The organism is Collinsella acetigenes (genome assembly GCF_012844445.1).
Classification (GTDB): Bacteria; Actinomycetota; Coriobacteriia; order Coriobacteriales; family Coriobacteriaceae; genus Collinsella; species Collinsella acetigenes.
On the sequence record NZ_JABBCP010000001.1, the window covers coordinates 461,371 to 517,071 of the forward strand.

At 58.5% G+C, this 55,701-nt stretch carries 55 protein-coding genes and 2 tRNA genes (2 of these 57 cut by a window edge); 50 read left to right on the top strand and 7 right to left on the bottom strand.

The window, feature by feature from the left end:
- Both argB and HF320_RS01975 read left to right on the top strand, forming a co-directional pair.
- Positions 1 to 384 carry the final stretch of an acetylglutamate kinase gene (argB, locus tag HF320_RS01970; RefSeq protein ID WP_169276826.1) on the top strand. Its footprint begins 600 nt before the window's first position, so the window shows 384 of its 984 coding nt (coding positions 601-984); its start codon lies beyond the left edge, outside the window; it ends in the stop codon at positions 382 to 384.
- Between the two features lie 63 nt (positions 385 to 447).
- Positions 448 to 1,731: an aspartate aminotransferase family protein gene (locus HF320_RS01975; protein ID WP_169276827.1), complete on the top strand. Its 1,284-nt coding sequence runs from the start codon at positions 448 to 450 to the stop codon at positions 1,729 to 1,731.
- 333 nt (positions 1,732 to 2,064) lie between these two features.
- On the opposite strand, the gene HF320_RS01980 is transcribed toward HF320_RS01975, so the two are convergent.
- Positions 2,065 to 2,140 (bottom strand) — tRNA-Val (locus HF320_RS01980).
- A gap of 81 nt (positions 2,141 to 2,221) precedes the next feature.
- Between HF320_RS01980 and HF320_RS01985 the strand changes: the two genes are divergently transcribed.
- From HF320_RS01985 to HF320_RS02070, 18 genes are all read left to right on the top strand, one after another.
- Positions 2,222 to 3,127: an HAD family hydrolase gene (locus tag HF320_RS01985; RefSeq protein ID WP_022386210.1), complete on the top strand. Its 906-nt coding sequence runs from the start codon at positions 2,222 to 2,224 to the stop codon at positions 3,125 to 3,127.
- A gap of 6 nt (positions 3,128 to 3,133) precedes the next feature.
- Positions 3,134 to 4,006 (top strand): glutamate racemase, encoded by an 873-nt coding sequence (murI, locus tag HF320_RS01990; protein WP_169276828.1) that lies wholly within the window; start codon positions 3,134 to 3,136, stop codon positions 4,004 to 4,006.
- Between the two features lie 31 nt (positions 4,007 to 4,037).
- Positions 4,038 to 4,778, top strand: a complete 741-nt coding sequence (rph, locus tag HF320_RS01995) for a ribonuclease PH (protein WP_169276829.1) — start codon at positions 4,038 to 4,040, stop codon at positions 4,776 to 4,778.
- A 45-nt stretch (positions 4,779 to 4,823) separates the two neighbouring features.
- The gene (rdgB, locus tag HF320_RS02000) at positions 4,824 to 5,468 is read left to right on the top strand and encodes an RdgB/HAM1 family non-canonical purine NTP pyrophosphatase (RefSeq protein ID WP_169276830.1); all 645 of its coding nucleotides are present in this window, start codon (positions 4,824 to 4,826) and stop codon (positions 5,466 to 5,468) included.
- Positions 5,465 to 5,911: a D-aminoacyl-tRNA deacylase gene (gene dtd / locus HF320_RS02005; RefSeq protein WP_138378203.1), complete on the top strand. Its 447-nt coding sequence runs from the start codon at positions 5,465 to 5,467 to the stop codon at positions 5,909 to 5,911. Before rdgB ends, dtd begins: the two co-directional genes overlap by 4 nt.
- Before the next feature lie 162 nt (positions 5,912 to 6,073).
- The gene (locus tag HF320_RS02010) at positions 6,074 to 6,370 is read left to right on the top strand and encodes a Veg family protein (RefSeq protein ID WP_022386205.1); all 297 of its coding nucleotides are present in this window, start codon (positions 6,074 to 6,076) and stop codon (positions 6,368 to 6,370) included.
- Positions 6,371 to 6,372: 2 nt separating this feature from the next.
- A complete protein-coding gene (gene ispE, locus HF320_RS02015; protein WP_169276831.1) occupies positions 6,373 to 7,266 on the top strand; it encodes a 4-(cytidine 5'-diphospho)-2-C-methyl-D-erythritol kinase in 894 nt (297 codons plus the stop codon).
- Positions 7,267 to 7,303: 37 nt separating this feature from the next.
- Positions 7,304 to 7,380 (top strand) — tRNA-Pro (locus HF320_RS02020).
- Between the two features lie 159 nt (positions 7,381 to 7,539).
- Entirely contained in the window at positions 7,540 to 8,901 is a 1,362-nt protein-coding gene (locus HF320_RS02025) for an MATE family efflux transporter (RefSeq protein ID WP_169276832.1), read from the top strand.
- A 165-nt stretch (positions 8,902 to 9,066) separates the two neighbouring features.
- Positions 9,067 to 9,327, top strand: a complete 261-nt coding sequence (gene tatA / locus HF320_RS02030) for a twin-arginine translocase TatA/TatE family subunit (RefSeq protein ID WP_022386202.1) — start codon at positions 9,067 to 9,069, stop codon at positions 9,325 to 9,327.
- A gap of 115 nt (positions 9,328 to 9,442) precedes the next feature.
- Positions 9,443 to 9,916 carry a transcription elongation factor GreA gene (gene greA, locus HF320_RS02035; RefSeq protein ID WP_022386201.1) on the top strand — a complete coding sequence of 158 codons (474 nt, stop codon included), beginning with the start codon at positions 9,443 to 9,445 and terminating at the stop codon, positions 9,914 to 9,916.
- An 81-nt stretch (positions 9,917 to 9,997) separates the two neighbouring features.
- Positions 9,998 to 11,950: a lysine--tRNA ligase gene (gene lysS / locus HF320_RS02040; protein ID WP_169276833.1), complete on the top strand. Its 1,953-nt coding sequence runs from the start codon at positions 9,998 to 10,000 to the stop codon at positions 11,948 to 11,950.
- A 194-nt stretch (positions 11,951 to 12,144) separates the two neighbouring features.
- On the top strand, positions 12,145 to 13,737 hold the full coding sequence (locus tag HF320_RS02045; RefSeq protein ID WP_248276551.1) for a threonine/serine exporter family protein: 1,593 nt from the start codon (positions 12,145 to 12,147) through the stop codon (positions 13,735 to 13,737).
- Between the two features lie 195 nt (positions 13,738 to 13,932).
- A complete protein-coding gene (locus HF320_RS02050) occupies positions 13,933 to 14,526 on the top strand; it encodes a DUF2798 domain-containing protein (protein ID WP_169276835.1) in 594 nt (197 codons plus the stop codon).
- 192 nt (positions 14,527 to 14,718) lie between these two features.
- Positions 14,719 to 17,355: an ATP-dependent Clp protease ATP-binding subunit gene (locus HF320_RS02055; protein WP_169276836.1), complete on the top strand. Its 2,637-nt coding sequence runs from the start codon at positions 14,719 to 14,721 to the stop codon at positions 17,353 to 17,355.
- Between the two features lie 252 nt (positions 17,356 to 17,607).
- Entirely contained in the window at positions 17,608 to 18,669 is a 1,062-nt protein-coding gene (gene disA, locus HF320_RS02060) for a DNA integrity scanning diadenylate cyclase DisA (RefSeq protein WP_169276837.1), read from the top strand.
- A gap of 3 nt (positions 18,670 to 18,672) precedes the next feature.
- Complete coding sequence (ispD, locus tag HF320_RS02065; RefSeq protein ID WP_169276838.1) at positions 18,673 to 19,419, top strand: 2-C-methyl-D-erythritol 4-phosphate cytidylyltransferase; 747 nt, start codon at positions 18,673 to 18,675, stop codon at positions 19,417 to 19,419.
- 164 nt (positions 19,420 to 19,583) lie between these two features.
- Positions 19,584 to 20,873 carry an Nramp family divalent metal transporter gene (locus tag HF320_RS02070; RefSeq protein ID WP_169276839.1) on the top strand — a complete coding sequence of 430 codons (1,290 nt, stop codon included), beginning with the start codon at positions 19,584 to 19,586 and terminating at the stop codon, positions 20,871 to 20,873.
- A 202-nt stretch (positions 20,874 to 21,075) separates the two neighbouring features.
- Here HF320_RS02070 and HF320_RS02075 read toward each other — a convergent pair whose 3' ends face one another.
- Positions 21,076 to 21,837: an IclR family transcriptional regulator gene (locus HF320_RS02075; RefSeq protein WP_169276840.1), complete on the bottom strand. Its 762-nt coding sequence runs from the start codon at positions 21,835 to 21,837 to the stop codon at positions 21,076 to 21,078.
- Between the two features lie 410 nt (positions 21,838 to 22,247).
- Here HF320_RS02075 and HF320_RS02080 point away from each other — a divergent pair, with 410 nt between their 5' ends.
- From HF320_RS02080 to HF320_RS02110, 7 genes are all read left to right on the top strand, one after another.
- A complete protein-coding gene (locus HF320_RS02080; RefSeq protein ID WP_169276841.1) occupies positions 22,248 to 23,759 on the top strand; it encodes a UxaA family hydrolase in 1,512 nt (503 codons plus the stop codon).
- Positions 23,760 to 23,875: 116 nt separating this feature from the next.
- Positions 23,876 to 24,667 (top strand): L-fucose dehydrogenase, encoded by a 792-nt coding sequence (locus HF320_RS02085; protein ID WP_169276842.1) that lies wholly within the window; start codon positions 23,876 to 23,878, stop codon positions 24,665 to 24,667.
- Positions 24,668 to 24,710: 43 nt separating this feature from the next.
- Positions 24,711 to 25,979, top strand: coding sequence for an MFS transporter (locus HF320_RS02090; RefSeq protein ID WP_169276843.1), 1,269 nt, complete (start codon positions 24,711 to 24,713; stop codon positions 25,977 to 25,979).
- Positions 25,980 to 25,984: 5 nt separating this feature from the next.
- Positions 25,985 to 26,779 (top strand): amidohydrolase family protein, encoded by a 795-nt coding sequence (locus HF320_RS02095; protein ID WP_169276844.1) that lies wholly within the window; start codon positions 25,985 to 25,987, stop codon positions 26,777 to 26,779.
- Between the two features lie 68 nt (positions 26,780 to 26,847).
- Positions 26,848 to 27,303 carry an RbsD/FucU family protein gene (locus HF320_RS02100; protein ID WP_022386187.1) on the top strand — a complete coding sequence of 152 codons (456 nt, stop codon included), beginning with the start codon at positions 26,848 to 26,850 and terminating at the stop codon, positions 27,301 to 27,303.
- Between the two features lie 133 nt (positions 27,304 to 27,436).
- Positions 27,437 to 28,315, top strand: a complete 879-nt coding sequence (locus HF320_RS02105) for a dihydrodipicolinate synthase family protein (protein WP_169276845.1) — start codon at positions 27,437 to 27,439, stop codon at positions 28,313 to 28,315.
- Positions 28,316 to 28,639: 324 nt separating this feature from the next.
- Complete coding sequence (locus HF320_RS02110; protein ID WP_169276846.1) at positions 28,640 to 29,641, top strand: hypothetical protein; 1,002 nt, start codon at positions 28,640 to 28,642, stop codon at positions 29,639 to 29,641.
- Between the two features lie 110 nt (positions 29,642 to 29,751).
- Here HF320_RS02110 and pdxT read toward each other — a convergent pair whose 3' ends face one another.
- Positions 29,752 to 30,318 (bottom strand): pyridoxal 5'-phosphate synthase glutaminase subunit PdxT, encoded by a 567-nt coding sequence (gene pdxT, locus HF320_RS02115; RefSeq protein ID WP_169276847.1) that lies wholly within the window; start codon positions 30,316 to 30,318, stop codon positions 29,752 to 29,754.
- A 3-nt stretch (positions 30,319 to 30,321) separates the two neighbouring features.
- Positions 30,322 to 31,212, bottom strand: a complete 891-nt coding sequence (pdxS, locus tag HF320_RS02120) for a pyridoxal 5'-phosphate synthase lyase subunit PdxS (protein WP_169276848.1) — start codon at positions 31,210 to 31,212, stop codon at positions 30,322 to 30,324.
- Positions 31,213 to 31,383: 171 nt separating this feature from the next.
- Here pdxS and pdxR point away from each other — a divergent pair, with 171 nt between their 5' ends.
- A complete protein-coding gene (gene pdxR / locus HF320_RS02125; RefSeq protein WP_169276849.1) occupies positions 31,384 to 32,790 on the top strand; it encodes a MocR-like pyridoxine biosynthesis transcription factor PdxR in 1,407 nt (468 codons plus the stop codon).
- A 101-nt stretch (positions 32,791 to 32,891) separates the two neighbouring features.
- The gene (locus HF320_RS02130; RefSeq protein WP_169276850.1) at positions 32,892 to 33,956 is read left to right on the top strand and encodes a hypothetical protein; all 1,065 of its coding nucleotides are present in this window, start codon (positions 32,892 to 32,894) and stop codon (positions 33,954 to 33,956) included.
- A 245-nt stretch (positions 33,957 to 34,201) separates the two neighbouring features.
- Here HF320_RS02130 and HF320_RS02135 read toward each other — a convergent pair whose 3' ends face one another.
- Positions 34,202 to 34,759 (bottom strand): ferritin family protein, encoded by a 558-nt coding sequence (locus HF320_RS02135; protein WP_075844466.1) that lies wholly within the window; start codon positions 34,757 to 34,759, stop codon positions 34,202 to 34,204.
- A 325-nt stretch (positions 34,760 to 35,084) separates the two neighbouring features.
- On the opposite strand from HF320_RS02135, the gene HF320_RS02140 reads away from it, so the two are divergent.
- Both HF320_RS02140 and HF320_RS02145 read left to right on the top strand, forming a co-directional pair.
- A complete protein-coding gene (locus tag HF320_RS02140) occupies positions 35,085 to 36,404 on the top strand; it encodes an iron-containing alcohol dehydrogenase (RefSeq protein ID WP_169276851.1) in 1,320 nt (439 codons plus the stop codon).
- The gene (locus tag HF320_RS02145) at positions 36,386 to 37,768 is read left to right on the top strand and encodes an aldehyde dehydrogenase (protein WP_169276852.1); all 1,383 of its coding nucleotides are present in this window, start codon (positions 36,386 to 36,388) and stop codon (positions 37,766 to 37,768) included. Before HF320_RS02140 ends, HF320_RS02145 begins: the two co-directional genes overlap by 19 nt.
- 125 nt (positions 37,769 to 37,893) lie before the next feature.
- Here HF320_RS02145 and HF320_RS02150 read toward each other — a convergent pair whose 3' ends face one another.
- Positions 37,894 to 38,304: a peptide deformylase gene (locus tag HF320_RS02150; RefSeq protein WP_169276853.1), complete on the bottom strand. Its 411-nt coding sequence runs from the start codon at positions 38,302 to 38,304 to the stop codon at positions 37,894 to 37,896.
- A 136-nt stretch (positions 38,305 to 38,440) separates the two neighbouring features.
- On the opposite strand from HF320_RS02150, the gene HF320_RS02155 reads away from it, so the two are divergent.
- Entirely contained in the window at positions 38,441 to 39,118 is a 678-nt protein-coding gene (locus HF320_RS02155) for a hypothetical protein (RefSeq protein WP_169276854.1), read from the top strand.
- A gap of 9 nt (positions 39,119 to 39,127) precedes the next feature.
- Here the strand turns inward: HF320_RS02155 and HF320_RS02160 are convergent, their stop codons facing one another.
- Entirely contained in the window at positions 39,128 to 39,853 is a 726-nt protein-coding gene (locus HF320_RS02160; protein ID WP_169276855.1) for a BglII/BstYI family type II restriction endonuclease, read from the bottom strand.
- A gap of 178 nt (positions 39,854 to 40,031) precedes the next feature.
- Here HF320_RS02160 and dcm point away from each other — a divergent pair, with 178 nt between their 5' ends.
- From dcm to HF320_RS02250, 18 genes are all read left to right on the top strand, one after another.
- Positions 40,032 to 41,297 carry a DNA (cytosine-5-)-methyltransferase gene (gene dcm, locus HF320_RS02165; protein WP_169276856.1) on the top strand — a complete coding sequence of 422 codons (1,266 nt, stop codon included), beginning with the start codon at positions 40,032 to 40,034 and terminating at the stop codon, positions 41,295 to 41,297.
- Positions 41,298 to 41,478: 181 nt separating this feature from the next.
- Positions 41,479 to 41,805, top strand: coding sequence for an HIRAN domain-containing protein (locus HF320_RS02170; RefSeq protein WP_169276857.1), 327 nt, complete (start codon positions 41,479 to 41,481; stop codon positions 41,803 to 41,805).
- 128 nt (positions 41,806 to 41,933) lie between these two features.
- A complete protein-coding gene (locus tag HF320_RS02175) occupies positions 41,934 to 42,500 on the top strand; it encodes a metallophosphoesterase (protein ID WP_169276858.1) in 567 nt (188 codons plus the stop codon).
- Between the two features lie 447 nt (positions 42,501 to 42,947).
- A complete protein-coding gene (locus tag HF320_RS02180; protein WP_169276859.1) occupies positions 42,948 to 44,564 on the top strand; it encodes a DUF2130 domain-containing protein in 1,617 nt (538 codons plus the stop codon).
- A 568-nt stretch (positions 44,565 to 45,132) separates the two neighbouring features.
- Positions 45,133 to 46,224, top strand: coding sequence for a hypothetical protein (locus HF320_RS02185; RefSeq protein WP_169276860.1), 1,092 nt, complete (start codon positions 45,133 to 45,135; stop codon positions 46,222 to 46,224).
- Positions 46,217 to 46,489, top strand: coding sequence for a hypothetical protein (locus tag HF320_RS02190; protein WP_226814268.1), 273 nt, complete (start codon positions 46,217 to 46,219; stop codon positions 46,487 to 46,489). The genes HF320_RS02185 and HF320_RS02190 overlap by 8 nt, the downstream gene beginning before the upstream one ends.
- 15 nt (positions 46,490 to 46,504) lie before the next feature.
- Positions 46,505 to 46,801 carry a BMC domain-containing protein gene (locus HF320_RS02195; protein ID WP_152078999.1) on the top strand — a complete coding sequence of 99 codons (297 nt, stop codon included), beginning with the start codon at positions 46,505 to 46,507 and terminating at the stop codon, positions 46,799 to 46,801.
- Between the two features lie 9 nt (positions 46,802 to 46,810).
- Positions 46,811 to 47,122 (top strand): BMC domain-containing protein, encoded by a 312-nt coding sequence (locus HF320_RS02200; RefSeq protein WP_022387080.1) that lies wholly within the window; start codon positions 46,811 to 46,813, stop codon positions 47,120 to 47,122.
- Between the two features lie 11 nt (positions 47,123 to 47,133).
- Positions 47,134 to 48,633, top strand: coding sequence for an aldehyde dehydrogenase family protein (locus HF320_RS02205; protein WP_169276861.1), 1,500 nt, complete (start codon positions 47,134 to 47,136; stop codon positions 48,631 to 48,633).
- A 16-nt stretch (positions 48,634 to 48,649) separates the two neighbouring features.
- Positions 48,650 to 51,184, top strand: coding sequence for a choline trimethylamine-lyase (cutC, locus tag HF320_RS02210; RefSeq protein WP_169276862.1), 2,535 nt, complete (start codon positions 48,650 to 48,652; stop codon positions 51,182 to 51,184).
- 55 nt (positions 51,185 to 51,239) lie between these two features.
- Positions 51,240 to 52,187 carry a choline TMA-lyase-activating enzyme gene (gene cutD, locus HF320_RS02215; protein ID WP_169276863.1) on the top strand — a complete coding sequence of 316 codons (948 nt, stop codon included), beginning with the start codon at positions 51,240 to 51,242 and terminating at the stop codon, positions 52,185 to 52,187.
- Between the two features lie 9 nt (positions 52,188 to 52,196).
- Positions 52,197 to 52,535: a BMC domain-containing protein gene (locus tag HF320_RS02220; protein WP_022387084.1), complete on the top strand. Its 339-nt coding sequence runs from the start codon at positions 52,197 to 52,199 to the stop codon at positions 52,533 to 52,535.
- Positions 52,535 to 52,984: a EutP/PduV family microcompartment system protein gene (locus HF320_RS02225; RefSeq protein ID WP_075844455.1), complete on the top strand. Its 450-nt coding sequence runs from the start codon at positions 52,535 to 52,537 to the stop codon at positions 52,982 to 52,984. The genes HF320_RS02220 and HF320_RS02225 overlap by 1 nt, the downstream gene beginning before the upstream one ends.
- Positions 52,985 to 53,011: 27 nt before the next feature.
- Entirely contained in the window at positions 53,012 to 53,638 is a 627-nt protein-coding gene (locus HF320_RS02230; RefSeq protein WP_169276864.1) for a hypothetical protein, read from the top strand.
- Positions 53,631 to 54,479 carry an ethanolamine utilization protein EutJ gene (eutJ, locus tag HF320_RS02235; protein ID WP_169276865.1) on the top strand — a complete coding sequence of 283 codons (849 nt, stop codon included), beginning with the start codon at positions 53,631 to 53,633 and terminating at the stop codon, positions 54,477 to 54,479. The genes HF320_RS02230 and eutJ overlap by 8 nt, the downstream gene beginning before the upstream one ends.
- Complete coding sequence (locus HF320_RS02240) at positions 54,472 to 54,777, top strand: BMC domain-containing protein (protein WP_075844452.1); 306 nt, start codon at positions 54,472 to 54,474, stop codon at positions 54,775 to 54,777. Before eutJ ends, HF320_RS02240 begins: the two co-directional genes overlap by 8 nt.
- Positions 54,764 to 55,033: a EutN/CcmL family microcompartment protein gene (locus tag HF320_RS02245; protein WP_040221112.1), complete on the top strand. Its 270-nt coding sequence runs from the start codon at positions 54,764 to 54,766 to the stop codon at positions 55,031 to 55,033. Before HF320_RS02240 ends, HF320_RS02245 begins: the two co-directional genes overlap by 14 nt.
- Before the next feature lie 14 nt (positions 55,034 to 55,047).
- On the top strand, positions 55,048 to 55,701 hold the 5' portion of the coding sequence (locus tag HF320_RS02250) for a phosphate propanoyltransferase (RefSeq protein WP_211158914.1). 255 nt of this gene lie beyond the right edge of the window; only the first 654 of its 909 coding nucleotides appear in the window; the start codon lies at positions 55,048 to 55,050; the stop codon falls past the right edge of the window.

Consider the following 55,701-nt stretch of genomic DNA (forward strand, 5'->3'; position numbering starts at 1 on the left):
TTGCGTGCGCATAAGGTTATCTTCCTCACCGATGTCGATGGCCTGTACGAGGATTTCTCGGACAAGGACTCGCTCATCTCCAATCTCACCATGGAGGAGTGCCAGGGGATGCTTGACCGTGGGGAGATTGACACGGGCATGATTCCCAAGCTCAACGCTTGCATCGAGGCGGTTAAGGCTGGCGTATTCCGCGCACATATCATCAACGGCACCACGCCGCATTCGCTTCTGCTCGAGCTCCTTACCGATGCTGGCGTGGGCACCGTGCTCCATTCCAGCGAGACGGCCTACGAGTACGACACGCATCCGCACCCGCTTTCGACGTTTGCGGCACGCCTGTTTGAGAATCTCGATGAGGTTTCCAAGTTGCAGGCACTTTCGTAGCGTTTGACGCGGACGCGCCGTCTAATCTGTTGTAGACATTCTTTTCGACCGAGAGGTTAAGCCATGTCCCTTACCGTACAAAAGGCCCTTGAATCCAACTACGTGATGCACACGTTCGGCCGTTCTGAGGTTGAGTTCACGGGCGGCCACGGCATGACGCTCGTGGGCGACGACGGCCGTGAGTACCTCGATTTCCTTGCGGGTATCGGTGTGTGCTGCCTAGGCCATGGTGCCCCCGCCGTGGTTGATGCCGTGGACGCACAGGTCCATGAACTTACCCATGTGTCCAACTATTTTTATATCGAGCATCGCGGTCAGGTGGCGGCTCTGCTTTCCAAGCTCGCCAACGATGATCTTGCCGGGGCTGCCGCAATCGTCGAGACTATTGACGCAAAGGACGACGAGGCGCTTTTGGCCGCTGCCGCCCCCGTCGAGGGCGAACAGGTTTGGCAGGCATTCTTTTCCAATTCTGGAGCCGAGGCTAACGAGGGCTCGATGAAGCTTGCGCGCCTGTATGCCAAGCGCATGGGCAACGGCGGCAACACGATCGTGGCGCTGCGCGGCGGTTTTCACGGCCGTACGCTCGAGACGATCGCCGCGACCATGCAGGATTGGCTGCAGGATAGCTTCAAGCCGCTGCCCGGCGGTTTTGTGGCATGCGATCCTAACGATGTCGAGCAGCTCAAGAGCATTTTCGACACATATGGTTCCGAGATTTGCGCCGTTATGATCGAGCCCATCCAGGGCGAATCCGGTGTGCATCCGCTTACGCAGGAGTTTATCGAGGCCGCGCGCGACTTGGCCCATGCCCACGGCGGCTTGCTCATCGCTGACGAGGTCCAGACTGGCATTTTCCGCTCCGGTAAGCCGTTTGCCATGCAGACCTACGGTGTAGAGGCAGATATCATGAGCCTTGCCAAGGGTGTTGCCGGTGGTGTGCCCATGGGCGCTGTGCTTGCCAAGCAGGAAATCGCGAGCGCGTTCCGCCCTGGCGACCATGGCTCGACTTTTGGTGGTAGCAACCTCGCGGTGGCAGCCTCGGCTTCCGTTTTGTCCGAACTCGTCCGCGGCGATTATGCAGCCCATGCCGATGAGATTGGCGCATACTTTGCCGAACAGCTGGCTCAGGTACCGCATGTTACCCAGGTGCGCGGCCGTGGCTTGATGCTTGGCTGCGATCTGGACGATACCGTGGCCGACGCGCACGATGTCGTTGCCGCAGCGCTGGCCGCCGGTTTTGTGATCAACGCAACCGGTGCACACACCCTGCGCTTCCTGCCGCCGCTTGTCTGCCAAAAGGCTGATGTTGACGTGCTCATCGCGGGCTTGACGAAGATCTTGGGGTAGGCCGCGAGTAATTCGCGCTTGCATGTATATCTTGCTTTGGGCGGGATGGTTGTCTCTTGCAGCCACCCTGCCCTTCTTCTTTCAAAACCAGCGCACAAACGTTCACTTTTCCTTATTTTTGGCAAAAAGTTGACGTTTGTGCGCGGGTTTTGAGCGGGGGAGGGTCTTGGGCTTTATGTGAAGGGGGTTCGCTGCGCCGCCTCTCTGCGCCTTGCGCGCTGCGCCGGAAAACGCTGCGCGTTTCCCCGGCTTCGCGCCCTCTCGGGTTCGAATCCCCCCCCGCACACGGCACAAACAAAAACGGCCCCGTTGTCGGAGCCGTTTCAAAATCTATGGTGGGCGATGAGGGATTCGAACCCCCAGCCTTGTGCGTGTAAAGCACCTGCGCTAACCGTTGCGCCAATCGCCCGCGGGAACATAGTATATCGAAACCTTTGGCTAGAAGCTACAATGGGATTCGTTTTTTATCCGACTTGCAAAAGGAGCACCAATGACCTCCTCCGTGTTGCCCGTCGTGCCCGAAGGCGAACTTAAGGAGCGCCTCGCCGGCGTTCGCTATGTATTTACCGACCTCGACGGCACCATGCTCGCACCTGGTTCGCGCGTGCTTGCCGACGCTGCAGGAAACCCCAGCGTTGCCTGCGTGCAGACACTTCTTGACCTGCGCGAGGCCGGCGTCGAAGTGATTCCGTGCTCGGGCCGCAATCGCTCCATGTTGCACGAGGACGCCCGCATCTTGGGCTTCAATGCCTATATTGGCGAGATGGGCGGCTTGCTTATGCTCGACCACGGCAAGGACGACTGGTGCTACTTCACAGCCGATATGGACTACGATCCTTCCTGCGGCCTTACGCCCCACCAGGTAATCGAGCGCGCGGGCGTATGCGACAAGCTCGTTAACTCCTGGCCGCATTTGCTCGAGTACCATAACGATATGCAGCAGGGATACAAATATCGCGAGGTCACCGTTGCCATGCGCGGCGAGATTCCCGACGAGCAGGCGCGTGCCCTGCTCGACGCATCGGGCGTTGAGCTCGATTGGGGAGACAACGGCTTTCTCAATCACATCTCTAAGCCCACGACGCTCGAGCTTCCCGAAGGCGTCTCTGGACGTGCCTTTAACGTGAGCCCCCGCGGCCTTAACAAGGGCCGTGCCGTCGCCAAGTTCTGCGAGCTGCGCGGCATTGACCCCATGCAGGCCCTTGCCATTGGTGATGCCTCGTCCGATTTCTTGATGGCGGATTCGGTGGGGACCTTCGTTTTGGTGGAGAATGGACTGGCGAACCCCGGCGCCGACGAATTCTTGGCCACGCACGACAATGCGTTTGTGAGCCAGGGCTGCATCGTCGACGGTTGGGTTATGACTATGAAATGCCTGCTGGCAGCCAAGGAATAGGATTTGATGATGGCGCAGAAAAACACCTGCCCTATCGGTGTGTTCGACTCGGGACTCGGTGGCCTGACCGTGGCTCGCTCCATTGCTACCGCCCTGCCCCACGAGTCGGTGTACTACTTTGGCGACACCAAGCGTTGCCCTTATGGCACGCGTGGCGAAAACGAGGTCCGTTCGTTTGCCCTGCAGGCAGGGCGCTGGCTTTCGTGCCATAACGTCAAGATCATCGTTATCGCATGCAATACGGCAACGGCGGCAGCCCTGCGCGTGTGCCAGCAGACACTCGACGTTCCCGTTATCGGCGTGATCGTGCCCGGTGCTCGCGCTGCTATCAATAGCACACGTACGCGCGAGGTGGGTGTGCTCGCCACGAATCTCACCACGCGCTCTGGCGCCTACACGCGTGCGATTCAAGATTTGGATGCGGGCGTGGACGTGTACGGCTGTCCCGCCTCGAGCTTTGTCGAGATTGTCGAACAGGAGCTTGCGACCGGGGCGCACTTGCAGGAGCGCTGGCTCGAGGACGAGGATATCTTTGACACTCCCGAAGTCCGCGCCGTGGTGCGTCAGGTGGTCACGCCCCTCAAGGGTCACAATATCGATACAGTCGTTTTGGGCTGCACGCATTTCCCATTGCTCGTAGGTCCTATCCGTCATGAATTGGGCCCGGGCATCCGCGTGGTCTCGTCTGCGGAGGAAACCACGCGTGAGCTGGTGGACATCCTGCAGCGTCGTGAACAGCTGGCGCCGGAAGACGCGCTGCCCCAGCACCGTTTTGCCACGACGTCTGATAACCTGGCGGAGTTCGCCGCCGCCGGCAGCTTTATCTTTGGCCAGCCGCTCAAGAGCATCGAGCACGTTTCGCTCGAAGAGCTTGTGTAGTGCCGCGCCGCACGAACAGAGAGGAATACCGATGGAACTGAACGAGATCCGCCGCTTTGGCGGCCGCGCTGCTAACCAGATGCGTCCCGTGACACTCAAGCGTGAAGTCATGAAAAACGCCCTGGGCTCGTGCCTGGTGGAGTTTGGTGACACGCGCGTGCTGTGCGCTGCTACGATCGAAGATGGCCTGCCGCCCTGGCGCCGCGCTTCTAAACTGGGCTGGGTTACCGCCGAATACGCCATGCTTCCCGCCGCTACCTCCAAGCGCACCAAGCGCGAGACGAATGCGCGCAAGGGTCGAAGCATGGAGATCGAGCGTCTGATCGGTCGCAGCCTGCGCACCGTTTGCAATATGCGCGCGTTGGGCGAGTACACCGTTACGATCGACTGCGACGTTCTGCAAGCCGATGGCGGTACGCGCACGGCGAGCGTGACCGGCGCCTGGGTGGCGCTTCACGACGCCTTGATGACGTGGGTCGAGGCGGGCAAGATCCCGCGTCTGCCTCTGACGGGCCAGGTTGCCGCTGTGTCCATGGGCGTGGTGGACGGTAACGAGCTTTTGGACCTCGATTACGCCGAGGACAGCCATGCCGAGATCGATATGAATCTGGTTGCCACCGATACGGGCGAGATCGTCGAGATCCAGGGTACAGGCGAGCAGACGCCTTTTGATCGCAAGCGCTTGAACAACCTGCTTGACTTGGGCGACCTTGGCATCAAGCAGTTGATCGACCTGCAAAACGAGGTTACGGCGTTTCGCGACGACGACTAATCGTGCATACACGTCTCTTTGCTAAACGATAAGGAATGGGCGACCATGGCTCTCAATAAAATCGATATCGATACGCTCGATCCCGCGCGCACCATTGTGGTTGCCACGGGTAATGCCCACAAGCTCGTGGAGATCGAGGACATTCTTTCGCGCGTGCTGCCCGACGTGACGTTTGTCGCGCTGGGCCAGTTGGGCGATTTCGATGACCCCGAGGAGACGGGCACCACCTTCTTGGAGAACGCTCTTATCAAGGCTGAGGCCGCCGTGGAACAAACGGGCATGTCTGCCATCGCAGACGATTCCGGCCTTGTGGTCGACGCCCTCGATGGCGAGCCTGGCGTCTATTCCGCGCGCTATGCGGGCGTGCATGGTGATGACGCTGCAAACAATGCAAAGCTGCTTAAGAATCTGGCCGAGGTGCCCGAGGCCAAGCGCACCGCTCGTTTCATGAGCGTGGTGGCGCTTGTGGACGCCTCGGGCATGGTGCTCACGGGCACGGGCGCCTGTGAGGGCACGATCGGGTTCGAGGGCCGTGGTGAGAATGGCTTTGGCTACGATCCGTTGTTCTTGCCCGCTGATACGCCGGGCAAGACCATGGCCGAGCTTGCCCCCGCAGAGAAAAACGCTATCAGCCACCGTTTCCATGCGCTGCAGGACCTGTCGTCTCAGATTGCAGGGGATGAGGCGTGAGGGCCGTCGTTCAGCGCGTAGCGAGCGCATCGGTTGTTGTTGAAGAAAAGACCATCGGTAGCATTGGCCAGGGATATCTCATCCTTCTGGGCGTAGGCGAGGGGGACACATGCGAGACGGCGCAAAAGCTTTGGGCCAAGATTCGTGATTTGCGTATCATGCCGGATGATGCGGGAAAAACCAACCGCTCACTTGCAGACGTGTTGGGCGAGGTGCTCGTGGTGTCGCAGTTCACGCTGTATGCCGATTGCCGCCACGGGCGCAGGCCCTCGTTTACCGCGGCAGGCGCCCCCGGTCTGGCTAACGAGCTCTATGAGTATTTTTGCGAGCTGGTCCGTGCGGATATGGGTGATGTTCAGACGGGCAGCTTTGGTGCCGACATGAGCGTTTCGCTTGTAAACGACGGACCGTTCACCATCGTGCTCGACACCGACGAGCTGTAGAAGGCGCCTCGGTCTCCAGGGTCATACTTGCTGTCGATTTGCATCCATCTTCTCAGCATCTCCACAAGATGTGCAATCTCCATCTGAGCCTGCTACAATTTGTACGTTTGTAGATAAATTGGAGCAAGTCTGCCGCATTTGCGCTTGCCTTCAGGAGGCCTAATGGAAGAGCTGGAAGTCAATCACGTCGAGGATATCCACGAGAAGCTGACGAGCATGATCGGCCAGCGCGTTAAAGTGCGCGCCAACATGGGCCGCACGCGCGTCGTCGAGCGCATGGGCACTATCAAGACGGTGCATCCCGCCGTGTTCATCGTCGAGGTGGACGAGCGCCGCGGCCGTAAGTCGCGTCAGTCGTACCAGTATGTCGATGTTCTCACGGGCACCGTCGAGCTGTTCGATCCCGAGTCGGGCGAGCACCTGTTTACCCCGCTGGGCAATCAGCTCGAGGAGCACTAGTTATGCCTTCTCTTTCGTTTACTGTGTCCGCGCTCGCAAAGGTCAATCTATACCTGGGCGTGTACGCAACGAAAGATGAGCGCGGCTATCATCGCGTCGATTCGATTATGGCGGCTGTCGGCCTGGGCGACACGGTGACGATTGCGCCCGCCAAGGAGCTTTCGGTCACCATGGATCCCGCGGCGGATTTCCCCATGGAGCAAAACAGCGCTTGGCGCGCCGCCGTCGAACTTGGCCGCGTGTGTGGCCGAGAGCCTTTGTTCGATATCCATATCGAAAAGCACATTCCCATCCGTGCGGGTCTCGGCGGTCCTTCCACCGATGCCGCGGCTACCCTGCGCGGCCTTTGCGCGGCATGGGATATCGACATCCATGACGAGCGCGTGGCTGCCGTTGCGCGCGGTATCGGTGCCGATGTGCCGTTTTTCCTCTACGAATCGCCTGCATACCTCAGTGGCGCGGGCGACGTGATGGAGGAGACCTTCGACGCGCTCGAGGGCATGTCCGTGGCGCTTGTCCGAGCATCCTCCAAGGGCGTTACAGCACAGGAGGCCTATCGCATCTTCGACGCAAATCCGCAGCCTGTAGCCCCTATCGAGCCCATGCTTGAGGCATTGCGCGCTGGCGACGAACAGGGCGTGGTCAATGCGCTTGCCAATAACTTGGCCCCCGCCGCGATGTCTATCGCGCCCGAGATCGTGGATGTGCTGGCGTGGATGCGTGAGCAGCCGGGCGTGCGCGTGGCGGACGTTTCGGGTTCGGGTTCTTGCTGCTTTGCCCTGTGCGAGAGCAAAGAGGCTGCTCAGAGCCTTGCAAGCGCGGCTTCAAGCGAGCGCGGATGGTGGTCATGTGCAACTCAGATGGAAAAGTCTGGATCGAATCTCATTGATTGCTAGCATTTGTCTCAATCTTTTGTTACTATAGCTTGGCTATCGGGTTGTGGCTCAGTTTGGTAGAGCACTGCGTTCGGGACGCAGGGGTCGCTGGTTCAAATCCAGTCAACCCGACCATTGCACGTTAAAGGGTCGCCTTCGGGCGGCCCTTTTTTGTATGTGCGTCCACGCTTCAATTCCGGCTGCTTTGAAATCGCGGCAAGATGCGCGCTACTTTGTTTGCATGGAGTGCTAGCATTACATCGTTTGCGAGCATGAGGGTAGGGGAGTGCATATATGGCACTGGGCGTAAAAGTCGATATGACGCAGGGGTCCCTTTGGGACAAGATCGTTCTCTTCGCCATACCCGTTGCGCTTATGGCTTTCCTTCAACAACTTTTTAATGCTGCGGACGTTGCCGTGCTGGGACAGTTTGCGGGCACCAACGCCATGGCGGCCGTGGGCAGCTGCGGCGCCATGTGCAGCTTTGTGGTGAGTTTGGGCACGGGCATGAGCCTGGGCGCCAACGTGACCATTGCAACGAACATTGGGTCGGGCAGGATGGATGCCGTGCGTCGCGCTGTACACACCGCGATGCTTGCCGCAGTGGGCGGGGGCGTTATCTTGGGCCTTGCGGGCGAGCTTGTGATTGAGCCCATCATGGCTGCGATGGGCATCAAGGATCCCGAGGTCGAGGCGATGGCGCTTCTCTACATGCGCGTCTATCTTGCGGGACTTCCCATTCTCTTTCTGTATGACTTTGAAGCTGCCATCATGCGCAGCCAAGGTGACACGCGCACACCGCTTATCGCGCTCACTATTTCCGGCATGGTTAACGTGGGTCTCAACCTGCTTTTCGTGCTGGTTTTGGGCATGGACGTCGACGGCGTTGCGTCGGCAACGGTAATCTCCAGCGCCGTGAGTTCGATCATTCTTTTATGGTGCCTGACGCACAGCGACTCCGTCATTCGCGTGAATCTGCGCGAGCTGGCAATCGACTGGCCCTCGCTCAAACGCATTCTTATCGTCGGCCTGCCCGCAGGTATTCAAGGCGCGCTGTTCTCTGTGTCGAATGTTATCGTCCAGGCGGCCGTGAACAGCCTGGATACCGCTGTCATGGCGGGCAACTCCGCCGCAAACAATATTGACGCTTTCTCGTGGTATAGCCTCAACGCCTTTGGCCAGGCATGTACCACGTTTGTGGGCCAAAACAACGGTGCCCGCCGCCATGATCGCTGCCTGCGTACCCTCAAGATCTGCTTTATCGAAGGCTATACGGCCTATGCGATCCTCACAACGATCCTGCTGCTCTTTAGCAGGCAACTGCTTTCGATCTTTAGCACCGACCCCGCGGTGCTCGATGCCGGACAGCTGCGTATTCAGTTTATTTTGGCAACGCACCTCTTTACGATGGTGGTCGAGATCATGTCTGGCTACTTGCGCGGCTACGGCTGCTCGCTACCGCCAACGATCATCGCCCTCATCTCCATCTGTGTCCTGCGCGTGCTGTGGGTTGCGTTTATATTCTCGGCCGACCATACCTTATTTACGCTGCTGATGGTCTACCCCGTAAGCGTTGCTGTGAACGCGTTGCTCACCATGCTGTTCACGTTCTTTATGCGCAATCATCTGGCGCGGCCGGCGGCTGCGGCGGCCTAGCGCCCATTCTGTCCCGTTTTTTGTGCTCAATCCCAAAGACGGTTGATAAGCCGTGCGTAATGTCGCGTGAAGAATCTGGTAGGGGAAATATGGGGCTGTTGTTCCGCAACGCCAAGCGCGGTATACTTCCATCTGCTTGTTTGCAAAACACTGGGAGGAAACCATATGTTCCCTAAGGGTATGGAATGGATCGTCATTCTCATCGTTGCACTGCTGATCTTTGGGCCTAAGAACCTCCCGAAGCTCGGCAAGTCCCTCGGCTCCACGGTCAAGAACATCCGTGAGGGCATGGAGAGCGACGAGGCCTCCAAGGACGACGAGCCTGTTGTCGCCGAGGAAGACGCGGATGACGACGCCGAGATTCGCGAGCTCGAGGCCAAGCTCGCTGCCGCCAAGAAGAAAAAGGAAGACGGCGACGCTGAGTAATTTCCGCCCTGTTATCGCGGGGTGATCTTCGACCGGCTTACCCCTAGGGCCAGCCGGTCTTTTCTGTGTATGGGTGGCTGATCTGCCACACGTGAGATGCAAGGAGTTTGTGCGCATGGATGCAAGCGAGATCGTACTGACAGCCGAAGGCCGCCAGAAGCTCATGGAGGAGCTCGCCTGGCGTGAGGGCGATAAGAGCAAGGAGATCATCGAGCACATCAAGGAAGCGCGCGCCTTTGGCGACCTTTCCGAGAACTCCGAGTACGATGCCGCTAAGGAAGAGCAGGCTAAGAATGCCGCCCGTATCGCCGAGATCCAGGCCATTCTTGCCAACGCTCAGGATGCTGGCACCTCTTTGCATGGCCTGACCGTCTCCATTGGCAGCATCGTTGCTTTGGTTGATGCCGACGGCGTTGCCACCGAGGTCACCCTCGTGGGTACTACCGAGACCAACGTGCTGGAGCACAAGATTTCCAACGAGTCTCCTGTGGGTCGTGCGATCATCGGCCATGCCGAGGGCGAGACCGTCGAGGTTGTGACCCCGTCCGGCAAGACCCGCACCTACACCATCACCAAGATTTCCCGCTAAACCGCGGGCATCAGTATGTAATGGCTCCCGGGGGATACCGATCCTTTGGGAGCTTTTTCGCGTTATATAGGAGTGCAGCCGATGTCAGAGAATCAGACCGAAACCCCCGTTGCCGACACGCTTAACGATGAGCGTGCCCGCCGCCTTGCCGACCGCGAGGCCCTGTATGCCGCTGGCCAGAACCCGTATCCCGAGCATTCTGATGTTGAGGATTACGTGGCCGACATCGAGGCCAAGTATGCCGACCTTGCCGATGGCGAGGACACGACCGACGTCGTGAAGATCGGTGGCCGTGTTGTTGCCAAGCGCGGCCAGGGCAAGATTATGTTCGTCGTGCTGCGCGACCCGACGGGCGATATCCAGCTCTTCTGCCGTATCAATGATATGAACGAGGATGACTGGAAGCGCCTGCGCAAGCTCGACCTGGGCGATATCGTGGGCGTCGAGGGCGTTGTGGTTCGCACCCAGCGTGGCCAGCTCTCCGTGGCGCCTCGTTGCCTCACGCTTCTTGCCAAGGCCGTTCGTCCGCTGCCCGAGAAGTTCCACGGTCTTTCCGACAAGGAGACCCGTTATCGTCAGCGCTATGTCGACCTGATCGTGAACGAGGACGTGCGCGAGACCTTCCGCAAGCGTTCCGCTATCGTTTCGGCTTTCCGCCGTTACATGGAGGCCGACGGCTTCATGGAAGTTGAGACCCCGATTCTGCAGACCATCCAGGGCGGTGCCACGGCCAAGCCGTTCATCACGCATTTCAATGCGCTGAACCAGGAGAACTACCTGCGCATCGCTACCGAGCTGCACCTAAAGCGTCTTCTTGTGGGCGGCTTTGAGCGCGTGTTCGAGATTGGCCGCATCTTCCGTAACGAGGGCATGGACCTTACGCACAACCCCGAGTTCACCACCATGGAGGCATACCGCGCCTTCTCCGACCTTGAGGGCATGAAGGAGCTGTGCGAGGGCGTTATCAAGGCAGCGAATGCCGCGGTGAACGATTCCGAGCAGATCGAGTATCAGGGTCAGACCATCGACCTTTCCGGTACCTGGCCGAGTCGTCCCATGTCCGATATCGTCTCCGACGTGCTGGGCTACAAGGTGACCATCGATACTCCCGCCGAGGAGCTCGCTGCTGCTGCCCGCGAGCGCGGCATCGAGGTCAAGCCCGAATGGACGAGCGGCAAGCTCATTGCCGAGATTTACGACGAGCTGGGTGAGGAGACCATCGTCAACCCCACCTTTGTGTGCGATTACCCCATTGAGGTCAGCCCGCTCGCCAAGCGTTTTGAGGACGATCCGCGCTTGACGCATCGCTTTGAGTTGGTCATTGCCGGTCATGAGTACGCCAACGCCTTCTCCGAGCTCAACGATCCAGTCGACCAGGCGGAGCGCTTCCGCAAGCAGGTGGAAGAGAAGTTTGCCGGCGACGACGAGGCCATGGAGTACGATGAGGACTACGTGCGTGCCCTTGAGTACGGCATGCCTCCTGCAGGCGGCATTGGCATTGGCATGGACCGCGTGATCATGCTGCTCACCAACTCTGCGAGCATCCGTGACGTCCTGCTGTTCCCGCACATGAAACCCGAGGGCGGCTCCAAGGGCCCCAAGTCCGCTGTTGCTTCTGCCGAGGGCTCGTTTGTCGAGGCACCGAAGGTCTCCACCATCGATTACTCCAAGGTCGTTGTGGAGCCGCTTTACGAGGACTTGGTCGATTTCGATACCTTTATCAAGTCCGATTTCCGCGTGGTGAAGGTCAAGGCCTGCGAAGCGGTGAAGAAGAGCAAGAAGCTGCTGAGCTTTGTGCTCGACGACGGCTCCGGCACCGATCGCGTCATCCTCTCCGGCATCCATGCCTACTACGAGCCCGAGGATCTGGTGGGCAAGACGCTCGTCGCTATCACCAACCTCCCTCCGCGCAAGATGATGGGTATCGACTCGTGCGGCATGCTCATCAGCGCCGTACACGCCGAGGGCGACGAGGAGCGCCTGAATCTCCTGCAGCTCGATCCGAGCATTCCCGCAGGTGCCAAGCTCTGCTAGACGCGCCTTAGCATGAAGTGAACGAGGCATTGGCCCTGAGCGGTCGGTGCCTCGTTTTTTATGGCGGTGCCGGATGTGATGCAATTTGCTTGATAGGTGCAATAGTTGAATCTGTCATGTATTTGGTCTAGGATGACGGCGGAAAACGAGAGCAGTCCTTTTGGATTACCCCCGCGGTGAAGGAAAGGATGCCCATGAAATATCAAGGCCAGAGTACAGATGAGCTTGAAGAGCCGGGGGAGTTTCTGGAGACTTTCGACCTTCTGGACGAAAACGACGACGAGCAGCCCGATCGTCGACCCCTAGAGCCTATGGAAGACTTTGATATCGTCTCTGAGGATACCGACGAGCAATGTGATGCACATCGCACGGCGCAAGAAACCCATGCTTCCGTATCCGCGCCGGTGCAGCCGCCGATGAACGATAGCTATCACCATGGCATGCGCGTGCGTGCCCTGCACATGAAGACTGTTTGGCATGATGTCGTGACGGGGGAGGACGACCTTGCCGTCAGAGCCTCGCTCATGGACAAGTCGACGATTGTCTGTCGCACGGGCATGCTTATGCTTTCAAGCGGTACGGGTGCCTGGCGCGTGAGGGACACCATGAACCGTGTGGCACAGGTGCTTGGCGTGACCATTCATGTCGACCTGAGCCTTCTTTCGTTTGAATGCACCTGCATCGAGGGACATCACTGCTTTAGCGAGGTTGTGAGCCTTCCCACGACGGGGGTCAATACGCATCGCATTTGGATGATGGAGAACTTCCTGCGCGAGATCGAGACCTATGGCCGCCGGTTCACCGTGCGTGAGTATCATGAGATGCTCGAGACGGTCGAGCATTCCAAACCGGACTACTCGGCGGCCCAACAGGGGCTTGCAGCGGGTTGCGCTTGTGGCGCCTTTGTCTTTTTACTGGGCGGCGGCCCTGTCGAGATGTTTTGTGCCTTTGCAGGCGCCATGCTTGGAAATTATGTTCGCGCTTCCATGCTGAGCCGTAGGTTTGGCCAGTTCAGTGCACTGGGGGCGGGTGTCGCGGTGGCCTGCGTGACCTATCTGTTGGCTCTGCTTGGTTTGGCCCAGATGATATCCAACGCGCTTGCCCACAAGGAGGGCTATATCGGGGCAATGCTCTTTGTCATTCCGGGGTTTCCGCTTATTACCGCGGGCCTCGACATCACGAAGCTGGACATGAGAAGCGGTATTGAGCGCCTGTCCTACGCTGTATCCATTATCTTGGTAGCAACCCTTGTTGGCTGGATGGTAGCGGAGTGCGTGGGACTTTCTCCCGATGATTTTCAGCCGCTGGGCCTATCGCCGCTCGTATTGACGCTTTTGCGTATCGCGATGAGCTTTGTGGGCGTATTTGGCTTTTCTATCATGTTTAACAGCCCGGTGCGCATAGCGGCGACGGCGGGGTGTATCGGCGCTGTTTCGAACACACTGCGCTTGACGCTTGTCGATGCGCCGACGATTCTACCGATGCTGGGGCTGGCGTCTGGCATGCCTCCCGAGGCCGCGGCGTTCTTTGGGGCTTTGTGCTCGGGGCTTTTGGCGCACCTGGTTGAGATGAAGCTCACGTATCCGCGCATTTCTCTTACGGTTCCTTCGATTGTCATCATGGTGCCGGGGTTGTACCTGTACCGTGCCATGTACTACATGTGCATCTTCGATACCGGCAACATGCTCAGCTGGTTTGTGCGTGCCGTGCTGATCGTGGCGTTTTTGCCGGTTGGGCTGGGTGTCGCGCGTGCGCTGACCGATAAACGCTGGAGAATGACGAGCTGATGCGAAAGACGTTCGAGGCGACGGGGGCGCTATATTTCACAAACTCTACGCTTACGAAGAGCCTCCTTTTCGTGCTAGCCTGAATGCAGGACATAAGTAGTCGCAGACGCATATAGGCGGGCGAGATGAAGTTTTAAAAGCTCCATCTCGCCCGCCTTTTTGTTGCGACAGCAAAGAGAAAGGAATCGCCCTTACATGCCTACCAACAAACGAGAGAGCCTTCTGTTCACCTTTATCATGTGCTTTTGCATGGTCTTGTGGATGAGTATCTATAACGTCGCCTTGCAGCATGGCACCATCAATGGAGAGGTCATCGCCGCAGCTTGGCTCGGCTTCCCCCTCGCCTACATCTTTGCCATGTGCTGCGACTGGTTTGTTGCCAGCCCGCTCGCGAAGGGCTTCGCTTTTAAGTATCTGGTTACTCCCGGTAAGAGTTCGCCGCGTGCCATGACGCTTGCCGTGAGCTCTTGCATGGTGGTTCCCATGGTGATCATCATGTCGCTTTACGGTGCTTGCGAGGGCCTGTTCCATATGCCCGGCGGCCCGCTTGCTAACCTGAGCGTCCTGCCCATGATGTGGGCGATCAACATCCCGCGTAACTTTGTGATGGCGCTGCCGTGGAATCTGCTTGTTGCCGGTCCGCTTGCGCGCTTTGTCTTCCGCCGTGCATTCCCGCTGGGTACGGTTTTTGGCGAGCCTCACATGGAGCTTGTTTCCTTCCCGGGGGCTCCCGCCGCGCCCGAGCCTGCCGATGAGCCGGCGACGCCGATTGCCGCTGCCGAGGCATAAAAGGTAATGCCGCCCGCATTGCAACAGAGCAATTTGCCCAGAAAGCCACCTGCAAGGGTGGCTTTTTTTACGCTGTGAAAGATGAGCTATCGGATTCCGTTATCATTAATCATGGTATGGGTAAAGAACAACAAGCACCGAGAACGGTGCTTGTTTATCGTTTATAACTTCTAGCACGTTAGAGGTTTGCATATGTTGGATAGATTCACCGACCGCGCCCGCAAGGTCATGTCGCTTGCAAAACAAGAGGCGATCGATCTGAAGTCCACCAAGGTGGGCACCGAGCACCTGCTGCTTGCGCTTGCCAAGGAGGAGGAAGGTATCGCCGCCGAGGCCCTGCGCGCCCTCGATATTTCCTATGATGACATCCTGGAGCAGCTCAAGGAGATTCGCACCACGGTTCCTGCCGAGGATGAGCCCGCCGAGGCGGCAAAGCTCGCTTTTACGCCGCTCGTGATCTCGGTGATGGAGCGGTCCTTCCGCTTGGCACGCGAGAACAACCAGACATATGTTTCGACCGAGCATCTGTTGCTTGCCATTGTCTCCGAGGGCAACGGCCTTGCGATGGATATTTTCCAGCGCTTGGGCGTATCCGGTGCTTCTGTGCGCGCTTCGGTGGAAAGGCTTACGGCCAAAGACCAAGGCGGCAAGCGCCCCATGGCAGGTGCGGGCGCGGGACGCCCTGGTGCTGGTCTGCCGTTTTTCTCGGGCGAGGCGGGTATTGCCGGCGCCAAGATTGCCGGCGGTACGCTGGAGCAGTTTGCTATCAATCTTTGCCGCCGCGCTCGCGAGGGCAAGCTCGACCCGGTTATCGGCCGCGAGAAAGAGATCTCGCGCATGATGGAGATCCTTTCCCGCCGTACGAAGAACAACCCGCTTATTCTAGGCGACCCCGGCGTGGGCAAGACCGCTTTGGTGGAGGGCCTGGCGCAAGAGATCGTTGCCGGCAATGTGCCCGAAAACCTCCTCAACATGAATATCTGGGCGCTTGACCTGCCCGGTCTTGTGGCTGGTGCCAAGTACCGCGGCGAGTTCGAGGAGCGTTTGAAAAACGTTATCGCCGAGTGCACCGAGTCCGATAACGCGATTTTGTTTATCGACGAGATGCATACCTTGATCGGTGCCGGTTCTGCCGAGGGCTCCATCGACGCGAGCTCTATGCTCAAGCCCGTGCTTGCGCGCGGTGCCTTCCAGATCATCGGCGCCACCACCGCCGAGGAGTTTCGCAAGTACCTCACCAAAGACCCTGCGTTCGAGCGTCGTTTCCAGTCCATCGATGTGGAAGAGCCGAGCGTCGAGGATACGGTCACGATTCTAAAGGCCCTGGTGCCGCGCTATGAGGAGCATCATCACGTGCGCTATACGCCGGCTGCCATCGAGGCGGCGGCGAGCCTGTCGAACCGCTATATCCAAGATCGCTATCTGCCGGATAAGGCCATCGATCTTATCGACGAGGCCGGTGCCCGTGCACGCATCGCCGCGAACCGCGCTCCGCAAGCAGTGCGCGATGCCGAGAAGCGAGTGGCCGAGCTCTCCGATGCTGTGGAGGCCGCCTCGAACGACGATGACATGAATCGTGCCGCCGAGCTCAAGCAGGACCAGCAGGCCGCCGAGATCGCTCTTGGCGAGGCTCGCGCCGCTTGGAACGCTCAGATGGATGCCGACCCGCTTGTGATCGATACCGCGCAGATCGCCGATATCGTCTCCATTACCTCGGGCGTACCCGTGAGTTCGCTTACCGAGAGCGAGTCGCGCCGCCTGCTGCAGTGCGAGAGCGTACTCAAAACGCGCATCATCGGGCAGGACGAGGCGGTTTCCGCTGTGGCCAAGGCTATTCGCCGCAGCCGCTCGCCCCTTAAAGATCCGCGTCGCCCGGGCGGTTCGTTCATCTTCCTGGGCCCGACGGGTACTGGTAAGACCGAGCTTGCAAAGACGCTTGCCGAGTATCTGTTTGGCAGCAAGGACGCGCTCATCAGCTTTGACATGTCGGAGTTCGGCAGCGAGTTCGAGGTTTCCAAGCTCATCGGTAGCCCTCCGGGCTATGTGGGTCACGACGAGGGCGGCCAGCTTACCAAGGCTGTGCGTCGCCATCCGTACTCGGTCGTGCTGTTCGACGAGATTGAGAAGGCGCACCCCGACATCTTCAACATCTTGCTGCAGGTGCTCGAGGAAGGCCGCCTTACCGACGGCCAGGGCAAGACGGTCGACTTCCGCAACACCGTGGTCATCATGACGTCGAATGTGGGTGCTCGCGAAATCGCGCAGGAATCCAACGTGGGCTTTGGCACTACGGGCGAGAACGGTCTGAGTTCGGGTGAGATTCGCAGCCGTGCGATGGGCGAGCTTAAGCGCTTGTTCCGCCCGGAGTTCCTCAACCGTATCGATGACATTGTGGTGTTCCAGAAGCTGACGGGCGAGGACCTGAAGAGCATCGCTCAGCTGCTTGTGGACGACTTGCGCCAACGTCTGATTGCCAACGGCATGAACATCGAGCTTACCGATGCCGCTATCGACAAGATCGTGGCAGAGGGAACCGACCTCACCAACGGCGCGCGTCCGTTGCGTCGTGCCATTCAGCGCCTCATCGAAGATCCGCTTTCGGAGGAGCTGCTGGCAGGCGAGTGGGGCGAAGGCGATACCGTGCTGTGCGACGTTACGGACGGCGCGTTTGTCTTTAGCCATGGTACGGGAGAGATTCCCGCGCCGCGCGCGTTGGGTGCTCTGGGCAGCAGCGCGGTTGCAGCGCCGCACACGTCTGGTGCTGCGCCGAGCACGGGTGTGACCGCTGGCCCCGGAGGCATGATGCAGACGGGCTCCGGTGCCCATTAGTTATCCGCCCCTTATGAGACAGGCCTCGAGGAAGCGCTTCCTCGAGGCCTGTTTTTTGCGGCAGGGAATGCCCCGGCGCCTGTCCTCGCTTCGTACCCTGGACCCATGCCGTAAGCTTTTGAGAAGAAAAGCATGGTATTTGTGGGTGGCAGTAGGGCGGCGACGGCATTCGTGTAAAAATAAGCTCGTGTGCCGGAATCGCCATCCGGCGCAAGCTCTATAGCACTTCTGCCGGGACATGGAGGCGGACTATTGGATAACGAGACGTTTAAGCCAACGCTGAAGGACGCGATTCGTCTGACGGCACCGGGACAACCGCTACGCACGGCACTCGATATGATTATCGCAGGCCATCTGGGCGCTCTTATTTGCGTGGGTGACTCCGAAAACGTGCTCAATGCGGGTAACGACGGTTTTCCGCTTAACATCTCGTTTACCTCAAACCGCCTGTTCGAGCTTTCCAAGATGGATGGTGCCATCGTTATTGATGGCGATCTTACGCAGATTCTGCGCGCAAACTTTCATCTCAATCCTGATCCTTCACTTGCTACGAGCGAGACGGGCATGCGCCACCGTACGGCGGCGCGCATGTCCATCCTTACCGACGCCATTGTTATTTCCGTATCCGAGCGTCGTGCCGTGGTAAACGTCTACGTGCATGGCAAGTCGTATCAGATCGAGCCTATCCCCGACCTTATGGGTTCGGTGAGCCAGCTGGTGGGTACGCTGCAGACCACGCGTAGCTCGCTCGACCGTTCGCTGCTGCGTTTGACGGCGCTCGAGCTGGACGACTACGTGACCCTTGCAGATATTACCGGCATTTTCTCGAGCTTCGAAATCTTGCAGCAGGCAAAGCAGGAGCTGGAGATTTGCATCGAAAAGCTGGGCACGCGCGGCAAGCTCGTGCGCATGCAGCTCGAACAGCTTGCGGGCGATACTATCGATACCGAGTACGACCTGATGATTCGTGACTATGCGTCCGAGTCTTCCGAGGAAAACGCGCGTGCCATTCGCAAACGTTTTGCCGAGATGTCTGCGTCCGACCTTTCCAATCCCAAGCGCGTTGCCGAGGTTTTGGGCTTTGACGACTTGGACGAGGACTCGGTTATGACTCCGCTGGGTCTGCGTACGCTTTCGCGCGTCTCCGTGGTGCGCGACGGCGTTGCCGAGAAGATCGTGGACGAGTACGGTTCGCTGCAGGAGCTGATGGGCGACATCAAAAAGGACCCGGAGCGCTTGGGCGACTTTGGCGTCAACAACCCAGCGATTCTTGCCGATTCGCTCGCACGTATGCATGGCAAGCGGGAGGGCTAGAAGATGAGTTCGGTATGTGCGGTGGTCGTGGCCGGCGGCTGTGGTGCTCGCTTTGGAAACCCCGGTGGCAAGCAGCTGGTAAACGTTGCCGGAAGGCCGCTGATGACCTGGTCCATTAGGGCGTTTGATCGCTCTGCATTTGTGAGCCACATTGTGGTGGTGTGCCCGGCCGAGAAGATGGACGAGATGCGCCGTCAGGCGATTGACCCCTACAACTTTGCCACGCCCATCACCTTTGCCGAGGCCGGCAAGACGCGTCAAGATTCTACGCGCTCCGGTGTCGAGGCCGTTCCCGCGGGCTACGAGTACGTGGCTATCCACGATGCGGCGCGCCCGCTTATCACGGCCGAGGTTATCGACCGCGCTATCTGCTCGCTGCGCTGCGAGTCGGGAGTCGACGGCGTGGTGTGCGGTCAGGCGGCAATCGACACGCTCAAGGTCGTTGATGGCAATCGCATTGTGGAGACGCCTCCGCGTAGCCGTTATTGGGCTGCGCAGACGCCGCAAATTTTCGCACTCGAGACCATGCGCCGCGCTCATGCTGCGGCATTGGCCGATGGCTTTGTGGGTACCGATGATTCCTCGCTCGTGGAGCGTATGGGCGGTCGCGTGCTGTGCGTCGACAGCCCGCGCGACAACCTTAAGGTGACGGTCCCCGAGGACCTGCGCCCGGTTACGGCCATTCTCCTGGGCCGCATGAGCGATGCCGACGCTATGCAAAACACCGGCATCCTCACCCCGCTCCCTTAAAATGTGACGAAAAGACGACAGGTTTATTTTTGTCACATTTTCGCAGCTCATTCATATTTATGGGTTTTGTGCGCTCACATCGTGATTGATACCGCTTGATATAGCTTGACACTGGCGGCCATATCGCTATAAGTTAACCAAAGTTAACAACAAAGCGAGGACCTATGAATCAAACGCCGTCATCAACCTCAAAAATATGCGGTCAATTGCATCGACGCCTGTTTGGGACGCGCCACACCGGACACACCGGAGGGCTCGACATATTGCGAGCGATTGGCCCCGGCCTGCTCGTAACGGTAGGCTTTATTGATCCCGGAAACTGGGCGTCGAATATGGCTGCCGGCTCCCAATTTGGCTATAGCCTCCTGTGGGTTGTGACCTTGTCGACAATCATGCTCATCGTTTTGCAGCACAATGCCGCGCATCTGGGAATCGTGACAGGCGAGTGCCTGGCCGAATCGGTAACGCGCCATATGCCACGTTTTCTTTCTAGGTTCGTGCTGCTCACGGCCCTTGCTGCATCGGTTGCAACGGTCATGGCCGAGATACTTGGCGGAGCCATTGCCCTGCAGATGCTCTTGGGCTTGCCGCTGCGAGCGGGCGCGGTCGTTGTGGCCGCCGTATCGCTCGTCATGCTTCTCACCAATTCGTACATGCGTGTCGAGCGTTGGATTATCGGCTTTGTATCGCTGATTGGGTTGTCCTTTTTATTCGAGATTGCTCTTGTGCATGTGGATTGGGCGAGCGCTGCGGTGGGCTGGGTTGCACCCACGGTCCCGGTGGGTTCGCCGGCCATTATCGTGTCGGTTTTGGGTGCCGTCGTGATGCCGCATAACCTCTTTTTGCATTCCGAGATTATTCAAAGCCAGTGCATTAACGAGTGCGGGGACGACGTGATTGCCAAGCGTTTGAGAAGCGAGTTTGTCGACACGCTCTTTTCCATGGCGGTAGGGTGGGCCATCAACAGCGCCATGGTGCTGCTGGCGGCTTCGGTATTCTGGAACGCTGGCACGCCGGTGACCGATCTTGCCCAGGCGGCATGCACGCTCGAGCCCATGTTGGGCGCTGCTTCTTCAACGGTGTTTGCGCTCGCGTTGCTCTTTGCGGGCGTGTCTTCGTCCATCACTGCCGGTATGGCAGCGGGGACTATCTCTGCAGGTCTTGCAGGGGAGCCCTACGATGTGCGCGACCGGCACAGCTCGATTGGCGTTGTGTGCACGTTTTTGCTGGCGACTGCTTCGATATTCTTCGTCCAAGACGCCTTTCAGGGGCTTGTGTGGAGCCAGGTGCTTTTGTCTTTGCAGCTGCCCATCACAGTTTTTGTCCTGATATGGCTTACGAGCTCCCCGCGCGTGATGGGAAAGTACGCAAACGGCGCCGCACTAAAGGCAACGCTGATGGTCATTGCGCTTATCGTCACGGTTCTCAACGCGGTGCTCCTATTGGGGGCGTGAAGGAGTCGGGGCGTGAAGGAGCCGGGGTGTGAAGATGGCCGGGCATGATGGCGGCCGCAGTGCCCGGGGTGGCGGAATCGGGCAAGGTGGCGTTGGCTGTTCTGCCGGTGCTGCCGCGCGCTGCGGGGTGAACGGTAGAAAAGGGAGGCCGAATGGCAAAAGGTGACAAAATAAACCTGTCGACTTTTTGTCACCTTTTGATTTAGGAGAGAACCGCCTCGAGATAGGTAGTGGCGTCTTCGAGGAGCTGGGCGAGCTCGGCGGATTTTTCGATCGTAAGACGATACGACGGCACGGAGATGCCGATGCCGTAATGAATCTGGCCGTCAACATGCACGGGCGCGGCGATGCACTCGATCGAATCGGTCATTTCGCCTCGGTCGTGAGCGATGCCCTCCTGGCGCACGACCTGCAGATCTTCCCATAGGTCTTCAAAAGTGGCGTGCGTGCGCGGGGTGTAGAGATGAAAATCATCGCCCAGCAACGCATGCAGCTCGTCGTGTTCGTGTTCGCATACGAGCGCTTTTCCAATGGCCGTGCAATGGATGGGGAGCGCTCGACCGATATCGGAGAACAGACGCACAGGCTGCGGCGAGTCGACCTTTGCGATATAGAGCACTTTGTCGCCCGAAAGGATTCCCGCCTGGCATGTTTCGCCACAGGCATGAACGATGCGTTGGAGCTGCGACGACAAAACGCTTACGGCGTCCTTGCCACGCACGTAGGCTTTGCCTGCAAGATATGTTTTGAACCCGATGCGATAGTGATTCGAGGTCTCGTCGAAGCAGATGTAGCCTTCTTCCGCCATGGTGTGGATTATGGGAAAGAGACTGCTCTTGGGCGCCCGGAGCGTGCGACAGATTTCTGCCATGGTAAGGCCATCGTCCGAGTGCGAAAGCACATCGAGGATATTGAGCACGCGTTGCGTTGAACGATGTGGGGCATCGGTATTCTTCGTGGGCATAGTCACCCTTTCTTTATCGCTGTCAGCCATATGACGGACCAGAAGCAAGTTTAGTTGTTCGTATTTACGAATTGAGCGCGAAATGCGGAATACATGGGTGAACGGTCTTATTAATCAAGCTCGATATAAGACAAAACGGTGCGTTATAGCAGGCAAAGAAGTGCTGGCTGGGCTATATCAATTACCACCTGACTTCAAAACGTTCGTATATAGGACCGCCGTTCGCGGGGAATAAAGCCCCTTTTACTTGAATTAAGGGAAAAAATGACGATATTCATAGGTGATAAGAGTTCGGAATCAGAACAGTAAGTTCCGATATACGAACACTCATCAATGCCGATGCGCATGGAGTATGTAACGGATGCACTACGATGTTAGACAGCCGTGGTCTAACGAGAGAAAGGCAGCCAATGAGGAATGGCGTTATTATCGACGATCGCGATAACGTGGTCGTAGCTATCTACCCGCTTCATGCCGGCGATGAGGTGACATACGCTCTGCCCGGAGGGGAGAGTGGCCATGTGGTAGCCAACCAGGATGTGCCCCTGTTTCATAAAGTGGCACGTCAGGATATCAAGGCAGGCCAGGCGGTTGTCAAATACGGCGAGTTCATTGGCCAGGCGACGTGCGATATCAAAGCAGGCGACCACGTGCATGTTCACAACTGCGCAAGCAGCGACGCGCTAAAAGACGCGGTCGATGTTGATGCCGATGTACAGAACGAGGCGGCACGTCCTTCGGCTCCCGTGGCGTGCGCCCGCACCTTTATGGGCTATCGTCGCAGCGACGGTCGCGTGGGCATTCGTAACCACGTCTTGATTCTGCCAACAAGCATCTGCGCATCCGATACGACCGAGCGCATTGCTCGTGCGGTCGAGGGATGCGTTACGTTCCATAACCAAAACGGTTGCTCTCAGGTCGATGCAGACCAGCAGCTGACCGTGGATACCCTGGCAGGACTTGCTTCCAACCCAAATATTCATTCTGTGCTGGCAGTGTCGCTGGGCTGCGAGGGCTGCCAAAACGACCTGGTTGTCGACGCGATTCGCAAGCGTACGAACAAGCGAATCGAGACGCTCATCATCCAGCAGGTTGGCGGATCGATCAAAGCTGTCGAGGAGGGCACGAGACTCGCGCGCGAGCTGGTGCGCGAGGCCTCGTTGGAGGCGCGCACCGAGTGCGGTATCGACGAGCTGATCTTTGGTACCAATTGTGGTGGTTCGGACACCTCGAGCGGCCTCGGCTCCAACCCCTTGATTGGCGAGGTTTCCGATTGGATGGTTTCGCAGGGCGCCACGACGGTCTTGTGCGAGACCCCCGAGCTGTTTGGCGGCGAGCACATTTTGGCGCGTCGCGCCGCCACGAAGGAGGTCGGTGACCAGCTGCTGAAGATCGTCTACGACTACGAGGCGTATGTTCAGAAATTCGGCGCCGAGATGCGCGAGGGCAATCCGAGCCCCGGCAACATGGCAGGCGGCCTCACCACGCTTGAGGAGAAGTCTCTCGGCTGCATTCATAAGGCAGGTCACAGCACTATCAACGCGGTGTATCCGTACGCCGCGCAGCTCGATGCGCACAAGGGCCTTGTTGTCATGGATACGCCGGGCAACGATCCTTCGTCCGTGGGCGGCATTATCGCAGGCGGCTGCCAGCTCGTGGTCTTCTCTACTGGTCTGGGTACGCCCACGGGTAACGCAATCGCTCCCGTGCTGCGCCTGACCGCCAACGGCCGTACGGCAAAAACGATGGCCGACAACATCGACTTCGATGCTCAGGCCACCATCTATGGTCCGCAGACCATGGAGGAGCTGCGCGACCAGCTGATCGATCAGATCATTCGCGTTTGCAACGGCGAACCCACGTGCGCCGAGGCACTTGGTTACACGGAGACGGCGCTGCCCCACCTGTGCAACTACATGTAGGACATGTCGCGGCATAGCCGCGTGGTCACATAGTCGGTTTTGGTTCTTACATGCCGATATAGGACGGCATGAGGCAAATGCGCTGCAAGATGCGGCGCAACAAGGAGGTTTTAGAAATGGATTTGCATCTCGAGGGCAAGGTCGTTTTCGTCACGGGCGGTTTCAAGGGTATCGGTAAGGGCATCGCGCTGCAGCTCGCTCGTGAGGGTGCTATCCCCGTGGTCCTGAACCGCAAGGACGGTGTCGAGGACGAGTTCCGCGCCGAGATCTCCGAGATCACCAAGACGTTTGAGATGTACTACATCGACCTCAACGACACCGATGCCATCAAGCCCATCGTCGAGGAGGTCTACAAGAAGTATGGTCACATCGACGGCGTGGTGAACAACGCTGGCCGTAACGACAACCTGGAGCTTGAGACCACGAGCTGGCAGGACTTCGAGAAGTCCCTGCACGGTAACCTCACGCACTACTTCGAGCTCGTCCACGAGACCTGCCCGTACCTCAAGGAGTCCAAGGGCTCCATCGTGAACATCGCTTCCAAGGTCGCCCTCACCGGCCAGGGCAAGACGACCGCCTACGCCGCCGCCAAGGGCGCCATCCTCGGCCTTACCCGCGAGTGGGCTGCCGCCCTCGTGCACGATTCCGTGCGCGTCAACGCCATCGTCGTCGCTGAGGCCTGGACCCCGCTGTACGCCAACTGGATCAAGACCTTTGGTGACGAGGAGGCCCAGCAGAAGCGCCTGTCCCTCATCACCGACCGCATCCCTCTGGAGCATCGCATGACCTCTGTAGAGGAGATTGCCGACACCACGTGCTTCCTGCTCTCCGATCGCTCCAGCCACACCACCGGCCAGTGGTGCAACGTCGACGGCGGCTATGTCAACCTCGACCGCGCTCTGGACTAACTTTTCTGGACTAACTCAAAGCCGCTAAAAAGAAGGCTGGTTTATGACTGCTTCTAGCAAAAAGAACTCGTCCAAGGGCTCGGCCGCTACGGTTGCCATTGTCCTCGTGACCTCTCTCTTCTTCGTGTGGGGCCTGACCATGAATCTGGTCAACGCCCTCAACAGCCCGATGGCCAACTACCTCGAGCTGTCTGGCACCGAGGCAAGCCTGCTGCAGGTTGCCTACTATGGTGCCTACTTTGTGATGGCTATCCCCGCTTCTATCGTGGCAAAGAAGTTTGGCTACAAGGGCGGCGTCATCATGGGCCTCGCGCTTTTCGTGCTGGGTTCGCTCGTCACGGTTCCTGCTACCAATGTTGCTTCCTATGGCATGTTCCTTCTCGCCATGTTCGTGATTGCCGCTGGTGCCTCTACCCTGGAGACCAACTGCAATCCCTACATCACCAAGCTGGGTGACGAGAAGCACGAGTCTATGCGTTTGAACCTTGCCCAGTCCTTTAACGGCGTAGGCAACATCGTGGGCCCGCTCATTCTCTCTCAGTTCCTGGGTTCTACTGTTGCCGCGGGTGATCCGGGCTTTGCCGAGGCCAAGCTCGCCTTCCTCTCCAGCATGCGCGGTATGTACATTGTCATCGCCGTCGTGCTTGCGATTGTGCTTGCCGTCTTTGTCTTCGTCAAGCTCCCCACGCCTCCCGGCGACGAGGAGGAGGCAGCGGCTGGCAATGCCGATAAGGTCTCCTTCGGTGCCATGCTCAAGCGTCCTTACTTTGCCTTGGGCGTCCTTGCCGAGTTCATCTTCATCGGCTTGCAGGTTGCCGGTATGTCGCTGTTCTCCAGCTTTGCTATGCAGCAATGGCCGGGTATGACGGCCGGCACTGCCGCAGCGTATCTCTCGATTCTTTCGCTGCTCTTTACCGTGGGCCGTTTTGTGTCCACCCCGATTATGACCAAGGTTGAGCCGGGTAAGCTCCTGGGCGTCTACATGATCGCCTCTGCCGTGCTGTTCTTCGTGGCGTTCTTGGGCCTGGGCCCGGTGTCCGTTGTTGCGATGATCGTCTCGTACCTCTTCGTCTCCATTGGCTACCCCATGGTCTTCTCGCTCACGTTGACTGGCTTTAAGGGTTCCGCCGTCAAGACCGGTTCTTCTGCGCTCGTCATGTCCATTGTGGGCGCGGCGCTGATCCCACTGTTCATGAGCGCTATCGCCGATGCCGCCGGCATCAACGTTGCTCTGCTTGTGGCGGTTCCGGGATTCCTGTACGTTGCCTGGTACGGTCTTTTTGGCTGCAAGATCGGTTTGGAAAGGAAGTAGCCACCATGGCTCTTAAAGTAATCGATTCGCACTTCCACGTGTGGAACTTGGATACCCAAGACCTCCCCTGGCTTGAGGGTACCGACGGCACCATCACGCATACCTATACTCTCAAGGACCTTGAAGCAGAGTATGCGCGCCAGGCAGGCGTCGAGTTTGTGGGCGGCGTGTACGTCGAGGTCGATTGCGCCGACCATGAGGCCGAGGACAAGATCGCGTATGACATCAAGTCTGCCGATCCCAAGATGCTCGCTTGCATGCTTCGCAGCGATGTTTCGCCCTGGATGCGTGTCCCGGCCTTTGCCGCGGGCATTCGCGAGCCGCTTCATATCGACTCGGAGCCTAAGGGTCGCTGCCTCGAGCCCAGCTTTATCGATGGTTTACATGCAATGGCTGCCAAGGGTTTGCCCTTCGAGTCCTGCAACCGCGTTAATGAGCTCGAAGACGCCTATGAGGCTTTTGCCCAGGCTCCCGAGGAGACCGTCATTCTCAACCACCTTGGCAATGTGGAGGAACTCTCCGATGAGTACAAGGCCGTTATGAAGAAGATGGCGAGCCTGCCCAACCTCTACCTTAAGGTTTCGGGCTTCCCGACGGCAGATAAGAAGTTCGTTTCCGACCTTCTTAAGTTTACGCGTGAGACCTTTGATGCTGATAAGCTACTTTATGCGTCTAACTGGCCGGTTGTGAAGCTTTACTCGACGTTTGACGAGCACTTCAGCGTTTTGCGCGATGAGTTTGGCGACGACGAGGACTTCTTCATGAACAACGCCGTGCGCGCCTACGGCCTCAAGCTCTAGTTGTTTTCCTGCGCGCTGCGTGAGGCAGCGCGCAGGTTCTTTTGGATATCGAGAAAAGGGAAACGAGCATGCTCAAAGGTATCTCGCCAATTCTTCCTCCCGAGCTCCTTTCCATCATGTGCGAGATGGGGCATGGAGACACGCTCGTGATTGCCGATGGCAATTTTCCTGCGGCATCGATTGCCCAGGGGAGTCGTCTTGTGCGTTGCGACGGACATGGGGTGCCCGAGATTCTCGAGGCTATTTTGAAGCTCTATCCGCTCGATCAGTATGTCGAGAAACCTGTCACGTTGATGGATGTTGTGCCGGGCGATGACTGCGCGACTCCAATTTGGGATACGTATGCCGAGCTTATCTCGAAGGTCGACGAGCGCGGCCGCGACGCTATCGGCACCATTGATCGCTTCCCGTTTTACGACGAGGCCAAGAAGGCCTATGCCGTGATTGCGACAAGCGAGAGAGCTCAGTACGCAAACATCATCCTGCAAAAGGGCGTGGTGTTTGAAAACGAGCAGATCGATTAGAGACCGATCGAATAACCCATATATATGACGAAGCCCGCGAGCCGCTTTCCCGCGAAGGCGGGTTTCGTGTTTACCCGTTAGATTACGTTAGGATTTGTGCGATAGCGCCTGTCCGGGAAAGTGAGATGCAAACATGTTTGAAGGCGTTTTTTGCCCGACGATCACTATTACTGATGATGAGGGAAAAATCGATTTCGACCTGTGGGGCAAGCATCTTGACCATCTTGCCGATGCGGGCATGAATGGCGTGCTGCTGTTTGGAAGCATCGGTGAGTTTTACAGCGTGAGCCTCGACCAGAAGAAGGAGGCTCTGAAGTTCGCTGTGGACCGTGTTGCCGGCCGCATGAAGGTCTTTGCTGGAGTGGGCGATACGACGTATTCCAACGTCCTCGATTTCACGCGCTATGCTGAGGAAGTGGGCGCCGACGCTGTGCTGGCGGTCTCCCCGTATTATTTTGGCCCGACCGACCTTACGGCGGAGGCTTACTTTGGCGGTATCGCCAAGGTGACGAAGCTGCCCGTGATTCTCTACAATTTCCCGGCGCGTACGGGTACCGATCTTAGCCCTGAGCTGGTGGCGCGTCTGGCGTCGCAGTACCCCAACATCTGCGGCATCAAGGACACCGTAGACACCATCAGCCATACGCGCAAGGTTATTCGTGCCGCTCGCGCTGTGAACCCCGAGTTCACCGTGTTCTCCGGTTTTGACGAGTATTACCTTGTCAATCGCGTGTCGGGTGGCAATGGCGTCCTTAGCGGTCTTACCAATGTCGAGCCCGAGACGTTCGTGCGCATGCATCGCGCTTACCAGGAGGGCGACTATGCTACGGCCGTGGAGGCCGCCGAGCGCATTTCGCACCTCATGGCTGTCTATGACGTGTGCGATCTGTTTATCTCTTCGATTAAGGTTGCCGTTATGGTCAAGGGCCTGCCCGTATCGACCAAGGTGTTCGAGCCTGCCGTACAGGCAACGCCGGAGCAGGTGGAGCGCATTCGCGAGCTGCTGGCTTAAGGCACCAATCGGGTACGGGTGCGGGCCGGTATTGCCTTGAGCGTGATACGGGACTTGGACGAGCGCCAAAGTGTATCCGATATCCTCTTTCTGGGGGCACGTATCGGCAAGATGCGTGCCCTTTTTTATGCTTGTACGTGCGTAACCTGTGGAGACATGAGTTTGCGCACGGGTTTTGGCATCAACATGCGTAAACTTGCACAGGCTGCCGGGAACGGCAAAGGCAGCGTGGCAAAAACGGGCCGGAAGGCCGCCACGCCGCAGGTAAGCGACCAGGCATGGTCGCATGATTGAAAAGCGCATCTAGAGCGCGGGAGGAGACACATGTCCGAGAACGAGAACATGGAACTGGACGAGACGATGGATATGGTCGAGCAGGCTGAGGCTGAGGCCGAGGTTGCTACGACTGAGGATGCAGATGTTGAGGCCGCTCCGGCCAACGCTGAGGTTGCCGAGGACGCCGAGGTCGTCGAGGACGCCGAGGACCATACTGCTCCCGAGGATCTGGATGACAAGCTGTTTGATAAGGTGAACCGTGCTGCTCGCCTGCTGCGTAACCGTCGCGGTGCTCTTGCTCAGGAGGCTGAGGCCGAGGCCGATCGCCGTCGCGATTTGCAGCGTGCTCTTAAGCTCCTGGAGCTCAAGCCCAAGATGGAGCAGAAGGAGATGGCTGAGCTCATGGGCATGGGCCTTCGCGACCTCAACGCCATTCTTGCCGAGGCTGAGAAGCTCGACATCGTTGCTCGTATCGAGCCCGAAGAGCCCGATATGCGCAAGGTCGTTGTTATGGCGAGCGAGGATGCCGAGGAGCTGATCGCTGCTCAGGCCAAGAAGCGCAAGAAGCTCGTTCCGCAGATTTCTGCCGATAGCGTCGAGCAGCTGCTTGCTCTGCTTGATCAGGTTATCGATCCGCTGGTCGAGATGGGCCTGGACGACGACCGTGGTCCGCGTGGCGGCCGTGACGATCGTCGTGGCGGCGACCGCAGCCACGGTAGCCATGGTGCTCCCCGCATGGGCTTCAGTGGCGGCCGTGGTGGCGATCGCGGCGGCCGTGGCGGCTTTGGCGGCGACCGTGGTGGCCGCGGTGGCTTTGGCGACCGTGACCGCGGCGGCGACCGTGGTGGTCGTGGCGGCTTTGGCGGCCGTGACGATCGCCGTGGTGGCGATCGCGGTGGCCGCGGTGGCTTTGGCGGCGACCATGGTGGCCGCGGTGGCTTCGGCGGCGGCCGTGGTGGCCGCGGTGGCTTCGGCGGCGGCCGTGACGACCGTCGTGGCGGTAACGGCGGCGGCTTCCGCGGCAACCGCGGCGGTCGTTTCGATCGTTAATTTGCCTCGCGATATAAGCGCTCGAGCGTAAACGCATGGCGCCCTCGGTACATAACAACCGAGGGCGCCATTTTTTTAGTATCTGTGTGGCGTGGTTCACGCCCTGAGCTTTACATCTGCAGGAAAAGCTGATGCATGCGCAGGTCATCGTCAAGCTCGGGGTGGAAGGCGACGGCGAGCTGTGAGTCCTCGCGTGCGGCGACGATGCGTCCGTCCACGCGAGAAAGGACTTCAACGCTGGGCTCCACCTTGGCGATATAGGGGGCGCGAATAAATGTCATGGGAACGTCTGGCATGCCTGCGCATTCGGTCTGTGCATGGAAGCTTCCCAACTGGCGGCCATAGGCGTTGCGCTCGGCCGTGATGTTCATCGTGCCCAGGCGCGGCGTGCCGCGATCGTCGTGAGCGGCAAGGTTGCGCGCAAGTAAGATGAGTCCGGCGCAAGTGGCAAGCGTGGGCATGCCGTCTTCTATGCGGGCACGTAGGCCCTCGAGCATACCGAGCTCCTCCAGAAGCTTGCCTTGCACGGTGGATTCGCCCCCGGGCAGCACCAGGCGGTCAAAGGGACGGGCAAGGTCTGCTGCCTGGCGCAGCTCAACGCAGTCTTCGCCCAGCTCGTGCAGACGTTGCTCGTGCTCGATAAAGGCGCCTTGAACGGCGAGAACGGCACATGCCATGGCTTACTTGCCCCTCTCTTCCATGATGAGCTCGATTTCATCGGCGTTGATACCCACCATGGCTTCGCCCAGATTCTCGGAGAGCTTGGCAATCATCGTTGCGTCCGTGAAGTTTGCCACAGCTTTGACAATCGCGGCAGCGCGCTTGGCGGGGTCGCCGCTCTTAAAGATGCCCGATCCCACAAAGACGCCCTCGGCACCCAGCTGCATCATGAGCGCGGCATCCGCCGGGGTGGCAACGCCGCCTGCGGCAAAGTTCACGACAGGGAGCTTGCCTGTGGCATGGACCTCGCGCAGCAGCTCAACGGGGACGGCAAGCTGCTTGGCGGCCTCGAACAGCTCGTCCTCTCGCAGGGCCACAACGTCGCGAATCTGCTTTTGAATCTTGCGCATGTGCCGTACGGCCTGCACAACATCGCCGGTGCCCGGCTCGCCCTTGGTACGGATCATCGTGGCGCCCTCGGCTACACGGCGCAGCGCTTCTCCCAGGTCGCGGGCGCCGCACACAAAGGGCACGTCGAACTGGGTTTTATCGATGTGGTACACGTCGTCGGCGGGGGAGAGGACCTCGGACTCGTCGATGTAATCGATGTCGATGGCCTGCAGTACCTGGGCCTCCACAATGTGGCCGATACGGCACTTTGCCATCACGGGGATGGACACTGCCTCTTGGATGCCGCGGATCATGGCGGGGTCGCTCATGCGGCTCACGCCGCCAGCGGCGCGGATGTCTGCCGGGATGCGCTCGAGGGCCATGACGGCGCAGGCGCCCGCCTCCTCGGCGATATGTGCTTGCTCGGGCGTGGTGACGTCCATGATGACGCCGCCTTTGAGCATCTGGGCGAGCTGACGGTTGAGCTTGACGCGTTCGGCCGCGGTTTGTGTTTGAGGCATAGCGGTTCCTTTCTTTGAGTCCGCGCGGAATTCTGCGGGGGGCTTGGGTGCTTGCTTGGGCGAATATCCTATAGGGTTTCTAGGGAAATAAACATGACCAGGCGCGCAGTTGTTTTTTAAGGTCAGAATAAGGTCAGTTTGCAAAAGCGGATAAGGCCAGATGGGGGATACATGCTCGATTACGACTTGAACGAACGAGGGTCTGTCAGTCTTTACGAGTATCTATACCAGCGAATTCGAGATGATATTCTCTCGGGATCTATCGTGGCGGGCGAGCATCTGCCCTCGAAGCGCGGGCTCGCGCAGCATTTGGGCATAAGCGTTATTACGGTAGAGGGCGCATATGACCAGCTTGTTGCCGAGGGGTTTGTGCGATCGGTGCCGCGCCGTGGATATTTTGCCAATGAGCTACCGCGGGCGGCAACTGTGCCCCGGCTCAAGGATGCGGCGGATCGCGATGCCGGGAGCGTTGTGCCCGGTCGTGCTTTTGTGCCGGTATCCGACCTGCCAAAAACGTCGCTCGATGGCGCCCGTCTTTGGCAGCGTGCACTCAAAACTGTGCTTGCGAGCGAGAGCGAGCGCGAATTGTTTGCGCCGGCGCCAGCGCAGGGAACGGCCCGTCTGCGCCGCGCGATTGCGGCGCATTTGCGCGGATCGCGCGGAATGGATGTTGACCCCGAGGCTATCGTGATTGGCGCCGGTGCACAGCTGCTCGATACCATGTTGGTGCAGCTTTTGGGCCACGCGAAGACCTACGCCGTCGAGGATCCGGGCTATCTTCGCCTTACGCGCATTTACCAGGCGTGCGGCTGCGAGGTATGCCATATTCCGCTCGATGCGGAAGGACCGGATTTGCGCGAACTCGAAAAGAGCGGTGCCGATGTCTTGCACCTTATGCCGTCGCACCAGTTCCCTACGGGCCGCGTGACTTCCATCGCGCGGCGCTATGCCCTGCTTGGATGGGCCTCACAGCGCTCGAGCCGTTACCTTATCGAGGACGATTTTGACTGCGAGTTTCGTCTGGCTGGCAAGCCGATCCCACCGCTTGCGGCTATCGATGCACCAGGTTGTGTGATCTATACCAACACGTTTTCCAAAAGCCTTTCTTCGGCATTGCGCCTGGCCTATATGGTCCTGCCGGACCGGTTGATGAAGCGGTATCGGCAGGAGCTGGGATTCTATGCTTCGACGGTGAGTTCTATCGACCAAATCGTGCTTGCGCATCTCTTGGAGACAGGGGAGTACGAACGGCATGTGCGGCGCGTGCGCAAGCGCGCACGGGATGCGCGCGACGCTCTGGTGGCCGCGATCGCCCAGGCGGACCTGGAAGGTCGAGTGCGTCTTGAGGGCGCCGACGCCGGCCTCCATGCGGTCTTGGCCATCAAGACGGATCTTGATGAGCACGATTTGTTGCGGGTATTTGGGATGCCCGCAGGCTGTGTCTCTGCGCTCGCCGACCATCTTTGGTGTGCGGAACATGGGGTCTCCGACGGGCTTCGCCGCCTCGTGGTTCAGTATTTGGCGCTCGAGAAAGAATTAGGGGGAGAACTTGCAGAAATATTAAGGACAATTCTGTAAGGTTTTCGCCGCTCAGAGGCACTATTCTGCCGTTGCTCGAATTACTGTCGAAAACCCAAATACGTCAAAAATATTGCGGGCCAGGCGGGTATCTTGGTGCCATGTCCTACGTTCTTTCCAACATATCCGCGTTTCGCTTTCATCGGGTCCCACCGCAGGTTCTTGCGCTGTGCCCTCCCATCCCCGATGAAGATTGCGACCGTCAACGTCTTTTGTTGCGGCAGGATTTGCTCGTTAACCATGTGTTGGGTTTTCCGCTGCATACACTGGTGCTCAATCGAAAAGAGCGAACAAATCCTGCCCTTATCGAGCACCACCTTTGGTCTTCCTCGCTTCCTCCCAAAGCAATATGGGAGACGGATCATGGAGTTCAGCTCGCATCGCCGCTGTTCACTCTGCTTACGGTTGCCCCGTATGTAAGTGAGACACAGCTTCTCATGATGGCATATGAGATGTGTGGAACTTTCGCAGTCTTTAAACCTTCCGATCTGATGGAAAAAGCGCTGAAAGATGCCTATGAGTCACACCAAATTCCAAAGGATTACGGCTGGAGACGCTCAAGTAACCAGAAGGGCGAAGCGACCAATTTATGGCAAAGGCCGCCTTTGATTCAGCTAAATGACCTGCTGGATTTTGCCGAAAGCAATCGAGGTCTTCGCGGAGGGAAGAAGCTGCTCAATGCAGCAAGGCGGGTGAGTGGCATTACGGCTTCTCCGTTCGAGGTGCAGGCTTCTATGTTGTTTGGTCTTTCGTGGCGCCTGGGCGGCGAAGGCCTTTCTTATTTTGAAAACAACTATGAAATTGCCTTAGACCAGAAGGCAAAAAAGATCGTGGATAAAGAGAAAGTGTACGCCGACCTGCACTTTGTGTCGGCGGATGGTGACCGTTCGGTGATAGTTGAATGTCAGGGCGCCACCGAGCACGGCAAAGTTGATGCGGGTATCCGAGACGCGGACAGGGTGACCGCGCTGCAAAGTATGGGATATGACGTAGTTTTGCTTACGTTCAAGAAGATGTCCGATAAAGAAAGCTTCCATACCGTGGCAGAGATGCTTGCGAACAAGCTTGGGTACCCTTATAGGGCTAAAACGGAGGCAATGAAGGCTCGTGAAAGCGACCTGAGGCGCGAATTGCTCATTGATTGGGCGACATTGGGGGAGTTTTAGACCCTGAAGGATAGAAAATAAATGCAACTACAATAAAACAATTCGAAGTGCGTACCCTAATTTGAATTTGGAAAGTAGACCGTGGTTTTTGATGACAAAACCCCAGGAAATGAGGGGGTTTAATAATTGGTCTACTTTGACGTTTCGAACTGGGGTACGCACTTCGAAGAGTTTTGAAAAATGGGGTGGGTTTCGATACTCGAAACCCACCCCATCAACGCTTATAGCGTTATTTTTTGTTTGGTTTAGCCGAAATAGCGCTTCAGCAGGCCCTCGAAGGCCTTGCCGTGACGGGCCTCGTCGCGAGCCATCTCGTGCACGGTATCGTGGATGGCGTCAAGATTGGCAGCCTTGGCACGCTTGGCAAGATCGGTCTTGCCAGCGGTGGCGCCGTTCTCGGCTTCAACGCGCATCTCGAGGTTCTTCTTGGTGGAGTCGGTTACGACCTCGCCCAGAAGCTCGGCGAACTTGGCGGCATGCTCTGCCTCCTCATGGGCGGCCTTCTCATAGTAGAGGCCAACCTCAGGATAGCCCTCGCGGTGGGCAACACGTGCCATAGCAAGGTACATACCAACCTCGGAGCACTCACCCTCGAAGTTTGCACGCAGGTCGGCAACGATGTCCTCGGGCACGCCCTCCTTGGCAACGCCCACAACGTGCTCGGCAGCCCAGGTAAAGCCGCCCTCATCCTGCTTCAGAAAACGAGAACCGGGAACGCCGCACTGGGGGCACTTAAAATCCTCGGGCAGCTGATCGCCATCGAACTCTTCAACATAACCGCAAACGGGGCATACGAATTTCATACTAATCTCCTTTGGTCACAGAGTGCGTTCGCCGGCCCTGTTAGGTTCCTCTCCGGCTCCCGCTTGACGATTCCATTATGCACAACTTCAGTGAGATTTAAACAGTAATAGGAATAATTCTCAAAAAGATTTTAAGAATGTCATGAAATGTTAATGAGTTAACAATATCGACGCAGCTAAAGAACTACAATCGGCTGGCTTGAATGTTGATTTGTTAACGAATGTTTGAGAAGCGCAGCGAGCCGGCATCAACGAGGGAGAGATGACTGCCCCCTGTTCGCCAGATTTCGCCAGCTTGACCCAAAGAACAACCAGGGAGAAGACCGTGAACAAAGCCTATAAAGCATGGTGCCGTATCTATCAGATCGTGTTTCGTCTTGCCATGCCGATCCTTCCGTACTATGAACCCAAGATTATGCATTCGACCGATCAAGTTCCGCAGGTACTGGCCGACAAGCGCATCGGCTCGGTCTTGCTGGTGACGGACCCCGGCATCGCCAGGCTCGGTTTGACTCACGGGCTCGAGGTCGCGTTCGCGCAGGTGGGAATCGACTGCACCGTTTACGCAAATACCCAGGCAAACCCCACGGTCTCTAACGTAGAGGAAGCTTCTGCGCTGTACCGCGAGCACGGCTGCCGCGCCATCATCGGCTTTGGCGGCGGCTCGGCCATGGACTGCGCCAAGGGCGTAGGCGCACGTATCGCTCAGCCGTGCAAGCCCATCAACAAGATGCGCGGCCTTTTGCGCGTGCATCGTCGCCTGCCGTTGCTCATTGCCGTTCCCACGACGGCGGGAACGGGGAGCGAAGTAACGCTTGCGGCCGTGATTACCGACGATAAAACGCACTACAAGTACCCCGTCAACGACTTTGTGCTCATCCCTCGCTATGCCGTGCATGATCCGCGCCTCACTTGCGGCTTACCGGCGTCCATCACGGGCCAGACGGGCATGGACGCCCTCACTCATGCGGTGGAGGCCTACATTGGCCGCAGCACCAACGCCTACACGCGCGCGGCGGCAAAGCGCGCCGTGCGTCTGATTCGCGACAACCTGCTCGAGGCATACGAAAACGGCCAGAATATCGAGGCTCGCGCAAATATGCTCGAGGCAGCCTACCAGGCCGGAATCGCTTTCACCCGCAGCTATGTGGGGTACGTGCACGGAATCGCCCACAGCTTGGGCGGCCGCTATGGCATATCGCACGGCCTTGCAAACGCCGTAATCCTTCCGCATATGTTGCGCGCATACGGCCCGGTCGCCGAGTGCAAGCTTGCCGAGCTCGCCCGCGACGCAGGCATCGCGCCTGCCGCTGCAAACGATCAAACAGGCGCGAAAGCCTTTATCGAATGGGTGGACAACATGAATGCGCGCTTGGGAATTCCACGATATCTTGAAAGCATAAACGCTGCCGACGTACCGTCGATGGCAGCGCATGCTGCGGCAGAATCCAATCCGCTGTATCCTGTGCCTAGGCTGATGGACGCCAAGCAGCTCGCGAGCATGTATCGCGTAGTTGCGGGCGGCCATTTTGCCGATGAGCCCGCAGCGCGCGCAGGCGAGGGACAGCGCCGAAGCACAGAGCGACCCTCGCGAGTTGCCCGCACCGCCGAACGAAAGGTTGCCGCATGCTCGAGCAAGAAATAGCCGCGATCGTCGAGGAACAGCGTCGCTACTTCAAGACGCACGCTACGTTTGATGTCTCCGCACGCAAGGCTGCCTTACGCGCGTTGCTGGAGAGCGTGCGAGCGCATGAGGACGACATCGCCGCTGCACTCAATGCCGACTTGGGCAAAAGCCATAGCGAAGCCTACATGTGCGAGATCGGCACGTCGCTTGCCGAGATTCGCCATCAGATCGCCCATGTTGCGTCGTGGAGCCGCTCGCGTCTGCGCCCCTGCGACCTTGCGAATGCTGTGAGCGTGTGCAAAGTCCAGCCCGTGCCCTTTGGCGTGACCCTTGTTATGGCGCCTTGGAACTATCCGTTCCTGCTTACGCTCGAGCCCCTGGCGGGCGCCCTCGCTGCGGGCAACACTGTGGTCCTCAAGCCGAGTGCCTACGCGCCGGCCTCGAGCGCCGTTTTGCGGCAGATTTGCGAGGAGGCGTTCGACCCGCGTTTGGTGCGCGTAGTCGAGGGCGGTCGTGCCGAGAATACAGCCCTGCTGGAGCAGCGCTGGGATAAGATTTTCTTTACCGGAAGCGTGAACGTGGGCAAACTTGTGATGGAGCAGGCGAGTCGAAACCTCACGCCGGTGACGTTGGAGCTGGGCGGCAAAAGCCCCTGCATCGTGGACGCCTCGGCAAACATCAAGGTGGCAGCGCGTCGTATCGCTTTTGGCAAGTGGCTCAATGTGGGTCAGACCTGTGTGGCGCCCGATTATCTGCTGGTGGACGAGCGCGTGCACGACGAGCTGCTCGGGGCCCTCAAAGGTTGCGTTCGCGCCATGTATAGCGAGGATGCGCTGAGCAACCCCGCCTACGGCAAGATGGTCAACGCCAAGCATTTCGAGCGCGTACGCGGGCTTATCGACCCCGCCAAGGTTGTGCTGGGCGGCCGCGCGGACGAGGCGTCGCTTAAGATTGAGCCAACGATTCTCGATGGTGTGGATCCAAGCGTTGACGCCGTGATGCAGGAAGAGATTTTTGGTCCTGTATTGCCAGTCATCACCTATAAAAGTTTGGACGAGGTCGAGCGTTTTATTATGGACCGCCCCACGCCGCTTGCGCTGTATATCTTTAGCGAGGACCGTGCGGTGCAGCAGCGCTTTACCCGCTATGTGCCCTTTGGCGGCGGGTGCGCGAACGATTGCATCATGCATCTCGCCACAAGTCATATGGGATTTGGCGGCATGGGGGCGAGCGGTATGGGCCAGTACCATGGCCGCGAGAGCTTTGATACCTTTAGCCACAAGAAGAGCATCGTGTCTAAAGCGACGTTTTTTGATGCTCCCTTCCGTTACGCACCCTATGCGGGTTGGAAGGATGCGTTCGTTCGATTTTTCGTGCACTAACGACAAAAGTCCGCAGGTTTATTTTGTCATATTTTTAGGGCTAACGCATAAAAGCCGACGCGCTGTCCATGGGCGCGTCGGCTTTTTTAATGAGGGGTGTATGGGCCCGGGAATCGAGGGCCTGGCTAGATGACGATGCCTTTGCAGTGGTCGCACTCGTGCTGGATAATCTGTGCCGTAAAGCCAGAAAAGCTGCGCGTGTGCTCGCGCCAGGCGTCGTCTAGGTAGGTCACACGGATGCTGTGGTAGCGCGTGCACGGGCGTGTGCCTTCCAATGAGAGACAAGCCTCTTCGGTCTGGTATTCGTCGCGACGCTCGATAATGCGGGGGTTGAACATTACGAGCGCATGCGGGCCATCGGCTACGGCGATCACGCATTTGCGCTTGCCGATCATGTTTGCGGCAAGTCCTACGCATTCATGGGAATGGGCGGCGAGCGTGTCTGCCAGGTCGCGTCCGATGGCGATGTCTTCCGGTGTGGCCGGCGCGCTGGGCATGCGTAACATGATGGGTGAAGTGACGATGTTGCAAACCATGGGTTCCCCTTGTGGACTGATCGTGGGCGGCTGGGTGTGAGTGTAGCCCATTGAGTCGCGGCGCGGGAGGTTTGTGCACGGGCGGGCGGATAAAACGAAAGCGACCGGGGCTTTGAGCCGAGGGGCGGGCTTGCGGATGATTCGCGTGAAGATGGCGCTGTTGAGATGGGTCATGATATGCGTTTTTGTAGTCGTTCTGACTGCGATGCTCGCCGCCTGCTCGAGCGTGACGACGGTGCCATCTACCATGGAAGGCAGCGACGTGCGGTATGGTGCCGACCGCGTCCAAAAATCTTTGGAGGCATTGGAGGCACAGCGCTCGCGGGAATCGGGCGCCACGCAGGTCGATACCGATGCTACCGCCAAGAGCGTGGCCGAGCTTTTGCCGTATATTGGCCTGCCCGAGTCGCTTATCGATAAGACATGGCTTGGCGCCCCGGACCGAGTGGGCGAGGTTATTGACGGCGGTAAGTTCAAAGACGGCACGCCATATTATTGGAATGCCCAAAACGGCAGTGGTGACCTGCTGTTTGATGCCATTGCTGTTGATGGCGTCGTGGTGAATGTGAGCAAATACAACTTGGCCAAGAATTACTGGTGCGATGCGGCTGGCACGATGCGCGTGCTGCCCGACCGCACGGCTTCGGGTGCGCGGGTTGATGGTGGGGCTACGCAGTTTGTTCCTAACGAAGATCCTTCCGATTACGACTCTCCCGATGAGTATACCGATGCTGCCGAGGACGAGTTTGCAGACCACGGCAGCTCGAACTCCTGGCAGGAGGCGTTTGATTACTGGGAGAGTTGCATAGGGTAGGGGCTGACATCAGCTTCTATATGCAAGGTGCTGGCCGCATTCGCATGCTGGCGGTTTTTCGTTTAGTACTGTTCCGCATGCAGGGCAATAGTATCGTCCCTTGAGCTCCATTGCGTATAGAGCGACTACTCCCTTCTTTTTGCCGGGGCCATTGGGTACGACATCAATCTTGAATGATTCTGGTGCTTTCAATCCAATGATCGCGAGCGGGGCGGGCAGCATTCCGTAGAGCGGTTTGAGATACTGCACATAGTCTTCGTAAGAACCGCAGGCGTTATCGAACCCACCGGCTTCTTTAAGTTCTTGGGTTGCGGTGACAATGATGCCTCCGCTTGTTTGTATCGCCTTTTGTACATGGTTAAGTTCGCTCGCGAGAGTTGGTTTTATAAGATTCCAGGCAATGTCGCTTCTATGGTTGAAGGCGACTTCCATTGAAAGGGGACCTTTTGCAAAATCGAGTCTCCAAGTACCTTTAGCTTGAATGCCGTATTCATGATCGGCAAAGATATAGCTTTCGCATTGCCATTCTCGAAGAAGCATTTGTTTTTTTACGATTCGATTGATGGCCTGTGAAATAGACTTCGCTTCACGTTTCTCGGATTCAAATTCATCAATAATATCCTGGTCGTTAATGGAATCGAGGGCAGATAGAACTTCGAACCAGGTAGTGCTGTATTCCTCTAAAGAGCTGAAGAGATAGTCTGCGTGACGATGGCCGTGGATGCAATAGTCCATAGGTGCTCCCTTGACGTTTGAAATTAAGCATCATTCTATCTTTTAAAAGAGATGGCTGTATCTTTTAAAAGAGATGGCTGGCCTCGTTTGATTAGCAATCGCGGTTTTGGCTTGATCTTGTCCTCTCACTCCGTTAAAGTAGAGATCCATAGTCGGACACAGTAGCGATTGGAGAAACGTGTCTGAGATTAAGGTTGCCGAGCTCTTCGCGGGCGTCGGAGGGTTTCGTTTGGGCCTTGAGGGTTATGACAACCAAGAGCACCCAGAATTCAGTATGCCTCCTGCGGGCCCGTTTAAGACCATTTGGGCAAATCAGTGGGAGCCGCCCGGAACGGAGGCACGACAGTTTGCAGCCCGCTGTTATGCTGATCGTTTTGGAAAAAATTCAGTAGTTAATGATGATATCAATAAGGTTCTTGAGCAGGCTGAGGTTGGCGAGCGCGTTATTCCTGATGTCGATATGGTCGTCGGAGGCTTCCCGTGCCAGGACTATTCGGTGGCGCGGCCGCTTAACCAGGCGAAGGGCATCGAGGGAAAGAAGGGCGTTCTTTGGTGGGACATCTACCACTTCCTCGAGATGAAAAAGCCCCGTTTTGGTCTGTTTGAAAATGTTGATCGTTTGTTGAAGTCTCCTGCTGCCCAACGTGGCCGCGACTTTGCAATCATCCTCAGTTGCCTTGCCGACCTGGGTTATGTCGTTGAGTGGCGCGTTGTGAATAGCGCCGAATATGGATATCCTCAGCGCCGCAAACGTGTTTACATCTTTTGCGAGCTCACTTCTGAGCAAATCGAGCTTTCCGACAGGCTCGAAAACGGCGTCATGGCGCACGCCTTCCCTGCTCTTTATGCGGACGAGAAGACTGAGCTTGATGTTTTGCCAGATCCCTATGAAAACTCGGCGTCTTTCGGCATTGGGAAAAAGGTCTCTCCCTTTATGTCTGCGGGCGTCATGCAGGGTTGCAAAGTGCTCACTTGTAATTTCGTCGAAAACTATACCGGCCCGCGTCGCGTGTTGAAAGACGTTCTTGTTCCTGAGGATGAGGTTCCTGCCAACTTTTTTATTGACCCCAAGAAGCTCGATAAGTGGCGCTATCTAAAGGGCTCAAAGCGCGAGGAACGTACTAATAAAAAGACGGGCTTCACCTATATGTACTCCGAAGGCTCTATGAGCTTTCCCGACTCCATTGATAAGCCGAGTCGAACCATCCTGACTGGGGAGGGCGGCACCGGAGCGAGCCGTTTTAAGCACGTAGTTGAGTGCGAAGACGGCAGATACCGCAGGCTTGTTCCTGATGAGCTCGATCAGCTGCAAGGCTTTCCTCGCGGGTGGACCAATGTTGGGATGACCGATGGCAACCGTGCCTTCTGCATGGGGAATGCATTGGTAACCGGTGTTCCTCATCGTATCGGCAAGGCGATGACGGACTACTACGGTTTAAGCTAGAGTGTTTTCACGATTTCTTATAGCGATTTGATTCGTATGGGACTTCTTGCGAGAGGCCCTTTTGCTGGCGGTTCAATCCATGTCCGCACGAGGCGGTACCTTCTAATCAACAAAAAGCCCGAAGGCGCGGGCGGGCGAGAGGCCCGCGGGTGGCGCCGCGGGAGGTTGGAAGGGGTAAACCATGTACGAGCCGTCACGTCAGATTTCTTCGTTCTATATCGCCGGGTTCCAGTACTGGGACGGAGCCTTGGTGCTTTCTGAGCTCAAGGTGGGCGAGCGTCTGCGCCTGGTGCCGGAGTTCGACAATCCGCATGATTCGTCTGCTATGGCAATCTATCGCGGCAAAACCAAGATGGGCTTTGTTCCCGGATCAGAAAACGAGCTTCTCGCCCTCATGTTCTTCTATGGCCACTCCGATGGCTTTGAGCTGCGCGTCTTGCAGGTCTCTCCCGATCAAAAGCCATGGGAGCAGGTGCGCGTTGGCCTGTATGTAACCGATGCTCGCTAGATGAGCGCCGCAGAGCAAACCTCAGCTTGCTCTATCATGCATAGACAAGGGAGTCGCCGGGTTCTGGCTCTGCCCATGGGTCGGGGCCGCGGCTTTTGCATGCGACGACAGGGCGGAGGAGACGCGTCATGATGTGGTTCACGGCAGATACGCACTTTGGTCACTCGAATATTATCGAGCTCACACATCGTCCGTTCTCGTCGGTTCAAGAGATGGATCGCCGCCTTATTGCGAATATCAACGACCGTGTGAGCGCGCGCGATTCCCTCTACATCCTGGGCGACTTCTCGTTTCGCACGACGGTCGAAGAGGCATATGCCATCCGCAAAAAGATCGTTTGCCAGCATGTGCATCTCATTCGCGGTAATCACGACAAGCACTGGATTGATAGCCCCTTCCCAGACGCCTTTGAATCCGAGCAAGACTATCTGGAAATCAAGCCAGGGTTTGCCAAGGGCGTCCGCCTGGACCTGTTCCATTACCCCATGTTGAGCTGGAACGGCAAATGGCGCGGGGCCATTCATCTTCATGGACACATTCATACCGAGGGACCCGATTATAACGAGCGCAATCGCGAGCGCGGCATTTTGCGCTACGACGTGGGTGTTGATGCCAACGAGTATTGCCCCGTGAGTCGCGATGATATCCTGGCCTTCTTTGATGGTGTTGAGCCAAAGCCGGCGCAGCTGGCATAGCACAATGACGGGGCCAGTGCGGCTGGGTTAACGTAGCGCGACTGGTGTGTTGGCGCTGGCACGGTGCGGCGTCCGACGAGCCCAAGTGGAGTTGCTGACGGTTCCTTCGGCAGCGTTATCCTGTGGCGGTAAAACGTGCATTTTGAAATGAGTGGCGGTTGTTGAAACGTTTTGAGGGCGTTTTAGGACCCAGGACGTGCGATTTTCCGCCACTCGTTGAATTTGGGCTCGGAAATGCGCGATTTTCCGCCACCGGTTGCATCCATCGCGACCGCGCCCGACGTTGCCGCAGCGGGTACGATCACGATTGGCGCCACGAGGACTTCGGGGCCACATGGGTCCGATACTACGGTAATGTTGCCGCCTCCATTTGGGTCATCGTGCGCGGCTGTGTCCCCTTGGGGCGGTATGCTGTCTTATCAAAGCAAGCCAGCGAAGGGGAGCTCCATGAACGAGATCAAGTGCCCGCACTGTGGCCAGATGTTTAAGATCGACGAGTCGAGCTATGCCGATATCGTCAGTCAGGTACGTACTGCGGAGTTTGCGCACGATGTTGCCGAGCGCGAAGCCGCGGCCAGGCGCGAGACCGAAAGCGCCTTGGCGCTTGCGCGCGCCGAGGCGGACAAGCGCCTGCAAGAAGCCCTGGCCGCCCACAATACCGAGATGGCCGATCTACGAGTTGAGACGAGCTCTCTCGTGCAGAAAGCTCAAAGTGAGTCCGAAGCGCGTATTGCCGAGCTTGAGGCCAAGCTTGCCGCCGCCGCGGAATCCCAAAAGGCCGCTCGGAACGAAGCTGCGGCCGAGGCTCGCGCCGATGCGCAAAAGACGGCTGTCGAGTTGCAGCGCGAGGTGGATCGCCTGCGCGCGGAGGCTGCTCGACAGGCGGATGCGGTCAAGCTGGCGCAGGCCAGTGCCGCGGCCGCTGCCAAAGACGAGCTTGCCACGCGCGATGCTCAGATTGCCCAGCTCCAGGCTCGTCTGGATGCTGCCGATTCGGCACGCGAGCTCGCCATCCAAAAGGCCCAATCCGATGCCGAGCGTGAGGCCGATGCGTTGCGTTCGCAGATTCGCGAGCAAAAGAGCGAGGCGGCTGCCCAGCTCGTGCAGGCAGTTTCCCAGGCCGAGCGCGAGCGCGATGAGGCTCGCGCCAAACTCACCAGTGAACTTGCGGTGCGCGATTCGCGCGAGCAGCAACTCGCGGCGGCGCACGAGCTCGAGCTCGCTCAGGCCAAGAAGACCACCGAAGAGCTCATTCGCTACAAGGACCAAGAAATCGAGCGCTTGCGCGACATGAAGGCGCGCCTTTCCACCAAGATGGTGGGCGAGAGCTTGGAGCAACATTGCGAGACGGAGTTCAACCGCCTGCGCATGACGGCGTTTCCCAACGCGTACTTTGAGAAGGATAACGATGCCTCTGAGGGCACTAAGGGCGATTTTATCTTCCGCGAGTGCGACGAGATGGGCAACGAGATTGTCTCCATCATGTTCGAGATGAAAAACGAGAACGATACTACGGCGAGCAAGCATAAGAACGAGGACTTCTTTAAGAAGCTCGATCATGACCGCAAGCAGAAAAACTGCGAGTATGCCGTGCTCTGCACGCTGCTCGAGCCGGATAGCGACCTGTACAACACGGGCATCGTCGATGTGAGCTATCGCTACGAAAAGATGTATGTCATCCGTCCGCAGTTCTTCATTCCGCTCATCACGCTGCTGCGCAATGCCGCCTTGAACTCGCTTTCCTACAAGCAGGAGCTGGCTGTGGTGCGTCAGCAAAATATCGACGTCACCAACTTCGAGGCCAAGATGGAGGAGTTCAAGACCGGCTTTGCGCGCAATTACGACATTGCAAGCCGAAAGTTCCAAACGGCGATCGAAGAGATTGATAAGACCATCACGCACCTGCAAAAGACCAAGGATGCGCTGCTCTCGTCTGAGAATAACTTGCGACTGGCGAATAACAAGGCGGAAGCCCTGACCATCAAGCGCCTCACGCGCGGCAACCCCACGATGAAGGCTGCCTTTGAAGAGGCTGATGCTAAACACGAGGCGGAGGAAGAGTAGGCTCATTCGCCAAGACCGTTACAACCGTTAGAAAAAGCGCCGGTATATGCCGGCGCTTTTTCTTGGCGCGCTGCAAGGTGAACGTCTGTTTTACCCAGGTGAACGGCGAAATGTGACAAAATAAACCTGTCGACTTTTTGTCACATGGGGTCGGAAATCGGGACCTTAACGTTAGGTAATTGTTTCCAAATCGTTTCGTACTGCGGACGAAAAAGCTCTCAAAACAACAATAAAAAATCCCTTTGAGCTGGGAAGAGCCTGAAAAACGCCTAGGGCGACTATGGGTGGCGGTAGGGGATTGAATAAATGCCAAATGTGCTGCAACCAAACCATTTATACCTACAAATGTTATACGCAACGTAGCATTAAATGCCGTTTGCGGGCGTATTTCGACCGCTCGTGCGCGCCGAGTGGCCTAAAAGTACCGCCGAAGGCCGTTCGCAGAATGTTAACGGCATGCTTCTTTCTTTCACGCCTGCGTCAATTTCTAGCATCTCAGTCATTGAACGCCATGGGAGTCGACACCTGTGTCCAACAAACGATCAATGATGGAAAGGAGACTGCTTGCATGGAAACAACCGCAACAGCTCCAACTGATCGCGCGCTTGCGATCAAAAAGAAGAAGGCGCTCGACGCAAGCTTCTTCAAGAAGGGCATCGCTATCGCGGCGCTCTCCAGCATTATGTACGCGCTGTACACTGCCTTCGTTACCGGCGGTCAGCTCTTTGGCGTCTGGGGCAATTGGTTTGGTGCGCTCGCATCTACCAGCCTGGTCGTCATCTTCATCCTGCCTACGATCGCCTCGGGCATCAACGATACCCTGAGCGCCATCTGGGCCACGCTCGTTACCCTCAAGCAGGGCAAGATCGCCGACCTGGGCCGCTGCATTGCCTCCAAGCCCGGTCGCATCGTGATCCTCGCTGCCTTCATCGGCGGTCCCATTGCCTCTGCTGCTTACGTTATCGCGCTTTCTCAGGCCGGCACCCTTGCCGTGCCCATCGCGGCTCTAAATCCCGCAATCGGCGCGATCCTCGCTCGCATCCTCTACAAGCAGCCGCTTGGCCCCCGTGTTATCACGGGTATCGTGATCTGCGTCATCGCAGGTGTCATGATCGGTAGCACCGGACTTACCGGCGAGGCTGCACCGGGTATGGCACTTGGCCTGGGCCTGGCTCTTCTCGCCGCCCTGTGCTGGGGTATCGAAGGCTGCGTGGGCGGCTACGCCACCTGCATGATCGACTCGCAGATCGCCATTAACATCCGTCAGCTCGTCTCTGGCATCGGCAATCTGGTTATCGTTTTGCCGATCCTCACCCTCGTGTGCGGTGGCACCCTTGCCCAGAGCTACACCTATGTTGCCCAGGCGTTCACCGACGGCTCCTCCATCATCTTCTTTGCCGTCTCCGGCGCCGCCGCCTACCTCTCCTTTATGAGCTGGTACCGCGCCAACGCCATGTGCGGCACCGCCCTGGGTATGGCCATCAACGGCACCTACACCTTCACCGCTCCGTTTGCCACCTGGATCATCCTTGGCCTGGTCATGGGCTTTGACGGCTACGCACTGGCTCCCATCGCCTGGGTCGCTGCCATCGTCAACCTTATCGGCATCTTCTTGATCGCCGTGAACCCGATGGACCTCCTGAAGAAGGACGGTGAGTAACGTGCTGCCTTTGAACTATGCCATGCTCAAGTACTTTACCTGTCATGACGAGGCTTGTGCCGACGACGTCATGGAGGCCCTCAAGGGTGAGTACTCCTCGTTTACCGCTTTTACCAAGCCCAAGATGCAGGAGGCCCTGATGACCGCCGAGAAGAACGGTCTGATCAGCGAGTCCCGTTTTGACCTGGACGGCGCGGGCGAGGTCCGTGTCTACTACAGCGCTGATCAAGAGCAGCGCGACACCATCAATTCCTACATCAAATAGGAAAGGAGCTACCCCATGCGCTATACCGGCGAAGAGGCCATCGGCCTCATTGAGACCCTCGGCATGGTTCCGGCTCTGGAAGCCGCCGACAAGATGCTCAAGGCGGGCGACTGCGAGCTCGTGAGCTACGAGAACGTCGGCTCCACGCTCGTCACCGTCATCGTCAAGGGCGATGTCGCTGCATGCGAGGCTGCTGTCAAAGCAGGCGTCGAGGCCGCATCGGCCATCGGCAAGGTCACGGCGCACAACGTCATGAAGCGCCCCGTTCCGCCTATTGGCGATGTTGTTTCCGTCCACGACGTGGATTTTTAGGAGGTCCTGATGTCTGAAAGCAAAGGCAACGCATTCGGTGCCATCGAGACCTTTGGCCTCGTGTGGGTGCTCGAAGCTGGCGACGCCATGTGCAAGGCCGGCGATGTGAACCTGATTGGTTACGAGAACACCGCCTCCGGCTACATCTCGATTCTTGTCGAGGGCGATGTCTCGGCCGTCGAGGCAGCCGTTCACGCGGGCGTCGAGGCCGTCGAGGCCCTAGGCGCCGAGGTCTACAGCTCGGTTGTCATCCCGCGCCCGCATCCCGATCTGAAGAAGATCACCGATCGCTACCGTCTTGAGAACCTGCTTCCCTACTAAGGAGGTGTGCCATGTCCCTTGTTGACACCGATCTTCGCTCCGTTCAGGAGGCGCGCATCCTTTTGGAGCACGCCGAGGAGTCGAGGGAAGTCCTCGAGGGTCTGCCCGGCACGCTTGTCGACGGATTTTTGGAGGCTCTGCGCGAGCGCTTGCTTCCGCATGCTGCCTCGTATGCTCAGCTTGCCGTAGACGAGAGCGACTACGGCAACGCTGAGGACGAGCAGGCCCTCATCGAGTGGGTGCTCACCGAGCTTCTGGACGACGTGTACGCCCAGATGCCTACGCAGGAGCTCTACTCGCGCAGTGCTACGCATTCCGTCGAGGTGGGCATCTCTAAGGGTACGGTCGTCTCGCTTTTGCCCGACTGGCTGTGCATCCCCACGATGCTTTCGCAGCTTGTGTGTGCCGTTGCATCCAAGAGCCCGATTATCTTCTCGGCTCGTCAGCGTACACATGCCACCTGCAAGGCCGTTATCGAGGACGTGCGCCATGTTGCCGCCGAGTGCCACTATCCGCTCGACGCCCTCACGTATCTGGAGCTCTATGCCCCCGAGGGTGAAGAGTGGCTGGCGGCTCAGCCGACCGTTCGCGTGCTTATTGATTCGCGCGAGTGCGAGCACATCCACGTGGCCGATACCACGGGCAAGGATGTGTACTGCGCGTCGATTGGCAACAACCCGGTCTTTGTGGAGCAAACCGCCGATTTGGCCCTGTGCGCCGAGGAAGTTGTGTACGGCAAGTCGTTTTGCTACGGGATGCTACCGGGCGCCGAGCAGTCGGTTGTGGTCGAGCAAGCCGTGGACGAGGCCTTTAAGACCGAGCTCAGGCGTCGCGGCTGCTACTTCCTTTCCGACGAGGAGTGCCGGCGTCTTTACCGCGTGTGTTTTCGCGAGGACGGGCGCACCTACCGTGAGCTCATCGGTAAATCGGCGTGCGACCTGGCTCGTCGCGCAGACATCGCGGTGCCTGGCTCTACGCGCGTGCTCGTGGCCGAGAAGCCCTATGTCTCCGAGCGCAGCTTTTTCTCGCGCACTAAGTACGGCCCCGTGCTGTCTTACTACGTGGAGGAGAACTGGCGTGACGCCTGCGAGAAGTGCATCGAGCTGATCTTGAATAGCGGCTCGGGCAATGCGCTTTCGATCTTTTCGCGCGATGGCGAAGTTGTCCGTCAGTTTGTGCTCAAAAAGCCGGTGGGACGCATTCTCGTGAACGTGGGCACCGGCATGGGAGCTACCGGCTGCCATTCCACGTTGCCCAAGACCCTCACCGTTACCGGCTGGGAAAGCGCGACGACCTCGAATCTGGGTGTGACCTATCGCGACTTTATCCGCCGGCGCCAGGTTGGGTGCGGCCTCGAGTCTTCTGACCTCTCTCTTCTCGAGGATGCCGGTCTCAACCGGGTGCCGGATCGGAAGATCGTCGCACATATGACCGAACAGCAGCCTGCAACAGAAGTTGCCCCGCAGGACAACACATGGTTTGCAAGCCTGCTTAAAAACATGACCGATTAGAAGAAAAGGAGTACTGATGGATATTCAAGAGTTTGCCAAGCAGCTGTCCGACGCCACCAAGGACATGAGCGAAGAGCAGCGTGCAAACGTCCGCGCGATGTTCACCAAGGTCGCCGACCAGCTCGACCGTCCGCTGGACAGCACCGTTGCCCACACCGAGTGCACCGAGGTGCCCAACGGCCCCACCGAGCGCCATGTTCGCCTGAAGCAGAACTTCCTCAAGCAGGTTCCCTCCATTACCACTTATCGCGCTCGCGCCGTCACCGAGTTCACCCGCAAAAACCCGGGTATGCCCAAGATTGAGCTGCGCGCCAAGTGCTTCCGCTATTGCTGCGAGACCGCCCCGCTGATCATCCAGGACGACGAGCTTATCGTCGGCAACCCCACGGGTGCTCCGCGCGCCGGCGCCTTCTCGCCCGATATCGCCTGGCGTTGGCTGCGCGACGAGCTCGACACCATTGGCACGCGCGCTCAGGACCCCTTCTACATCTCCGAAGAGGACAAGAAGTACATGCGCGAGGAGCTCTTCCCGTTTTGGGAGGGCAAGTCGCTCGACGAGGTCTGCGAGGACCAGTACCGCGAGTGCGGCGGCTGGGAGCTCTCCGGCGAGTCCTTTGTTTCCGACTGCTCCTATCACCAGGTAAACGGCGGCGGCGACTCCAACCCCGGCTACGACGTCATCCTGATGAAGAAGGGCATGCAGGACATCCAGGACGAGGCTCGCGAGCACCTCAAGCACCTTGACTACGCAAACCCCGATGATCTGGACAAGATCTACTTCTACAAGTCCGTCATCGACACCACCGAAGGCGTTATGATCTACGCCCGCCGTCTGTCTGACTTCGCTTGCCAGAAGGCCCAGGAGTGCAGCGATCCCAAGCGCCGCGCCGAGCTCCTGCAGATCTGCGAGAACCTCAAGAACGTGCCTGCTCACAAGCCGCGCACCTTCTGGGAGGCCGTGCAGTCCGTATGGGTTGTCGAGAGCCTGCTGCCGGTTGAGGAGAACCAGACCGGTATGTCCATCGGCCGCGTTGACCAGTATATGTATCCCTTCTACAAGGCCGACAAAGAGGCTGGCCGCCTGACCGACTACCAGGCCTTTGATATCGCCGGCTGCATGCTCATCAAGATGAGCGAGATGATGTGGGCTACCTCCGAGGACGCTTCCAAGTTCTTCGCCGGCTATCAGCCGTTCGTCAACATGACGCTCGGCGGCGTGACCCGCTCCGGCGCCGACGCCACCAACGACCTCACCTACCTGCTGATGGACGCCGTTCGTCACGTCAAGATCTATCAGCCTTCCCTGGCTTGCCGTATTCACAACAAGAGCCCCGAGAAGTACCTGCGCAAGATCGTCGACGTTGTTCGCTCCGGCATGGGCTTCCCCGCTTGCCACTTTGACGACACGCACATCAAGATGATGCTTGCCAAGGGCGTTTCCGTTGAGGACGCGCGCGACTACTGCATGATGGGTTGCGTCGAGCCGCAGAAGTCCGGCCGCCTGTATCAGTGGACTTCCACCTCCTACACCCAGTGGCCCATCGCCATCGAGCTCACGCTCAACCACGGCGTGCCCCTGTGGTATGGCAAGCAGGTTACCCCCGACCTGGGCGACCTCGACCAGTACCACACCTTTGAGGAGTTCGAGGCTGCGGTCAAGAGCACCATCTACTACATCACCAAGTGGACGAGCGTCATGACGGTGATCTCGCAGCGCGTGCATCGCGACATGGCTCCTAAGCCCCTCATGTCCATCATGTTCGAGGGCTGCATGGAGTCCGGCAAGGACGTCTCTGCCGGCGGCGCCATGTACAACTTTGGACCCGGCGTTGTGTGGAGCGGTCTTGCCACCTATGCCGACTCCATGGCCGCTATCAAGAAGCTCGTCTTTGACGACCACAAGTACACGCTGTGCGAGCTCAACGAGGGCCTCAAGGCCGATTTTGAGGGCTATGAGAGGATGCGTCAGGACTGCCTGGACGCCCCCAAGTACGGTAATGACGACGACTACGCCGATCAGTTTGTGGCGGACATCGTCTACTTCACCGAGCACATCCACAGCCAGTTCAAGACCCTGTACTCGCGTCTGTCCCACGGCACGCTGTCCATCTCCAACAACACCCCGTTTGGCCAGATGACCGGCGCTTCTGCCAACGGCCGCAAGGCTTGGACGCCGCTGTCCGACGGCATCAGCCCCACCCAGGGTGCCGACCACAACGGCCCCACCGCCATCATCAAGTCGGTCTCCAAGATGAGCAACGACAGCATGAACATCGGCATGGTGCACAACTTCAAGCTCATGGCCGGCCTGCTGGATACCCCCGAGGGCGAAAACGGCCTGGTCACGCTTCTGCGCACGGCCTGCATGTACGGCAACGGCGAGATGCAGTTCAACTACCTGGATAACCAGACACTGCTCGACGCCCAGGCTCACCCCGAGGAGCATCGCGACCTTGTGGTTCGCGTCGCCGGCTACAGCGCGTTCTTCGTCGAGCTGTGCAAGGACGTTCAGGACGAGATCATCAGCCGCACGATGCTGACCAAGCTCTAAGCACGTAACCACTCAAGCCCAAATGGGCGCAACCCCAACAGAAAGGAGGACGCACATGAGCGAGCAGCTGGAAGAGAGCCTCGAGCGCCGCGCGCGCATCTTCAATACGCAGAAGTACAACATGTACGACGGCCCGGGCATTCGCTCCATCGCGTTCTTCAAGGGATGCCCTCTGCGCTGCAAGTGGTGCTCCAATCCCGAGAGCCAGCGTCGTGGTTTTGAGGTCATGTTCAAGCAGACTGCTTGCGTGAACTGCGGGGCGTGCGTCGAGGCGTGCCCCGCAGGGGTTCACCAGTTCGTCAATGGCGAGCATGTGGTGGACCGCACCAAGCAGTGCCTGGGCTGCGGCGCCTGTGAGAAGGCCTGCCTGCAAAAGGCACTTTCCATCATGGGCGAGGATCGCAAGATCTGCGACCTGGTTTCGTTCATGGACCAGGATGCGGATTTCTACCGTATGTCCGGCGGCGGCGTGACCCTGGGTGGCGGTGAGGTCTTGGCACAGCCCGAGGCCGCCCGCGCCCTGCTTGCGGCCTGCAAGGACCGCGGATACCACACGGCGATCGAGACATGCGGCTACACCAAGACCGAGACGATTCTTGATATCGCGCGCTACGTTGACTTGTTCTTGTTCGACATCAAGCAGATGGACCCGGTCAAACACAAGCAGTGGACCGGCGTGAACAACGAGCAGATTCTCGCCAACATCCGCGCCCTGCTGGAAAACGGCTTTAACGTGCGTGTGCGCATGCCGCTGCTTCACGGGGTGAACGATGACAAGGCCGAGATAGACGCCATGATCGAGTTCTTCACGCCGTATCGCTACCAGAAGAACTTCGACGGCGTGGACCTGCTTCCGTACCACAAGCTGGGCGTGGGCAAGTACGCGCAGCTCGGTCGCGACTACGAGATCGAAGGCGACCCGTCGCTTTCCGAGGACGACCTAAACCGCATCGAGGGCTGGATCTCCGAGGCGGACTTCAAGGTCAGCCTCGTTCGACACTAGGGGTGGGGCATGGAGCATCTTCAGCGCATCATCCAAGAGTCGGTCGACGGTAAGGAAGTCGTGTTGGCGCACGTCATCGCGTCTCCCGCGCCGGATATCTACGACCGCATCGGCGTGCCGCATGGCCAATCTATCGGCATCCTCACGCTGTCGCCGGAGGAGACCTCCATTATCGCGGCCGATATCGCCGCGAAGGCGGCTCCGGTGAGCATCGGGTTTCTCGATCGCTTTACCGGTGCTGTGGTGGTCTTGGGCGACGTGCAAAGCGTCGAGACGTCGATGCAGGAGGTCGTTCGCGTTCTTCATGACGGCCTGGGATTTCGTGCCCACGAGGTCACGAGGTCGTGATGGGAGATCGCCTTATGATCATCGGCTTGCCCGGATCGGGAAAGTCGACGATCTCCGATCTGGTGGAGGGGGAGCCCTCCGACCATCAGCATCGGGAAGATTGCTTGTATCGTTCGCGCAGCTTCGAGGTTCCGGGGAGCTATATCGAGAACCACTGGATGCACAGCATCGTGATCATGTTGTCGCAAAACCAGGCTTCTGGGGTGCTCCTTTTGATCGACGGGGCGAGCGGCGAGACGCTTTACTCGAGCGGTTTTGCCCGTGCGTTCAACGAGCCCTGCTTGGGCGTGCTTACCAAGTGCGACCTGCTGAGCGAAGAGGAACGCGAGCAGGGGCTGGCCAGGCTCGTGGATGCCGGCGTCGATATGGCACTTTGCCTTTCGACAACAACCGGCGAGGGCGTGAACGAATTATTGGACTGGGTGCGAAACGTCGCACCCAACGAGTGACCGATAACCAGAAAGGAGGAGACACCTATGTTCTATGTAACCGAAAACGAGCTGCGCGGCGCGTACAACCGGGAACATTTTTCCAGCTATACGCTGCCCGAGGACGCCAAGCTCACCCCGAGCGCCCGTCAGTTCCTCATCGATTTTCACATCGACTTTAACGAGGGCTACGGGGCTGCTTGCGGCAATGCAGACACCTCTGCGCACGATCCTGCCGCCGCTGCGGCCCGCGCCGAGGATGCCCTGGCATCGTTTTACGACGATATCGCCGTTTTGGGCGCCCGGCTGCGCATGCTGGGACGCAACGCCCTGGGAATCGAGAACGATATCGCCCATGTGTGCGACACGTTGGGAACCCTGTGGCAAAACCGCACCGACCTGGGCGGTCTCCTTTCCGAATGCGAAGCCGCAGACGAGGCTTCGGCAGTGCCCGTGCTCCCGCCGCTTTCCGCGGCAGTGCACCCGCTCTATTACGAGATGGCGCTGCTCGAAGCCGAGCTCGCGCGCACGCAGCGCTTTTGGGCGCAGGCTGCGGGCGAGATGACGGCTGAGGACCATGCCAGCGTAGACGCGTGGGCGCAGAGCGTGACTCGCTGCCGTGCATGCCTGGCTACGTGTTTGGAAAAGGTTGCAGGGGAGGCGCGCCATGGTTGATTTTGAGGCTGCCAACGCTCGCCTTCAAGATCTGCTCGACCGTGTGGGCAGCCCGCGCCCGGTAAGTGCCGACGAGCCCTTGTACTGCGGTCTCGACGTGGGCACCGCATTTATCGTGCTCGCTGTGGTTGACGCCGCGGGTGAGCCTGTGGCCTGCGCGTATCGCTTTGCCAGCGTGGTCAAGGACGGCATGGTCGTCGACTACATGGGTGCAGTCGATATCGCGCGCGAGCTCAAGGAAGAGCTCGAGCAACAGCTCGGGCGCGAGCTTGAGCCCTGTGCCGTGGCCCTTCCTCCGGGAACCGAGGGCCTCGACGGCGGCGTGGTCAAAAACGTCGCCGAGGGAGCGGGGCTCGACGTGGTTGCCGTCTTTGACGAGCCCACGGCCGCAAATCTGCTCATCGGTGCGCGCGATGGCGCCGTGGTGGATATCGGCGGTGGCACCACCGGTATCTCCGTCATCCAGAACGGCCACGTGGTGGAGTGCATCGACGAGTCTACGGGCGGAACGCACTTCTCCCTTGTGCTGGCCGGTGCTCGCGGCATGAGCTTTGACGAAGCCGAGCTCTACAAGCGTGACCCTGCCCATCACCGTGAGATTTTCCCCGTCGTCAAGCCCACGATCGACAAGGTGGCAAGCATTATCGCCCGCGCCATCGATGGCTATGACGTACCGGAGATTGTCCTGGTGGGCGGCACGGCCGAGCTCACGGGCATCGAGGCTCCGGTTGAGAAGGCGCTGGGTATCCCGGTGCACAAGCCCAACCACCCCATGTTCGTGACGCCGCTGGGCATTGCCTTGGGATGCCAGGCCGCTGCCGCAGGTGACCTCGATGCTTGATATCAAGGTCATCAAGGCGCCTGCTCCCGGCACGATGGCGATCTTGCGCCAGCGCTCGGGCAATCGTTGGAACGAGGAGTTCCTGCCGGCGGCCGTGGGCCTTGTGCAGGGAAAGCTCATCGACATGGTTGTTGCGAGCGACATCGCCGAGAAGACGGCGGGCGTCGAGGTCACGGATATTCGCGGGAGCTGCCCGCAAAACATGATTCTTCTGGCCATCGCCGGAGACACGGCGGAGGTCATGGAGTGCTTGGAACGCATCAAGGAAGGAGGGGACGGCGCCAATGCTCATCTGTAAGCTCATCGATTCCATTTGGGCGACCCGTAAGTACGAGGAGCTCGACGGCATGAAGTTGATGCGCGTCGAGGTCATCGACGGCCCGGAATCCGGACGTCGCCTGGTGTGCGTCGACACCATCAGCGCGGGTACCGGAGACCGCGTGCTTGTGGCTACGGGTTCGGCTGCCTACCACTTCATGCGCGAGACCTTTGGTAAGAACGCACCCGTGGATGCGGCCATTGTAGGAATTATCGACGAAGACGTGAGTCTGTAGGAAAGGAGGAAGAGATGAAACGACTGATCAGTGCGGCCGACGTGAGGGCGGCGGCAGAGCATGGCGGCGTGCTGGCGATCGATGACAACACCATCGTGACCCCGCAGGCCAAAGACGAAGCTGCCGAGTTGGGCGTCGAGCTGGTCTTTGGTGCCGCGCCCGCGGCGACGCAGCACAAGACGGCTGAGCCTGCACCCGAGCATCACGAGGCGCCTGTTGCCCGCAAGCCCGAGCATCACGAGGAGCACGAGGCCGCTATGAGTGCCGATGAGATCGAGCGTCTTATTCGCGGCGCTCTGGACACCGGCATTTGGAGCGAACAGCAGGTTGAGGATCTTCTTGGGCATGCCGCCCCGTTGACGGTGAACGTTGGCGTGTCCGGTCGTCATGTCCATCTGTCCCAGGAGGACCTTGAGGCTCTGTTTGGAGCCGGCTACGAGCTCACTCCCATCAAAGAGCTCTCCCAGCCCGGACAATTTGCCGCCAAAGAGACGGTGACGCTCGTGGGCCCCAAGGGTGTTATCGAGCGCGTGCGCGTGCTTGGTCCCGTGCGTCCGTCCACTCAGGTTGAGGTGCTGCGCGGCGATACGTTCAAGCTGGGCGTTCCTGCTTGCGTGCGCATGAGCGGCAAGCTTGAGGGCACGCCGGGCATCACGCTCGCCGGTCCC

What these genes read in the sequence shown, in the direction of transcription:
- HF320_RS02225 (WP_075844455.1), top strand. Translation starts at nt 52,535, where the DNA reads ATGGGAGATCGCCTTATGATCATCGGCTTGCCCGGATCGGGAAAGTCG.
- HF320_RS02095 (WP_169276844.1), top strand. Translation starts at nt 25,985, where the DNA reads ATGGCTCTTAAAGTAATCGATTCGCACTTCCACGTGTGGAACTTGGAT.
- murI (WP_169276828.1), top strand. Translation starts at nt 3,134, where the DNA reads ATGATGGCGCAGAAAAACACCTGCCCTATCGGTGTGTTCGACTCGGGA.
- HF320_RS02085 (WP_169276842.1), top strand. Translation starts at nt 23,876, where the DNA reads ATGGATTTGCATCTCGAGGGCAAGGTCGTTTTCGTCACGGGCGGTTTC.
- cutD (WP_169276863.1), top strand. Translation starts at nt 51,240, where the DNA reads ATGAGCGAGCAGCTGGAAGAGAGCCTCGAGCGCCGCGCGCGCATCTTC.
- HF320_RS02220 (WP_022387084.1), top strand. Translation starts at nt 52,197, where the DNA reads ATGGAGCATCTTCAGCGCATCATCCAAGAGTCGGTCGACGGTAAGGAA.
- pdxS (WP_169276848.1), bottom strand. Translation starts at nt 31,212, where the DNA reads ATGCCTCAAACACAAACCGCGGCCGAACGCGTCAAGCTCAACCGTCAG.
- HF320_RS02055 (WP_169276836.1), top strand. Translation starts at nt 14,719, where the DNA reads ATGTTGGATAGATTCACCGACCGCGCCCGCAAGGTCATGTCGCTTGCA.
- lysS (WP_169276833.1), top strand. Translation starts at nt 9,998, where the DNA reads ATGTCAGAGAATCAGACCGAAACCCCCGTTGCCGACACGCTTAACGAT.
- HF320_RS02180 (WP_169276859.1), top strand. Translation starts at nt 42,948, where the DNA reads ATGAACGAGATCAAGTGCCCGCACTGTGGCCAGATGTTTAAGATCGAC.
- HF320_RS02010 (WP_022386205.1), top strand. Translation starts at nt 6,074, where the DNA reads ATGGAAGAGCTGGAAGTCAATCACGTCGAGGATATCCACGAGAAGCTG.
- cutC (WP_169276862.1), top strand. Translation starts at nt 48,650, where the DNA reads ATGGATATTCAAGAGTTTGCCAAGCAGCTGTCCGACGCCACCAAGGAC.
- HF320_RS02175 (WP_169276858.1), top strand. Translation starts at nt 41,934, where the DNA reads ATGATGTGGTTCACGGCAGATACGCACTTTGGTCACTCGAATATTATC.
- HF320_RS02155 (WP_169276854.1), top strand. Translation starts at nt 38,441, where the DNA reads ATGATTCGCGTGAAGATGGCGCTGTTGAGATGGGTCATGATATGCGTT.
- HF320_RS02075 (WP_169276840.1), bottom strand. Translation starts at nt 21,837, where the DNA reads ATGCCCACGAAGAATACCGATGCCCCACATCGTTCAACGCAACGCGTG.
- pdxR (WP_169276849.1), top strand. Translation starts at nt 31,384, where the DNA reads ATGCTCGATTACGACTTGAACGAACGAGGGTCTGTCAGTCTTTACGAG.
- HF320_RS02105 (WP_169276845.1), top strand. Translation starts at nt 27,437, where the DNA reads ATGTTTGAAGGCGTTTTTTGCCCGACGATCACTATTACTGATGATGAG.
- HF320_RS01975 (WP_169276827.1), top strand. Translation starts at nt 448, where the DNA reads ATGTCCCTTACCGTACAAAAGGCCCTTGAATCCAACTACGTGATGCAC.
- HF320_RS02050 (WP_169276835.1), top strand. Translation starts at nt 13,933, where the DNA reads ATGCCTACCAACAAACGAGAGAGCCTTCTGTTCACCTTTATCATGTGC.
- HF320_RS02070 (WP_169276839.1), top strand. Translation starts at nt 19,584, where the DNA reads ATGAATCAAACGCCGTCATCAACCTCAAAAATATGCGGTCAATTGCAT.
- HF320_RS01985 (WP_022386210.1), top strand. Translation starts at nt 2,222, where the DNA reads ATGACCTCCTCCGTGTTGCCCGTCGTGCCCGAAGGCGAACTTAAGGAG.
- HF320_RS02100 (WP_022386187.1), top strand. Translation starts at nt 26,848, where the DNA reads ATGCTCAAAGGTATCTCGCCAATTCTTCCTCCCGAGCTCCTTTCCATC.
- HF320_RS02025 (WP_169276832.1), top strand. Translation starts at nt 7,540, where the DNA reads ATGGCACTGGGCGTAAAAGTCGATATGACGCAGGGGTCCCTTTGGGAC.
- tatA (WP_022386202.1), top strand. Translation starts at nt 9,067, where the DNA reads ATGTTCCCTAAGGGTATGGAATGGATCGTCATTCTCATCGTTGCACTG.
- HF320_RS02150 (WP_169276853.1), bottom strand. Translation starts at nt 38,304, where the DNA reads ATGGTTTGCAACATCGTCACTTCACCCATCATGTTACGCATGCCCAGC.
- rdgB (WP_169276830.1), top strand. Translation starts at nt 4,824, where the DNA reads ATGGCTCTCAATAAAATCGATATCGATACGCTCGATCCCGCGCGCACC.
- ispD (WP_169276838.1), top strand. Translation starts at nt 18,673, where the DNA reads ATGAGTTCGGTATGTGCGGTGGTCGTGGCCGGCGGCTGTGGTGCTCGC.
- HF320_RS02170 (WP_169276857.1), top strand. Translation starts at nt 41,479, where the DNA reads ATGTACGAGCCGTCACGTCAGATTTCTTCGTTCTATATCGCCGGGTTC.
- HF320_RS02135 (WP_075844466.1), bottom strand. Translation starts at nt 34,759, where the DNA reads ATGAAATTCGTATGCCCCGTTTGCGGTTATGTTGAAGAGTTCGATGGC.
- greA (WP_022386201.1), top strand. Translation starts at nt 9,443, where the DNA reads ATGGATGCAAGCGAGATCGTACTGACAGCCGAAGGCCGCCAGAAGCTC.
- HF320_RS02080 (WP_169276841.1), top strand. Translation starts at nt 22,248, where the DNA reads ATGAGGAATGGCGTTATTATCGACGATCGCGATAACGTGGTCGTAGCT.
- HF320_RS02185 (WP_169276860.1), top strand. Translation starts at nt 45,133, where the DNA reads ATGGAAACAACCGCAACAGCTCCAACTGATCGCGCGCTTGCGATCAAA.
- eutJ (WP_169276865.1), top strand. Translation starts at nt 53,631, where the DNA reads ATGGTTGATTTTGAGGCTGCCAACGCTCGCCTTCAAGATCTGCTCGAC.
- HF320_RS02160 (WP_169276855.1), bottom strand. Translation starts at nt 39,853, where the DNA reads ATGGACTATTGCATCCACGGCCATCGTCACGCAGACTATCTCTTCAGC.
- rph (WP_169276829.1), top strand. Translation starts at nt 4,038, where the DNA reads ATGGAACTGAACGAGATCCGCCGCTTTGGCGGCCGCGCTGCTAACCAG.
- pdxT (WP_169276847.1), bottom strand. Translation starts at nt 30,318, where the DNA reads ATGGCATGTGCCGTTCTCGCCGTTCAAGGCGCCTTTATCGAGCACGAG.
- HF320_RS02195 (WP_152078999.1), top strand. Translation starts at nt 46,505, where the DNA reads ATGCGCTATACCGGCGAAGAGGCCATCGGCCTCATTGAGACCCTCGGC.
- HF320_RS02230 (WP_169276864.1), top strand. Translation starts at nt 53,012, where the DNA reads ATGTTCTATGTAACCGAAAACGAGCTGCGCGGCGCGTACAACCGGGAA.
- HF320_RS02110 (WP_169276846.1), top strand. Translation starts at nt 28,640, where the DNA reads ATGTCCGAGAACGAGAACATGGAACTGGACGAGACGATGGATATGGTC.
- HF320_RS02130 (WP_169276850.1), top strand. Translation starts at nt 32,892, where the DNA reads ATGTCCTACGTTCTTTCCAACATATCCGCGTTTCGCTTTCATCGGGTC.
- HF320_RS02090 (WP_169276843.1), top strand. Translation starts at nt 24,711, where the DNA reads ATGACTGCTTCTAGCAAAAAGAACTCGTCCAAGGGCTCGGCCGCTACG.
- HF320_RS02145 (WP_169276852.1), top strand. Translation starts at nt 36,386, where the DNA reads ATGCTCGAGCAAGAAATAGCCGCGATCGTCGAGGAACAGCGTCGCTAC.
- HF320_RS02240 (WP_075844452.1), top strand. Translation starts at nt 54,472, where the DNA reads ATGCTTGATATCAAGGTCATCAAGGCGCCTGCTCCCGGCACGATGGCG.
- HF320_RS02245 (WP_040221112.1), top strand. Translation starts at nt 54,764, where the DNA reads ATGCTCATCTGTAAGCTCATCGATTCCATTTGGGCGACCCGTAAGTAC.
- HF320_RS02045 (WP_248276551.1), top strand. Translation starts at nt 12,145, where the DNA reads ATGAAATATCAAGGCCAGAGTACAGATGAGCTTGAAGAGCCGGGGGAG.
- ispE (WP_169276831.1), top strand. Translation starts at nt 6,373, where the DNA reads ATGCCTTCTCTTTCGTTTACTGTGTCCGCGCTCGCAAAGGTCAATCTA.
- HF320_RS02200 (WP_022387080.1), top strand. Translation starts at nt 46,811, where the DNA reads ATGTCTGAAAGCAAAGGCAACGCATTCGGTGCCATCGAGACCTTTGGC.
- HF320_RS02205 (WP_169276861.1), top strand. Translation starts at nt 47,134, where the DNA reads ATGTCCCTTGTTGACACCGATCTTCGCTCCGTTCAGGAGGCGCGCATC.